This is a genomic window from Massilia genomosp. 1 (assembly GCF_011682185.1).
Lineage (GTDB): Bacteria > Pseudomonadota > Gammaproteobacteria > Burkholderiales > Burkholderiaceae_D > Telluria_A > Telluria_A rubra.
Genome location: NZ_WHJF01000027.1, coordinates 1 through 55,854, shown reverse-complemented (window position 1 = coordinate 55,854; position 55,854 = coordinate 1). Strand labels below are relative to the sequence as shown.

At 64.4% G+C, this 55,854-nt stretch carries 53 protein-coding genes; 25 read left to right on the top strand and 28 right to left on the bottom strand.

The genetic code is table 11. From position 1 onward, the window contains the following. The first annotated feature begins 80 nt into the window (after nt 1-80). The gene (locus F1735_RS12700) at nt 81-1,670 is read left to right on the top strand and encodes a hypothetical protein (protein ID WP_167237268.1); all 1,590 of its coding nucleotides are present in this window, start codon (nt 81-83) and stop codon (nt 1,668-1,670) included. Between the two features lie 17 nt (nt 1,671-1,687). On the opposite strand, the gene F1735_RS12695 is transcribed toward F1735_RS12700, so the two are convergent. Next, complete coding sequence (locus tag F1735_RS12695) at nt 1,688-3,010, bottom strand: aspartate aminotransferase family protein (RefSeq protein ID WP_167237267.1); 1,323 nt, start codon at nt 3,008-3,010, stop codon at nt 1,688-1,690. Between the two features lie 116 nt (nt 3,011-3,126). Here F1735_RS12695 and F1735_RS38590 point away from each other — a divergent pair, with 116 nt between their 5' ends. Genes F1735_RS38590 through F1735_RS12685 form a run of 3 tightly spaced genes read left to right on the top strand, consistent with a single transcriptional unit; the run spans nt 3,127 to nt 4,026 of the window. Then, nucleotides 3,127-3,360, top strand: coding sequence for a hypothetical protein (locus F1735_RS38590; protein ID WP_308627346.1), 234 nt, complete (start codon nt 3,127-3,129; stop codon nt 3,358-3,360). Continuing rightward, nucleotides 3,282-3,704: a carboxymuconolactone decarboxylase family protein gene (locus tag F1735_RS12690; RefSeq protein WP_308627344.1), complete on the top strand. Its 423-nt coding sequence runs from the start codon at nt 3,282-3,284 to the stop codon at nt 3,702-3,704. The genes F1735_RS38590 and F1735_RS12690 overlap by 79 nt, the downstream gene beginning before the upstream one ends. A gap of 58 nt (nt 3,705-3,762) precedes the next feature. Beyond that, entirely contained in the window at nt 3,763-4,026 is a 264-nt protein-coding gene (locus tag F1735_RS12685; protein ID WP_167237266.1) for a hypothetical protein, read from the top strand. 69 nt (nt 4,027-4,095) lie between these two features. On the opposite strand, the gene F1735_RS12680 is transcribed toward F1735_RS12685, so the two are convergent. Both F1735_RS12680 and F1735_RS12675 read right to left on the bottom strand, forming a co-directional pair. After that, the gene (locus tag F1735_RS12680) at nt 4,096-4,401 is read right to left on the bottom strand and encodes a hypothetical protein (RefSeq protein WP_167237265.1); all 306 of its coding nucleotides are present in this window, start codon (nt 4,399-4,401) and stop codon (nt 4,096-4,098) included. Next, nucleotides 4,395-5,156, bottom strand: a complete 762-nt coding sequence (locus F1735_RS12675) for a hypothetical protein (protein ID WP_167237264.1) — start codon at nt 5,154-5,156, stop codon at nt 4,395-4,397. Before F1735_RS12675 ends, F1735_RS12680 begins: the two co-directional genes overlap by 7 nt. 374 nt (nt 5,157-5,530) lie before the next feature. Here F1735_RS12675 and F1735_RS12670 point away from each other — a divergent pair, with 374 nt between their 5' ends. Next, nucleotides 5,531-5,989, top strand: a complete 459-nt coding sequence (locus F1735_RS12670; RefSeq protein ID WP_167237263.1) for a hypothetical protein — start codon at nt 5,531-5,533, stop codon at nt 5,987-5,989. 290 nt (nt 5,990-6,279) lie between these two features. Here F1735_RS12670 and F1735_RS12665 read toward each other — a convergent pair whose 3' ends face one another. From F1735_RS12665 to yjgA, 6 genes are all read right to left on the bottom strand, one after another. Continuing rightward, the gene (locus F1735_RS12665) at nt 6,280-6,477 is read right to left on the bottom strand and encodes a hypothetical protein (RefSeq protein WP_167237262.1); all 198 of its coding nucleotides are present in this window, start codon (nt 6,475-6,477) and stop codon (nt 6,280-6,282) included. Between the two features lie 48 nt (nt 6,478-6,525). Then, nucleotides 6,526-7,626 carry a saccharopine dehydrogenase family protein gene (locus F1735_RS12660; protein ID WP_167237261.1) on the bottom strand — a complete coding sequence of 367 codons (1,101 nt, stop codon included), beginning with the start codon at nt 7,624-7,626 and terminating at the stop codon, nt 6,526-6,528. Nucleotides 7,627-7,636: 10 nt separating this feature from the next. Beyond that, on the bottom strand, nt 7,637-7,903 hold the full coding sequence (locus F1735_RS12655; protein WP_167237260.1) for a hypothetical protein: 267 nt from the start codon (nt 7,901-7,903) through the stop codon (nt 7,637-7,639). A gap of 80 nt (nt 7,904-7,983) precedes the next feature. Next, complete coding sequence (locus F1735_RS12650; RefSeq protein WP_167237259.1) at nt 7,984-8,658, bottom strand: alpha/beta hydrolase; 675 nt, start codon at nt 8,656-8,658, stop codon at nt 7,984-7,986. Continuing rightward, the gene (mog, locus tag F1735_RS12645; protein WP_167237258.1) at nt 8,655-9,317 is read right to left on the bottom strand and encodes a molybdopterin adenylyltransferase; all 663 of its coding nucleotides are present in this window, start codon (nt 9,315-9,317) and stop codon (nt 8,655-8,657) included. The genes F1735_RS12650 and mog overlap by 4 nt, the downstream gene beginning before the upstream one ends. Beyond that, nucleotides 9,295-9,915 (bottom strand): ribosome biogenesis factor YjgA, encoded by a 621-nt coding sequence (yjgA, locus tag F1735_RS12640; protein WP_167237257.1) that lies wholly within the window; start codon nt 9,913-9,915, stop codon nt 9,295-9,297. Before yjgA ends, mog begins: the two co-directional genes overlap by 23 nt. 92 nt (nt 9,916-10,007) lie before the next feature. Between yjgA and pmbA the strand changes: the two genes are divergently transcribed. The 3 genes from pmbA (at nt 10,008) to F1735_RS12625 (ending at nt 13,362) form a co-directional block, all read left to right on the top strand. Then, nucleotides 10,008-11,360 (top strand): metalloprotease PmbA, encoded by a 1,353-nt coding sequence (gene pmbA / locus F1735_RS12635; protein ID WP_167237256.1) that lies wholly within the window; start codon nt 10,008-10,010, stop codon nt 11,358-11,360. Between the two features lie 190 nt (nt 11,361-11,550). Then, nucleotides 11,551-12,636 carry a TRAP transporter substrate-binding protein gene (locus tag F1735_RS12630; RefSeq protein ID WP_167237255.1) on the top strand — a complete coding sequence of 362 codons (1,086 nt, stop codon included), beginning with the start codon at nt 11,551-11,553 and terminating at the stop codon, nt 12,634-12,636. Nucleotides 12,637-12,714: 78 nt separating this feature from the next. After that, entirely contained in the window at nt 12,715-13,362 is a 648-nt protein-coding gene (locus F1735_RS12625) for a glutaredoxin family protein (RefSeq protein ID WP_167237254.1), read from the top strand. A gap of 52 nt (nt 13,363-13,414) precedes the next feature. Here F1735_RS12625 and F1735_RS12620 read toward each other — a convergent pair whose 3' ends face one another. Beyond that, nucleotides 13,415-14,029 carry an OmpW/AlkL family protein gene (locus tag F1735_RS12620; RefSeq protein ID WP_167237253.1) on the bottom strand — a complete coding sequence of 205 codons (615 nt, stop codon included), beginning with the start codon at nt 14,027-14,029 and terminating at the stop codon, nt 13,415-13,417. Between the two features lie 113 nt (nt 14,030-14,142). Further along, on the bottom strand, nt 14,143-15,273 hold the full coding sequence (locus tag F1735_RS12615) for a M14 family metallopeptidase (RefSeq protein ID WP_167237252.1): 1,131 nt from the start codon (nt 15,271-15,273) through the stop codon (nt 14,143-14,145). Nucleotides 15,274-15,422: 149 nt separating this feature from the next. Between F1735_RS12615 and F1735_RS12610 the strand changes: the two genes are divergently transcribed. Next, a complete protein-coding gene (locus tag F1735_RS12610; protein ID WP_167237251.1) occupies nt 15,423-15,827 on the top strand; it encodes a GFA family protein in 405 nt (134 codons plus the stop codon). A 125-nt stretch (nt 15,828-15,952) separates the two neighbouring features. Here F1735_RS12610 and F1735_RS12605 read toward each other — a convergent pair whose 3' ends face one another. The 3 genes from F1735_RS12605 to paaX all read right to left on the bottom strand — a co-directional run bounded on the left by F1735_RS12605 (nt 15,953) and on the right by paaX (nt 18,454). Beyond that, on the bottom strand, nt 15,953-16,213 hold the full coding sequence (locus tag F1735_RS12605; RefSeq protein WP_167237250.1) for a DUF2442 domain-containing protein: 261 nt from the start codon (nt 16,211-16,213) through the stop codon (nt 15,953-15,955). Between the two features lie 101 nt (nt 16,214-16,314). Then, the gene (locus F1735_RS12600) at nt 16,315-17,400 is read right to left on the bottom strand and encodes a TRAP transporter substrate-binding protein (RefSeq protein ID WP_167237249.1); all 1,086 of its coding nucleotides are present in this window, start codon (nt 17,398-17,400) and stop codon (nt 16,315-16,317) included. Nucleotides 17,401-17,491: 91 nt separating this feature from the next. Continuing rightward, nucleotides 17,492-18,454 carry a phenylacetic acid degradation operon negative regulatory protein PaaX gene (gene paaX / locus F1735_RS12595; protein WP_167237248.1) on the bottom strand — a complete coding sequence of 321 codons (963 nt, stop codon included), beginning with the start codon at nt 18,452-18,454 and terminating at the stop codon, nt 17,492-17,494. Nucleotides 18,455-18,654: 200 nt separating this feature from the next. Between paaX and paaA the strand changes: the two genes are divergently transcribed. From paaA to paaZ, 12 genes are read left to right on the top strand one after another with little or no spacing between them, the layout of a single operon-like run. Next, the gene (gene paaA / locus F1735_RS12590; protein WP_167237247.1) at nt 18,655-19,641 is read left to right on the top strand and encodes a 1,2-phenylacetyl-CoA epoxidase subunit PaaA; all 987 of its coding nucleotides are present in this window, start codon (nt 18,655-18,657) and stop codon (nt 19,639-19,641) included. Nucleotides 19,642-19,663: 22 nt separating this feature from the next. After that, nucleotides 19,664-19,948, top strand: a complete 285-nt coding sequence (gene paaB / locus F1735_RS12585) for a 1,2-phenylacetyl-CoA epoxidase subunit PaaB (RefSeq protein ID WP_054268390.1) — start codon at nt 19,664-19,666, stop codon at nt 19,946-19,948. A gap of 20 nt (nt 19,949-19,968) precedes the next feature. Further along, nucleotides 19,969-20,721 (top strand): 1,2-phenylacetyl-CoA epoxidase subunit PaaC, encoded by a 753-nt coding sequence (paaC, locus tag F1735_RS12580; protein WP_167237246.1) that lies wholly within the window; start codon nt 19,969-19,971, stop codon nt 20,719-20,721. Then, nucleotides 20,721-21,251: a 1,2-phenylacetyl-CoA epoxidase subunit PaaD gene (gene paaD, locus F1735_RS12575; RefSeq protein ID WP_167237245.1), complete on the top strand. Its 531-nt coding sequence runs from the start codon at nt 20,721-20,723 to the stop codon at nt 21,249-21,251. The genes paaC and paaD overlap by 1 nt, the downstream gene beginning before the upstream one ends. Before the next feature lie 18 nt (nt 21,252-21,269). Further along, a complete protein-coding gene (paaE, locus tag F1735_RS12570; protein ID WP_167237244.1) occupies nt 21,270-22,346 on the top strand; it encodes a 1,2-phenylacetyl-CoA epoxidase subunit PaaE in 1,077 nt (358 codons plus the stop codon). Nucleotides 22,347-22,383: 37 nt separating this feature from the next. Further along, on the top strand, nt 22,384-23,175 hold the full coding sequence (gene paaG, locus F1735_RS12565; RefSeq protein WP_167237243.1) for a 2-(1,2-epoxy-1,2-dihydrophenyl)acetyl-CoA isomerase PaaG: 792 nt from the start codon (nt 22,384-22,386) through the stop codon (nt 23,173-23,175). Nucleotide 23,176: 1 nt separating this feature from the next. Then, nucleotides 23,177-24,724, top strand: coding sequence for a 3-hydroxyacyl-CoA dehydrogenase PaaH (paaH, locus tag F1735_RS12560; RefSeq protein ID WP_167237242.1), 1,548 nt, complete (start codon nt 23,177-23,179; stop codon nt 24,722-24,724). A 3-nt stretch (nt 24,725-24,727) separates the two neighbouring features. After that, nucleotides 24,728-25,180: a hydroxyphenylacetyl-CoA thioesterase PaaI gene (gene paaI / locus F1735_RS12555; protein WP_167237241.1), complete on the top strand. Its 453-nt coding sequence runs from the start codon at nt 24,728-24,730 to the stop codon at nt 25,178-25,180. An 11-nt stretch (nt 25,181-25,191) separates the two neighbouring features. Beyond that, nucleotides 25,192-26,508 carry a phenylacetate--CoA ligase PaaK gene (gene paaK, locus F1735_RS12550; RefSeq protein WP_167237240.1) on the top strand — a complete coding sequence of 439 codons (1,317 nt, stop codon included), beginning with the start codon at nt 25,192-25,194 and terminating at the stop codon, nt 26,506-26,508. A 26-nt stretch (nt 26,509-26,534) separates the two neighbouring features. After that, nucleotides 26,535-27,749: a 3-oxoadipyl-CoA thiolase gene (gene pcaF / locus F1735_RS12545; protein ID WP_167237239.1), complete on the top strand. Its 1,215-nt coding sequence runs from the start codon at nt 26,535-26,537 to the stop codon at nt 27,747-27,749. A gap of 10 nt (nt 27,750-27,759) precedes the next feature. Beyond that, nucleotides 27,760-28,356, top strand: coding sequence for a phenylacetic acid degradation protein PaaY (gene paaY / locus F1735_RS12540; protein WP_167237238.1), 597 nt, complete (start codon nt 27,760-27,762; stop codon nt 28,354-28,356). A gap of 35 nt (nt 28,357-28,391) precedes the next feature. Then, complete coding sequence (gene paaZ, locus F1735_RS12535; RefSeq protein WP_166887324.1) at nt 28,392-30,443, top strand: phenylacetic acid degradation bifunctional protein PaaZ; 2,052 nt, start codon at nt 28,392-28,394, stop codon at nt 30,441-30,443. Between the two features lie 177 nt (nt 30,444-30,620). On the opposite strand, the gene F1735_RS12530 is transcribed toward paaZ, so the two are convergent. The 6 genes from F1735_RS12530 to argH all read right to left on the bottom strand — a co-directional run bounded on the left by F1735_RS12530 (nt 30,621) and on the right by argH (nt 39,639). Beyond that, nucleotides 30,621-32,021, bottom strand: coding sequence for a DUF1501 domain-containing protein (locus tag F1735_RS12530; RefSeq protein ID WP_229505737.1), 1,401 nt, complete (start codon nt 32,019-32,021; stop codon nt 30,621-30,623). Between the two features lie 8 nt (nt 32,022-32,029). Then, the gene (locus tag F1735_RS12525; protein ID WP_229505736.1) at nt 32,030-34,156 is read right to left on the bottom strand and encodes a DUF1800 domain-containing protein; all 2,127 of its coding nucleotides are present in this window, start codon (nt 34,154-34,156) and stop codon (nt 32,030-32,032) included. Between the two features lie 228 nt (nt 34,157-34,384). Beyond that, entirely contained in the window at nt 34,385-35,608 is a 1,224-nt protein-coding gene (locus F1735_RS12520; RefSeq protein ID WP_308627357.1) for a M24 family metallopeptidase, read from the bottom strand. A 14-nt stretch (nt 35,609-35,622) separates the two neighbouring features. Further along, the gene (locus tag F1735_RS12515) at nt 35,623-37,311 is read right to left on the bottom strand and encodes a TRAP transporter large permease (protein WP_167237236.1); all 1,689 of its coding nucleotides are present in this window, start codon (nt 37,309-37,311) and stop codon (nt 35,623-35,625) included. A 62-nt stretch (nt 37,312-37,373) separates the two neighbouring features. Continuing rightward, nucleotides 37,374-37,958 (bottom strand): TRAP transporter small permease subunit, encoded by a 585-nt coding sequence (locus F1735_RS12510; protein WP_167237287.1) that lies wholly within the window; start codon nt 37,956-37,958, stop codon nt 37,374-37,376. A 283-nt stretch (nt 37,959-38,241) separates the two neighbouring features. Continuing rightward, complete coding sequence (gene argH, locus F1735_RS12505) at nt 38,242-39,639, bottom strand: argininosuccinate lyase (protein WP_167237235.1); 1,398 nt, start codon at nt 39,637-39,639, stop codon at nt 38,242-38,244. Between the two features lie 145 nt (nt 39,640-39,784). Between argH and F1735_RS12500 the strand changes: the two genes are divergently transcribed. Beyond that, entirely contained in the window at nt 39,785-40,222 is a 438-nt protein-coding gene (locus F1735_RS12500) for a GNAT family N-acetyltransferase (protein WP_222852983.1), read from the top strand. Between the two features lie 101 nt (nt 40,223-40,323). Here F1735_RS12500 and F1735_RS12495 read toward each other — a convergent pair whose 3' ends face one another. Beyond that, nucleotides 40,324-41,709: a YfcC family protein gene (locus F1735_RS12495; RefSeq protein ID WP_167237234.1), complete on the bottom strand. Its 1,386-nt coding sequence runs from the start codon at nt 41,707-41,709 to the stop codon at nt 40,324-40,326. Beyond that, the gene (locus F1735_RS12490) at nt 41,706-42,824 is read right to left on the bottom strand and encodes a succinylglutamate desuccinylase/aspartoacylase family protein (RefSeq protein ID WP_167237233.1); all 1,119 of its coding nucleotides are present in this window, start codon (nt 42,822-42,824) and stop codon (nt 41,706-41,708) included. The genes F1735_RS12495 and F1735_RS12490 overlap by 4 nt, the downstream gene beginning before the upstream one ends. A 107-nt stretch (nt 42,825-42,931) precedes the next feature. Here F1735_RS12490 and F1735_RS12485 point away from each other — a divergent pair, with 107 nt between their 5' ends. Beyond that, nucleotides 42,932-44,254 (top strand): cyanophycinase, encoded by a 1,323-nt coding sequence (locus F1735_RS12485; protein ID WP_229505735.1) that lies wholly within the window; start codon nt 42,932-42,934, stop codon nt 44,252-44,254. Between the two features lie 3 nt (nt 44,255-44,257). On the opposite strand, the gene F1735_RS12480 is transcribed toward F1735_RS12485, so the two are convergent. From F1735_RS12480 to F1735_RS12470, 3 genes are all read right to left on the bottom strand, one after another. Beyond that, on the bottom strand, nt 44,258-45,418 hold the full coding sequence (locus tag F1735_RS12480; RefSeq protein WP_167237232.1) for a DUF1624 domain-containing protein: 1,161 nt from the start codon (nt 45,416-45,418) through the stop codon (nt 44,258-44,260). Nucleotides 45,419-45,426: 8 nt separating this feature from the next. Next, on the bottom strand, nt 45,427-47,523 hold the full coding sequence (locus F1735_RS12475; protein WP_167237231.1) for a TonB-dependent siderophore receptor: 2,097 nt from the start codon (nt 47,521-47,523) through the stop codon (nt 45,427-45,429). A gap of 152 nt (nt 47,524-47,675) precedes the next feature. Beyond that, nucleotides 47,676-48,104, bottom strand: coding sequence for a Fur family transcriptional regulator (locus tag F1735_RS12470; RefSeq protein WP_167237230.1), 429 nt, complete (start codon nt 48,102-48,104; stop codon nt 47,676-47,678). A 108-nt stretch (nt 48,105-48,212) separates the two neighbouring features. Between F1735_RS12470 and F1735_RS12465 the strand changes: the two genes are divergently transcribed. Both F1735_RS12465 and F1735_RS12460 read left to right on the top strand, forming a co-directional pair. After that, nucleotides 48,213-49,640 (top strand): IgA Peptidase M64, encoded by a 1,428-nt coding sequence (locus tag F1735_RS12465; RefSeq protein ID WP_187364230.1) that lies wholly within the window; start codon nt 48,213-48,215, stop codon nt 49,638-49,640. 240 nt (nt 49,641-49,880) lie between these two features. After that, a complete protein-coding gene (locus tag F1735_RS12460; protein ID WP_167237229.1) occupies nt 49,881-50,360 on the top strand; it encodes a hypothetical protein in 480 nt (159 codons plus the stop codon). A 160-nt stretch (nt 50,361-50,520) separates the two neighbouring features. On the opposite strand, the gene parC is transcribed toward F1735_RS12460, so the two are convergent. The 3 genes from parC to F1735_RS12445 all read right to left on the bottom strand — a co-directional run bounded on the left by parC (nt 50,521) and on the right by F1735_RS12445 (nt 55,683). Continuing rightward, nucleotides 50,521-52,842: a DNA topoisomerase IV subunit A gene (gene parC / locus F1735_RS12455; RefSeq protein WP_167237228.1), complete on the bottom strand. Its 2,322-nt coding sequence runs from the start codon at nt 52,840-52,842 to the stop codon at nt 50,521-50,523. Between the two features lie 79 nt (nt 52,843-52,921). Then, nucleotides 52,922-53,977, bottom strand: a complete 1,056-nt coding sequence (locus tag F1735_RS12450) for a hypothetical protein (protein WP_167237227.1) — start codon at nt 53,975-53,977, stop codon at nt 52,922-52,924. Further along, complete coding sequence (locus F1735_RS12445) at nt 53,974-55,683, bottom strand: molecular chaperone HscC (protein WP_167237226.1); 1,710 nt, start codon at nt 55,681-55,683, stop codon at nt 53,974-53,976. The genes F1735_RS12450 and F1735_RS12445 overlap by 4 nt, the downstream gene beginning before the upstream one ends. Nucleotides 55,684-55,854: the final 171 nt, after the last annotated feature.

Below are 55,854 nucleotides of genomic sequence, written 5' to 3'. Positions count from 1 at the left end.
GATTCGGCGTGCGCGGCCTGCATGGACGGCGTGTTCCGGCCATGCCGGTCTTTCTCCTGTCAACCTGGAAGAAAGCGACCATGACCAGCTATCGCACCCCTTTCCTGCTCGCCCTCGCGAGCTCGGCGCTACCACTGTACGCCACTGCCCAGACGATTCCCCACGGTAGTTATCAACTTTCCTGCAGCAACATTTCGGTCAACGGCGACAAGCTCAGGGCCAATTGCAAGAAGCTCAGCGGGGTCCAGCAAACCACCACGCTGGAAAAGATGGATGCCTGCGTGAACGCGATCCGCCAGTACGGCGACATCGGCAACATCGACGGCAACCTGATCTGCCTGCCGGACCTGCCGCGCCCGAACCCGGCGTTTGTGTTTCCCAAGGCCGAGACCCAGCTGAACCAGTGGATTTTCGGCGGCCTGGACAACCAGATCCACCAGCATGGCTGGGGACTGTGGGCCGGGCTGACCCAGCCGGTCGGCAGCGTCGATGGCGCCGTGGTGCGCGCGTTCGAAACCTGGACTTCGCCGGGCAACATCATTTTCCGCAGTGCGCCCGAGCGCAAGGTCGAGGATGGCAAGAGCGGGCCGCTCGCGCGCCCCACGCTCGAGCTGCACCTGCCGCGCCAGTTCCAGCACGGCCACCGGCCGGCGGAGCGCGGCGCGAGCCTGGTAGCGGCCGCGGCGCCCGCCCCCGGCAGGCCGGACACGGCGATCCTGGTGTCGGTGGCCTACAATCCGCCGGCCGCGCAGCACGCGATCAGCAACCGCCTGTTTTATGAGAGTACCCTCAAGCAACTGATGGCGCAAGGCTACACGGAGGTGCCGAATTTTCCCGCGAACGCGATCGTGATCAAACCGGTGTTCAAGATCATTCCCAAGAATGTGGATCGTGGCATCTACGCCTTTCCGGGCTGGCCGGGACCGGGCGCCGCCAAGCCGAACAGCGGGTTCGGCGAAGCGGCCTGGAACAGTTGCGTGTATGTCGACATCAACCGTCCGATCGGCCTCGGTGGCAACAGCAACGATGCGGGATGCGACCGCCGCACGCCGGCCAACACCTTCTATTTGAGCGACTTCATCCATACGCGCATCACGGCCGAGAACGCGCCCTTCCTGTCGGCCCAGCTCAACAAGCCGGTCGCGGCCGGCGACATCGCGATTTTGATCGGCATGCACCTCACCTCGCGCGAAAACAAGATGTGGACCTGGCAAACCTTCTGGTGGGTGGCCGACCCCGACCGTCCGCTCTCGCCCAGTTCGCCTGCCATCGCCAGCGCGCGCCCCCTGGCCTACCTGGACGGCGCGGCGCGCCACTATGCGATGGCGCTGGCCTACTCCACCGTTTCGCCGGCGCAGCCGATCACCAAGGGCAAGAACGTGGGCGCGCCGGTGTACGGCTACAACCCCTACCTGGAAGCCGGTTTCGGGCCGGATGTGTTCGCCGGCATCAGCCGCCCGATCAATGGCACGATCAACGCCAATACCGGAATCGAGTCGAACTGCATGACCTGCCACAACCTGGCGGCCTACGCGCCGGCGCCGAAACCGATCATGCCGTACGCCACCGACTTTTACATGAGCATTACCGATCCGATCTTCGACAATACGCTGCGCTCCGATTTTTCGTGGACCATTGTCGACCTGATCGTCAAGACGCCGGCCAATTAGGCTGCCGGCCGGGCGACTCAGTCGAGCGCCGCCGCCAGCGAATCGGACAGGCGCGAGACGATCTCCGACAGGTCGGCATCGGTGGCGATGAACGGCGGCGCCAGCAAAATATGGTCGCCGCGCACGCCATCGATGGTGCCGCCCATCGGATAGACCATCAAGCCATTGGACATGGCCTTGTTCCCGACCGACGCGTGCAGCTTGCGGGCCGGGTCGAACGGCTCCTTGCTGGCGCGCTCGCGCACCAGTTCGAGGGCGATGAGCAGGCCGCGCCCGCGAATGTCGCCCACGTTCGGGTGCGCGCCGAATTCGGCCTGCAGCATGCGCCGCAGCGCTTCGCCGCGCAGGCGTACTGCGGCCAGCAGGTCGTCGCGCTCGATCACCTTCTGCACCGCCAGCGCGGCGGCGGCGGCCACCGGATGGCCGATGTAGGTATGCCCGTGCTGGAACGCGCCGCTGCCCTTGCGCAGCTGGTCGACCAGCGCGCGCTGGGCCAGCACCGCGCCGATCGGCTGGTAGCCGGCCCCGAGTCCCTTGCCGATGGTGATGATGTCGGGCGAGACGCCATCCTGCTCGATCGAATACATGGTGCCGGTGCGGCCCATGCCGCACATGACTTCATCGGCGATGAACAGGATGCCGTAGCGGTCGCACAGCTTGCGCACGCCACGGAAGTAGCCGGGCGTGGGGGGAAGCGCGCCGCCGGTCGCGCCCACCACCGGCTCGGCCACGAAGGCGATGATGGTGTGCGGGCCGGCCGCGTGGATCTGTTCGTCGAGTTCGCGCAGCAGGGCTGCGGTGTACTGGTCCTGGGTCTGGTCCGGCAGGCGGTCGCGGTACTCGTAGCAGGGGGCCACGCGCGCCACGTCGATCAGGAGCGGCGCGAAGTGGCGGCGGCGCCACTCGTTGCCGCCCACGGCCAGGGCGCCGAGCGTGTTGCCGTGGTAGCTCTGGCGCCGCGCGATGAATTTGGTGCGCTGGGTCTGGCCGGTTTCGACAAAATACTGGCGCGCCAGCTTCATCGCCGTTTCCATCGCTTCCGAGCCGCCCGAGACTAGGTACACTTCCGTCAAGCCTTCCGGCGCGCCGGCGGTGAGGCGGTCGGCCAGTTCCTCGGCCACGTCGGTGGTGAAGAAGGCCGTGTGGGCGTAGGCGTTGCGGTCGATCTGGCGGTGCATCGCGCTCAGGATGTCCGGGTGGCCGTGGCCGAGCGACGACACCGCCGCGCCGCCGCAGGCGTCGATATAGGTCCGGCCCTCGCTGTCGCGCACCAGCATCCCCAGGGCGCTGACGGCAACCCGCGGGGTTTGCCGGAGATTGCGGTGAATCATGTGGCTCATGCTGTCCTCATCATGAAAATTGTTGATGATCGACAATAATCGGAGAACGTCGCCATTCTGTTGATCTACCCCCGGCTGCGTGCGAATATTGTTGTCTGCGGCAATAAACGCAACACATGAAGGGCAAGCGCATGATCGACCGACTCGGACCTTTGGCAATGGAACATCTGACGCCGGCGCAGCGGGAGGTGGCGCAAGCGATCATCGACGGGCCGCGCGGCGCGCTGTACGGGCCGTTCGTGCCGCTGTTGCGCAGCCCGGAGCTGATGGCATGCGCGCAGCGCATGGGCGAATACCTGCGCGTGCCGCAGCGATCGGCACGCGCCTGTCGGAAATCGCCATCCTGGTGACGGCGCGCGAATGGGACCAGCAGGTGGAGTGGGCGATCCATGCGCCGGTTGCCGAGCGCAGCGGGATCGCGCCGGACGTCATCGACGTCATCGACGCCATTGCGCAGCGCCGCAAGTCGCCCGCGCTGCAGGCCGATGAAGCATTGGTGTTCGATTTCTGCGTGGAGCTGCACCGCAGCAAGCCGGTGAGTGACGTGACCTATGCGCATGCGCTGGCGCTGTTCGGCGAACAAGGCGTGGTCGATTTGATGGGGATCAATGGGTACCATACTTTTTTTGCGATGGTGATGAACGCGGCGCAAACGCCGGCGCCGGCCTCGACGGCGGCGCCCTTGCCGGCGTAGTCCGGTGTCACGCCGGCAGCGCATAAGCCGGGATGGAAAGCGACTGTATGAGCATGAGTTGCTCAGCTTCAATGCCGGCAAGTACCCGGCCGAGCTTCAACCGCTTGTTGCGACGACAATGGCGATCGCCCGCGCCCATCCTGATGAGTACATTCGCCATCGGATCGGTATTCAGACGGGGGCGGGCGGTCCGCTGACGCCGGTTCCATCGATGAGCGCGGCGGTGGACGATCGGGCCGGCATGTCCGTCGCCGCGTCATCCGTGCCCGGCAGCGCTTCGCACGACTGGTCGTTGAACTATTCGACGCGCGTTCTTGAATAGCAAGCAGGGCCTGTCCTGGGAACGCGCGCAGCCCGCCTGAAATGCCAGCCCGGGCGGGCAGCGCCATTGTCAGGTGCCGTCGTCCGCCAATTCCCGCATCACCGCAGGGGACAATGCCGACTCGCCGAACAGGGCTTTTTGCTGCTCGGCATTTAAAGGCCTGCCGGTCAGGGTAAGGTGAATTCTTCCGTTCACAGGAAGGATTTCGCGCTCGTCAGGAACCGCGGCGGCGGCAATTTTCTTTCGTAGGGCCGCCGATGCACGCTTGTATGTCGCAAGCTCATCTGCTTGCTGTTTACCCGGTGTCTTCATGGTATTCACTTTAAGTGTCGTTGCAGGAATAGTTGCTTTTGTGTTGGTAAAAGCGGCTAACATGCTCCCAGCGTCTTCCAAATATAGTTTAACAAAACTGACCATGAGGGGCTGTTCGCGCGCAAATCAAACTCCATTAAACGCGCGCTCCCGTATGTTTTCCGCCACTCGGGACAGTGCGCAAGGACTTCATGCACTGAGCGCAGGCCGTGCATCGCCGCATCCGGATGCCTGGTCATTTCCGCAACATGGACCGGGGCATCGAAACCGAGCTTGGGCCAGACCCAGTAGCCGATCAGCGCGTCTGGATCGCCGCGCCGTAAAGGCCCGTGTCCGGCGCCATACAGGTGGATGCCGGAGAAACCGAACCGATAGGCCGTGACCGCCATCAATCCGAACGCAACAGTACAAAACCTGGGCGGCGTTTCCGGGGACAGCATCATGCTGCCGATATGCAGGGCATCGCACCAGACGCCCGGCGCTTGTTCCGATCGAAAAGCAATCACACTGTTCCGCTCGCCGTCCTTGACGAACGAGTTGATGAACTGAACGTTCATGCCGGGTGGTGCATTGCCATGTTCGTTCACTCGCAACGCCCATGCCGCCGACCCATCCGGAATCATGAAAAGGTGCGCGCTCTGTTTTTCAGTGAGTTCAAGGATCGTGCCATCGTGTCGCTCCAGCGTGAAACCATCCGACCGTTGCCCCCGCTTGTCATACAGTTCGCCCTGGAAGTAGTCGCGTGCGATGGGGTGGCCGAGCAGGATGGTCTCGATTTTCCTGATATTGTGTTCGTCGAACCGTGGCTCGATAATCATGATAGGGCCTCTGATGTGGTGTCGATGGGTGAGTTCATCAACGCAGTACCGTAACGCTCGGGCGCGAATTGCAGAAGTGGGAAAGTGAGTTCGCGGCAGCGCGGATTGCAGGGATGAGTTCAGAAAGCGTACTCGCCATTGGCGCGGGCGCACAGGGCGCCTTGGGGGAAACGGGCGGTCACTGTATCGTGGTCAATGATTGCCCGATCATATTGAACTTTCGTCGTGCGAGGCCCGATACGCCATCATCCGGACCCGGCAGTGCGGCGGATCCGTGATGGTAAAAACCCGCGCATCGAAGGCCCTGGCGAGCCTGTCGGGAGTCGCCCTCCCTGGCACTGGAGGCCCATGGGCAAGCTAAAAGAAGGAGATAAATGAGATTGGATCGTCTTCTGACCGTCAACGCATATGATGACGGCGCACTGCTGGGTATCGCGGAACTCGACGGGGTCCCGCACATCTACCAGAATGGATTCATGTACGCGCTCGATGACGACGAGGCGGTGTATTTTCTGTCGCCGATCGCGCCCGAGTTGCTGGCGCTGGTGATGGAAGACTGGGCCATCTGGCGCCGCTATCTCGCGACGGGCAGAGCACCGGAAGCGGCCGATGCGCGGCACCCGGCGCTGGCCTGCGACCGCGAACGGCATGATGCTCTTGAACCGGCCATTGGGGACCGTCTCACGACCGATCCGCACAATCGCAAGCGCTTTAAGGCCGATTTCTGGCCGTCGGCATCGCCAGCGGACCCGGGTGCCTTGTGGGACGGCCAGCGCGTCCAGTGGACACCGTGCGGCACGCCAGGCATGCCGAAGCATCCGGCGCCTCGTTAAGCGAGCGCATATTTCGCAGCGTCATCGGACTCAGGGCAACGCAAGCAGATCGGTGAAGCAGCCGGCATGGCGCGTGCATGCAGTGCGCGGTGAGAGTCCGGACAGCGTACGCGGCGTCATGACGCGCACACAGAGCGCACGCGCGCCGAGTGGCGACGGCTGGAGATGGCTCACCGATTGAGCTGGGATAGTGACCTTGTGCGGCCTGCGGTTCGCCGTCTTGCCCTGGAAGGGAACGGACCAGGCGGCCGGTGCAGGGCACCGGCCGCGTCAAACAATCAAGCGCCGCTTTAAGCGAGCGCTTCCTTCGCCGCTTCTTCCGGCGTCAAGCCATCGTAGAACTGGTCGGTAAACCACTCGACCTGTTCCTCGATATGGTCCTGCGCCTGCTTCTGGCTTGCGCCGCCGGCCACCAGGAAGCCTTCCACCTCGATGCACCAGTGAATCAGCGCCAGGGTTTCTTCGTCGAGTTCTTCTTTCTTGGCCATGTTGGCACCTCTTTCAGCGTTTGTTGTCCGAGAAAGGATGATAACCGATCACTCGCCCAGGTCGGTGACCATGCCCCACTTGGCGAACTCCGGTTCGAACTCCGCCAGGGTCAACTGGCCGACGCTGGTGACGGCGCCGACCGCGTTCAAGGTGCCCAGCGCCAGGCGACGCGCCAGCAGCACCGCCGCCATGCACGGAATTTCCGGCCCATGGTCGTGGTCGGCCGCGATATGCCAGGCGCGCCGCGCGGGCGTTCCGGCAGCGTCCACGCCATGCACGCGCACCACCATCCCGCCCAGCGCCGAGCCGAGGAAATTGAGGCCGTCGGCGGCGCGGTTGAGCAGGCCGGCGAAGCGCTCCGGATGGCGCACCAGCCCGAGCCGGCGCAAGCCCGCCAGCGCCGCCATGCCGCGCTGGCTGATGCCGGTTTCCAGCGCGGCGCGGAACATCACCGTCCGCACCCCCGCATAGTGGGCCGGAAACAGTTCGAGGTCGGGAATATCGCACAGCGACGCCAGGCGCGGGCGCAGGCGCGCGTAGGCCACCGTGACCGGCGCCGCCCAGCCCAGCTGGGTGGTCCAGCGCCCGTCCTGCCAGACCTGGATCGGCGCGCCGCAATAGCTCAGCACGGCGGACATGGTGGCCACCCCGCGCGGCGCGGTCTGGGCCGGGGCGATGCACATCTCGATCGCGTCGATGCTGCGCCAGCCCGCCGTCAGGTGGTCGACCACGGCCGAGGACATGGCCGGCACGCTGCTCGCGCCGGTGATCGCCCTGCGCTGCTGGCGGCGGAAAGCATCGTCCAGCGCGGCCGGAAAGTCGCACACAAAGCGGCGGCCGTCGGCCAGGTCGATGTAATGGGCGCCGGCCGCGGCCGTGGCCAGGGCGGTGCCGTAATCCTGCTGCTGAAACGGGCCGGCGGTATGGATGACGAGCTCGGCCCCGAGGGCGCGCAGCGCTTGCGTCAGTTGGGGGTCGTGGATGTCGATGCGGGCGGCGCTCGCGCCATGTCCGCAGGCGCGGGCCAGGGCGTTGCCCTTGTCCAGGTCGCGCCCGGCGACGATCAGGTCGATGCCCGGGCTGGGCGCCAGGGCGCGGCAGATGCGGGCCCCGAAGTTACCGTATCCGCCGAGAACGACCGTTTTCATGCCGGGTGGATCAGGCTGCGAGGCCCTTGGCCAGCAATTCGGCGACGACGTCATTGAGGTCGGCGTCGCGTTCCTTGGCCAGGGTTTGCAGTTGCAGCACCAGGTCGCTGTTGAGCTTGACTGCGAAGGGAACCAGGCCGAGAGCCTGGTCGCGCTTGCGCTGTTCGCGGCGGTCGACGATGGCGTTGTCGGCGTTGCCGAAGCCGGCCGCGCCCGGGGCGACCATCTTGCCCATCAATTTTTTGGCGTCACTCTTTGCCATGCCTGTTTTTTTCATTGTCTGCCTTTGCTATCAAAGAACGCATTCTACGCTCTCTGCGGGGCGCGGACGACGGCGCAGCCGATGGCGCGCGAAAATCAGCCCAGGCCCAGTACTTTCTTGAGCCAGGCGCCGATATGCTCGACTTCTTCCTGGCACAGCGCGTGCTGCATCGGGTAATCGTGCCATTCGACCTGGTAGCCCAGCGCGGTGAGCAAGTCGCGCGAGTCCACCGCGCGGGCCATCGGAATCACGCCGTCGTACTGGCCATGCACCTGGAAAATCGGGGTCGCCAGGCTCGCTTGCGAACGCTCGGCGGCGATCTTGTCGGCCAGCGGCACATACCCGGACAAACACATCAGCCCGGCCAGTTTTTCAGGATGGCGCAAGCCGGTCTGGAAGGTCATCGCGCAACCTTGCGAAAAGCCCGCCAGGATGATGCGCGAGGCGGGAATGCCACGCGCTTTTTCACGCGCGATCAGCGCTTCGACCTGCTGCTGCGAGGCGCGCAGGCCGGCTTCGTCTTCGCGCCGGCCAAGGTCGGCGTGGACGATGTCGTACCACGAGCGCATCACGTAACCGTTGTTGATGGTCACCGGCATCGTGTTGGCATTCGGGAAGACAAAGCGGATACCCGGCAAGCCCGTCAGGTCGAGCTCGTTCGTCATCGACACGAAGTCGTTGGCGTCCGCGCCCAGGCCGTGCATCCAGATGATGGCCGCCGTCGGGTTGGGGGCGGTGACGACTTCGATCGTTTCTAACAGTTCGCTCATGCGTTGTTCTCGGTAGGCGGCGCCGCACGCAGCGCCGATTTCGGCCGGAATGCCTTGCACACGGCCGGGTTGGTGTCGATATACGGTCCGCCGATCAGGTCGACGCAGTAAGGCACGGCCGCGAAAATGCCGCTGACCAGTTGCTTGCCGTCAGCATCTTTCAAGCCTTCGAGGGTTTCCTTGATCGCTTTCGGCTGGCCCGGCAGGTTCATCACCAGCGCGCTATGGCCGTCGGTTTCGCGGATCACCGCCGTCTGGCGCGACAAAATTGCGGTCGGCACGAACTGCAGGCTGATCTGGCGCATCTGCTCGCCGAAACCGGGCATTTCCTTGGTGCCGATGGCGAGCGTGGCTTCGGGCGTGACATCGCGCCGCGCCGGGCCGGTGCCGCCGGTGGTGAGCACCAGGTGGCAGCGCGCCACGTCGACCAGCTCGACCAGGGTCGCTTCGATGCGCGCCCGTTCGTCGGGAATGAGGCGCGTTTCGAGGCGGTACGGCGTGGTGAGGGCGGCGGCCAGCCAGTCGGCCAGGGCCGGCAAGCCCTTGTCTTCGTAGACGCCGCCGCTGGCGCGGTCGGAGACCGACACCAGGCCGATTTTCAGCTCGAGCGCCAGCTCGGGCGCCAATGCCGCCGGATTACTCGTCGTCGGACTCGTCATCGATCGGCTCGCCGTCTTCGTCCTCATCCTCGCCCGCCGGCTTGGCGGCGGCCTTGCGCTTCTTGTCGATATCCTTGAGGAGCTGGAAGATCTCGCGATACGCCTTGGGCGGCTTGTTCTCGGCCTGTTCCTTGCGCGCGTTGCGGATCAGGGTGCGCAGGTGCTGCACATCGAGTTCGGGATTTTCTTCGAGCAACACGGTCAGGGCCTTGTCGTCGGCCAGCAGCTTGTCGCGGCGCCGTTCGAGCGCGTGCAGGGCCGCGGTATCGGCCTTGGACATGCCTTTCCAGCTGTCGATGGTGCGCTGGATGACGGCCACTTCTTCCTCGTCGAGGGTGCGCATTTTCTTGCCGACGAATTGCATCTGGCGGCGCCGTCCCTCGTGGTTGGTGATCAGCTGGCACGCCAGGATGGCGTCGCGCACGTCTTCCGGCATGGGCACGCGCTTGACGCGGTCGCGCGCTTCGGCGACCAGTTCTTCGCCGAGCTTTTGCAGCTCGCTCATCTGGCGCTTGAGTTCGGACTTGGAAGGGCGTTCGTATTCTTGTTCGAACTCGGAGGATTGGAAGCCGCAGGCGCCCCGGTTTGGATTTGGCATGATATGGTTCCGGTAGGCGTAAAGCCGACCAGTAAAAACTGTAAACGACTGCTATCATACCCGTTTAACCGGACAGCCGAAGAAAACCACACATGAACGACTCCGTCTTTATCCACACCCAGGATCAGCTGCAGCAGCTGGCGCGCGACGTTTTGGCCTTTGCCAGGGAGATCGGTGGCACCGATGCCGCGGTCGACATCAGCGAGGGAAGCGGGCTGGCGGTGTCGGTCCGGCGTGGCAAAATCGAGACGATCGAGCAAAATAAAGACAAAGGCATGGGCGTGACCGTGTATATCGGTCAAAAACGCGGCAATGCCAGCACCTCCGACTTTTCCCCGGCGGCCCTGCGCGCCACCGTCGACGCGGCCTACAACATCGCCCGCTTCACGGCCGACGACGACTGCGCCGGCCTGGCCGACGCCGACATGCTTGAAACCAAGCCGCGCGACCTGCGCCTGTGCTACCCGTGGATGATCTCGACCGAAGACGCCGTGGTTCTGGCGCAACGCGCCGAAGCGGCCGCCTTCGACGTCGACCCGCGCATCACCAACAGCGAAGGCGCCAGCGTGCATGTGCAGCAGTCGCACTTCGTGTCGGCCAATTCGCGCGGTTTCGCGGGCGGCTATCCGTTTTCGCGCCATACCCTGTCGGTGGCGCCGATCGCCGGCAAGGGCGCCAAAATGCAGCGCGACGACTGGTACACCTCGGTGCGCGACCCGAAAAAAATGGCCCGGCCCGAGGCGGTGGGCCGTTACGCGGCCGAGCGCGCGCTGGCGCGCCTGAACGCGCGCACGCTCGATACGCGCACCTGCCCGGTGCTGTTCGAAGCGCCGCTGGCGGCCGGCCTGCTCGGCTCCTTCGTGCAGGCAACCTCGGGCGGCGCGCTGTATCGCAAGTCGACCTTCTTGCTCGATTCGCTGGGGCAGTCGGTCTTTCCCTCGCATATCCAGATCCTGGAAGACCCGCACGTGATCGGCGGGGTCGGTTCGGCCCCGTTCGATGAAGAAGGCGTGCGCACCGTGCGGCGCGACGTGGTCAAGGATGGCGTGGTGCAGGGCTATTTCCTGTCGTCGTACTCGGCGCGCAAGCTGGGCATGAAAACCACGGGTAACGCGGGCGGTTCGCACAACCTGACCATGAGCTCCACGCAAACCAGGCGCGGCGACGACTTCGCCGGCATGATCAAGAAAATGGGGCGCGGCCTCTTGGTGACGGAACTGATGGGCCAGGGCACCAACTACGTGACCGGCGACTATTCGCGCGGCGCGTCGGGTTTCTGGGTTGAAAATGGCGTGATCCAGTACCCGGTCGAGGAAATCACGATCGCCGGCAACATGAAGGATATCTTCCAGCAGATCGTCGCCATCGGCAATGACGTGCTTATCCGTGGCAACAAGCAGACCGGCTCGATCCTGATCGAAAAAATGGTCGTCGCCGGCGGCTGATCGTCCTCATGTTCTTCTTGCGTGGGCCCCGGTGCCCACGCCTTACCCCATCTGCATCCCGCGCCTCCCCCTGTAAGACTGCTGTAAGATAAATTACGTTGCATGCTTGCCTAGACGCAAATACACTAGCCCAGGCACCATGACACTGGTGGTATTTCCGTGACGTAAACCCTTCAGGAGACACAGACATATGGAACGTCGTTCCTTTATTAAAAAAGCGGCAGTCGGCGCTGCCGCCGGCGCAGTCGCCGCACCGGCGCTGGCTCAGTCGCTGCCAACAATCAACTGGCGTCTCGCCAGCAGCTTTCCCAAGTCGCTCGATACCATCTTCGGCGCCTCCGACATCCTGACCAAGCGCGTTTCCCAGCTGACCGGCGGCAAGTTCAACATCCGCTCGTTCGCGGCCGGCGAAATCGTGCCGGGCCTGCAAGTGCTCGACGCGGTCCAGGCCGGCACTGTGGAAATCGGCCACAGCGCGTCCTACTACTATTTCGGCAAGGACGCCACCTTCGCCTTCGACTGCGCGGTCCCGTTCGGCCTGACCTCGCGCCAGCACACCGCCTGGTACCAGGAAGGCGGCGGACGCGAACTGACGCGCAACTTCTTCAAGGGCTATGGCATCGTCAACTTCTTGGGCGGCAATTCCGGTACCCAGATGGGTGGCTGGTTCCGCAAAGAAATCAAGTCGGTGGAAGACCTGAAGGGCACCAAGATGCGCGTCGGCGGTTTTGCCGGCAAGGTGCTCGAGCGCCTCGGCCTGGTGCCGCAGCAACTGGCCGGTGGCGACATTTATCCCGCCCTGGAAAAAGGCACGATCGATGCGGCCGAGTGGGTCGGTCCTTACGATGACGAAAAACTGGGCTTCTACAAGGTCGCGCCGTATTACTACGCGCCGGGCTGGTGGGAGGCGGGCGCAAGCTTCTCGTTCTACGTCGGCATCAAGGAGTGGGAAAAGCTGCCCAAGGAATACCAGGCTGCGCTCGAATGCGCCACCTACGAGGCGCACGTCGGCATGCAGGCCGAGTACGACGCCAAGAACCCGGCGGCGCTGGCGCGCCTGATGAAGAACGGCGTCAAGCTGCGCACCTTCTCGAAAGACATCATGGATGGCTGCTACAAGGCGGCGCAGGACGTGATGAACGAAGAGGCGGCCAGGAATGCCAAGTTCAAGACCATCTACGAGCCGTGGAAGCGATTCCGCCAGGACCAGAACATGTGGGCCTCGGTGTCGGAAGCGGCCATGCTCGACTACATGATCAAGGCCGGCAGGAAGTAAGTCCAGCGGACTCCTCGTCGTTCGCGCCAAGGGTCGCCTTGGCGCGGGAACGACATCGGCTCACTCAATCCATCATCCATGAAACGCATCCTTTTCCTCGCGCTGATCGCCGGCGGCGCCTTCTATGCATACAAAACCGGGCGCCTCGGCGGCGGCGGTGACGGTGCGTTCGACAAGAACGGCAAGCCGGCCGTGATGCTGTTTACCAGCGCCGAGTGCGGCGACCCGTGCGACAAGATCCGCGGCGAGCTGAAAAAGCGCGTCGCCAGCTTCGAGGAGGTGATCCTCACCGAGCCGAACAGCAAATACCGGGTCAACGCCATGCCGACCGTCATCGCCGGCAAGCAGCGCAGCGTGGGCGACGATGTGCATAAGCTCGCGGGCATGCTTGGCGAGGTGCTGGGCAAGGACGCGCTGACGCGGCGCGAACGCATCGTGCTCGCCAATCACTTCGACGCGCAGGATAAACCCAAGGTGGTGTTGTACGGGACCAAATGGTGCGGCTACTGCAAGGCGCAGCGCGAACTGTTCGAGGAAAAGAATATCCCCTTCGAAGATGTCGACGTCGAGGCGTCCGAAGCGGGCCTGATGGCCTACAACGCCCTTGAAGGCAGCGGTTATCCGCTCACGTATGTGGGCTACCGGCGCTTCGGGGGATTCAATGAGTCGGAGATCCTGACGGCGGTCAAGGAACTCGGCGACAAGCCGCAGGCCGGCTTGCACTGAGCGCGCCACAGGGTAGGGCGTCCGCAGGGACGCCCTACGGGACGCCGCTCAATCAGAAGCGGTAACCGACACCGACGGCGATCAGCACAGGATCGACTTTCACGGTGCTCACTTTGGCGCCGGCGATCATCACATCGCTGCGGATGTTGATGCGCTTGACGTCCAGGTTGAGCGACCAGTTTTTATCGATCTTGACATCCACGCCGGCTTGCACAGCCAGCCCCACGCTGTCGCTTTCCAGGTCGCCCGCGCCGTTGAGCAGTTTGACCTTCGAGATGCGCGTGTAGTTGATACCGGCGCCCAGGTAAGGCTTGAACTGGCCGATCGGGTTGAAGTGGTACTGACCCAGCAGGCTTGGCGGCAGGTGCTTGAAAGTGCCGATCTTGGCGCCGTCGAGCATCACGTCATGTTTTTGCGGATAGGTCAGCACCAGTTCGGCCGCCAGGTTCGGCGTGAAAAAATAGCTGACATCGAGTTCCGGAATCGTCTTGTCGGACACCGAAATACGGTCCGATGCGCCCACGCCACCAACCGGCGAGGACTTGTCGGCCGGACTCAGGTGTACGGCGCGCGCGCGCACCAGCCATTGTCCATCTTGCGCGTGAGCTTCAACGGCGACCAGGCCCAGCATACTGACTGCTACTGCTGCTAACAATTTGCTCTTCATCACAACTTCCTTCTTCGTTTGTCATTGGGTATGACTGAAGTTTATTGATTGACCTCAACAAAATCGTTGATGTGAATCAAAAAATCGGAGCAATGATGAAAAGCCGTATCGGGTCAGGCCGGGTGGCGCAGCGCCTGCAAAATCGGTTGCAGCACCGCCGCGCCAAGGCGTGCGCTGCGCGCGCCGTCCCAGCCGCAGATCGGATCGGGATCGTTGGCGTTGTCCTTGAACGGCAGCTCCAGCGTCAGCGACAGGCAACCGAAGGCGTGCGTGATGTGCGGCGAACCCATGGTGATGGTTTCGTCGGTGTAGGGCGAGTCGCCGTAGCCATGCACGTCCTGGAAGTCCGGGCTGGCGATCTTGAAGTCGTCGGCGAAGCGCTTCTCTTGCGCGGCCTGGGCCGGCGTAAAGGTCGGCAGGGAGGCGCTGCCGGCCACGAACACGTACGGCAAGCCTTCATCGCCATGCACGTCGAGGAACAGGTCGCAGCCGGTTTCCAGCATCTTCTTCTTGACCACGAACACTTCGGGGCTGCGCTCCATGGTCGGCGTATTCCACTCGCGGTTGAGATTGGCGCCGGCCGCGTTGGTGCGCAGGTTGCCATGCACCGAGCCGTCCGGATTCATGTTCGGCACCACGTAGAACACGGCTTCCTTGAGCAACTGGCGTCCAAACGCGTCGGCCGGGTCGAGCAGGGCGTCGAGCATGCCCTCGACAAACCACTCGGACATGGTTTCGCCCGGATGCTGGCGCGCGATGACCCAGATTTTTTTCTTTGCGGCCGGGTCGCCGATCACCAGCACGTTCATGTCGCGCCCTTCCACGCTGCTGCCCACGTCCAGCATGCGCACCTGTTCCGAGAGCTGCGCGCGGTCCAGCAGTTCAAGGTGGCGTTCCCACGAGTAGGGCTCGAAGTAGGCGTAGTAGACGCTGTCCATTTCGGGCGTGTGGGAAATCGTCATCACCTGGCCGTCGAAGCTGGTGGGTACGCGGAACCATTCCACGCGGTCGTAGCTGGCCATGGCCTGGTAGCCTTCCCAGCCGGCCGGATAGGCGCTTTTCCCCGCGTTCAGGAAGCCGATGGTGCATGCCTCGCCCTGCGCGCCTTGCAGGCGGAAGTAAAACCACTGGGTGATGTCGGCGTGCGAGTCGCGGCGGATGTTCAGGTCGATCGAGGAGGCGCTGGTGGCGCTCACGATATCGATGGCGCCAGCGTCGAACTGGCTGCTGATTTTGATAGACATGGTGTGTCCTTGGCTGGTGAATGAGAGGCGCGGCTGCTGTGCGCGCGAGGCGTCATGATACGCCTTCGGATTAAACCCGGTTAATAGGGCGAAAATCGCCCGCATTCAGCCTTACCCTGTTGTTTTGAAAACAGCGAAGGAAAACAGCGATGAACAAGACCTATCACGGCAGTTGCCACTGCGGCGCGGTGCGCTATGAAGCCGATATCGACCTGAACCAGGGCACGAGCAAGTGCAACTGCTCGATCTGCGCCAAGACGCGCAACTGGAACGCGGTGATCAAGCCCGATGCGTTTCGCTTGCTGACGGGGGAGGATCAGTTGAATACGTACCAGTTTGCGACCAAGAGCGGGCATTACCTGTTTTGCCGGCAGTGCGGCGTGCATTCGTTCGGTCGCGGCTATGTGGAGTACCTCGGTGGGGCGCTCGTGTCGGTCAATCTGATGGCGCTCGACGATGTAACGCCGGAAGAGCTGGTTGCGGCGCCGGTGGCATATCTGGATGGCTTGAACGATAACTGGGCCAATCCGCCGGCGCAAACGCGGCATTTGTAGGACAGGCCGCGACCGGCAATGGTCGCACTACCGCGTCGTTCCTCGCTGAAGGCCGCCCTGGCGCGGAGGCGGGGTTCATGCGTTCGGTTCCGGTTCCGGTTCCGGTGCTGCGTTGCCGGTCCTTCTCAGCAGTCGTAATTCATGCTGTCGCGCGGGTAGGCCATCGGGTTGCGGATCGCCTCCAGGGTCAGGTCCAGGTCGAGCTCCGGCCAGTACACGCGCCCGGTGCTCACGCACTTGACCCGGCAGATCTGCGCAATGGTCGCGTGTTCGAACAGCGGAAACTCCACGAACGGCAAGTACAACTCTTCCTCGCCACACTGCAGCCAGAAGCCGTGCGGGCTCAGGCTCGTCACTTCCGCGCAGGAAAAATAGATGCCACTCATAGTCAATCCCCGTTAAGTATTTTACCCAGGCAGGGTTGCCCGTATCGAAGGTATCAAATGCGCCAGGCGATTCGTTTGACCTGGCTCAAGTGACCCTGAATTTACTTCCGTCCTATCGAAATCAGATAGTTTTGCATCGTCTGTTCCGACACCGAGGCCCACATGTTCTGGTCCTGGCGGAACCGCTTCCACGGCTCGTACACCTTGTTGAATTTGGCGTTCCTGGCCGCTTCCTCTTCCATGACCGCGGTCGAGATCTTGTACGCCTCGTCCATGATCGCCTTGGAAAAGGTATGCAGCCTGGCGCCGTTCTTGATCAGGCGCGCCAGCGCCGACGGGTTCTTGGTGTCGTAGGCGGCCTGCATCGTCACGTGACATTCGAAGCTGGCCGTTTCCACCGCCGCCTTGTACTGGGCGGGCAGCTTTTCCCATTCCTTGATGTTGATGTAGAAGGACAGCTGCGGCCCCGCCTCCCACCATCCCGGCGTGTAGTAGTGCGGCGCCACCTTGGCCAGGCCCAGCTTTTCATCGTCGTACGGACCGACCCACTCGGCCGCGTCGATCGTGCCTTTTTCGAGCGCCGCATACACGTCGCCGGCGGGAATCTGCTGCGGCACCGCGCCCATGCGCTCCATCACGCGGCCGGCGAAACCGGCGATGCGGATCTTCATGCCCTTGACGTCTTCCAGCGACTTGATCTCCTTGCGGTACCAGCCGCCCATCTGCGTGCCGGTGTTCCCGGCCATGAAGTTGATGATGCCGTAGCCCTTGAAGAAATCGCGCATCAGCTCACGCCCGCCGCCCTGGTCGAACCATGCGGTCTGCTGGCGCGAGGTCAGGCCGAACGGCACCGCGCAATCGAACGCGAACGTCGGGTCCTTGCCGAAGTAGTAGTACGACGGCGTGTGCCCCATCTCCACCGTGCCCGCCTGCACCGCGTCCATCACCTGCAAGCCCGGCACGAGGTCGCCGGCGGCGAACTGGCGGATCTGGAAGCGACCGCCCGTCAGTTGCGACACGCGCTTGGTGAACGCTTCGGCCGCGCCGAAAATGGTGTCGAGCGACTTGGGAAAGCTCGACGCCAGGCGCCATTTGACTTCAGGGTTGATTTGCGCGAACGCCGGCGCGGCAATGACGCCGGCCGTCGCGCCGATGGCGCTTTTGGTGAGGAAGGAACGACGTTGCATGACAGTCTCCGAGTTTTTTGGTATGTCTGAGGGACGTGCGACTTATTGTAGCCGTATGTTCGCGCCAAAGTTTCGTGTAATTGTAGCGTCGCTAGCGCGCTGTGGGACTTACATTTCCCGGCGCGTCGCCAGCCAGCCCGCCGAAGCGCTGGAAGAAGCCGGCATCAAGCTGCGGCACGCTGTCATCTTCGCGCCGCAAGGTCGCCATGATGTGCGCTTCGGCCCCCGCGTATGTACGCGCATACAGCGCGCGCGCCAGTTCGTAGGCGCTGCTGCCCGGCCAGGGATCGGGCAGCAGTTCGATCGGCAGCATCGGGTCGTGCAGCTGCACGCGGCGGTAGGCGTGGACCAGCAGGGTGCGGATCACGAAGGCTTGCTCGGGTGCGGGCGCGTCGTCGCTGCGCAAGAGTTCCAGCAAAGGCCCGAAGCGCTCGATGAAGTGGCGATAGCCTGTGACCACGCCCGACAAATCCCAGCCATCATGCACCAGGTCCTGCAGCGGGCGGCTCGATACCCCCGGCAGCGCGCTGGCGCGGCACACGAACAGCTTGTCCTTCACGCCCACGCGCGCCAGCAGTTCTTCGAGCACGCCGGCGTCGCTGGCCGGGTGCCCGAACATGCCCGGCGCAATCATGGCGTAACCTTCCCACAGCATTTCCTTGCGCAGCAGCGCGCGCTCGGGCGCGTCGATGCCGCCGGCGCCGGACAGCACCAGCGTCCAGTTGCCGTCCCAGTGCGCGGCCAGCGGCGCGTAAATACGCCGGTTGGCGCGCTCGAAGCGGGGCAGGGCCTGCGGCAGGATGGCGTAGGAACTGCGGCGCCCGTCGCGGTTGGCCACCAGCCAGCCTTCCTGCGCCAGCCGGAACACGCTGGTGCGCAGCAGGCGGTCGTTGATCCCGAACGGCGCCAGCAGCTCGATCAGGCTGCCCAGCCAGATGGCGCCGCCGTGCGGGGCGATGGCGTCGCCGAACATCGTCATCACAAGCGACTTGGAACGGGGTGGATCGCTGGCGAGAAACTCGGCGATCCATGCTGTGCTGGTAAGTTGTTTCATGGATGCATGGTCTGGCGCGGTGGGGGGATTGTCAAGCAAAGCAGCCGTTTACTTTAGCGCGTGTTGGGCGCAGCATGGTTTTTTGCCATCGGATGAACTACGATCAGATACACGTATACAATACGATTCAATTAATCTGTGTACATCTGATTTTACGTATCGTATTATCGCTTGATCGCCTTTGCAATGGGAGAAGCACCATGTACGCACAACTCGTAGAAACCGGCCTCAAGACAGTCCAGAGCGCCGAGGACATGGATGAGCAGGAGCGCGAGTTCCAGGCGCGCATCGATGCCGGCGTCAAGATCGAAGCCAAGGACTGGATGCCCGAGGCCTACCGCAAGACCCTGATCCGCCAGATTTCCCAGCACGCGCACTCAGAGATCGTCGGCCAGCTGCCCGAAGGCAACTGGGTCACGCGCGCCCCCACGCTCAAGCGCAAGTCGATCCTGCTGGCCAAGATCCAGGACGAGGCCGGGCACGGACTGTATCTATATAGTGCGGCCGAAACCCTGGGCGTGTCGCGCGACGAGCTGCTGGCCGCCCTCCATTCGGGCAAGGCCAAGTATTCGAGCATTTTCAATTATCCGACCCTGTCGTGGGCCGACATGGGCGCGATCGGCTGGCTGGTGGACGGCTCGGCCATCATCAACCAGATCCCGCTGTGCCGCTGCTCGTACGGCCCGTACGCGCGCGCCATGATCCGCGTCTGCAAGGAAGAATCGTTCCATGCGCGCCAGGGCTACGACATCATGATGAGCCTTGCCCAGGGCACGCCCGCGCAAAAGGCGATGGCGCAAGATGCGCTCAATCGCTGGTGGTGGCCGTCGCTGATGATGTTCGGCCCGTCCGACGCCGAATCGGTCAACAGCGCGCAGTCGGCGCAGTGGCGCATCAAGTTGTTCTCGAACGACGAACTGCGCCAGCGCATGGTCGACCAGACCGTGCCCCAGGCCGAGTACCTGGGCTTGACCGTGCCCGATCCCGACCTGAAGTTCAACGCCGGCACCGGCCACTACGAATTCGGCGAAATCGACTGGAGCGAGTTCCAGAACGTCTTGAAGGGCAACGGCCCGTGCAACCGCGAGCGCCTGCGCACCCGCGTCAAGGCGTATGAAGACGGCGCCTGGTTCCGCGATGCGCTGGTCGCCTACGCCGACAAGAAATCCGCACGCGCCGCCGCCTGATCCCACATACCGGAGTATAAAAATGAGCAAAGAATGGCCCCTGTGGGAAGTCTTCATCCGCAGCCAGCACGGCCTGGCGCACAAGCACGTGGGCAGCCTGCACGCGTCCGACGCCGAAATGGCGGTCAATAACGCGCGCGACGTCTACACGCGCCGCAACGAAGGCGTGTCGATCTGGGTCGTGCGCGCCGCCGACATCGTCGCCAGCAGCCCGGGCGACAAGTCGGCCCTGTTCGAGCCGTCCAACAGCAAAGTCTATCGCCACCCGACCTTCTTCCCGATGCCGGAAGAAGTCAAGAACCTGTGAGCGTGCCAGTGACCGACGCCGTGAACAATCGAATCGCATACCTGCTGCGCCAGGGCGACAACGCCCTGATCCTGTCGCAGCAGCTCTCCAAACTGTGCGGCAAAGGCCCCGCGCTCGAAGAAGACATGGCGCTGACCAACGTCGCCCTCGACCTGCTCGGCCAGACCCGCATGTGGCTCACCTACGCCGGCGAACTGGAAGGGCGCGGCCGCACCGAAGACCAACTGGCCTTCCTGCGCGACGTCCACGAACTGCGCTGCTGCCTGATCGTCGAACAGCCCAACGGCAACTACGCCGACACCATGGTGCGCCAGTTCTACTTCGACACCTGGCACTACTTCCTGATGCTTGGGCTGACCATCTCAAGCGATGCGCGCATCGCCGAGATTGCCGAAAAATCGCTCAAGGAAGTCACCTACCACCTGCGCCGCAGTGGTGACCTGATCGTGCGCATGGGCGACGGCACGCCCGACAGCCACGCCAAAACCCAGGCAGCGGTCAACGAACTGTGGATGTACAGCGGCGAGATGTTCCTTTACGACGACATCGACAACGCCATGGTGGAAGAGGGCGTGGCCCCCGCCGCCGAAGGCTTGCGCGCGGCCTTTATCGAACACGTGTCCGAGATCTTTGTCGAAGCGACGTTGACGATGCCCGATCCGGCGGCCTGGATGCAGCGCGGCGGCAAAACCGGCCGCCACAGCGAGCACCTGGGTTTCATCTTGGCCGAGATGCAGTTCCTGCAGCGCGCCTACCCCGGGGCCGAGTGGTAATGAGCACGCAGCCGGCCAGCACGGAACAGGTCTGGGCCTGGCTGGGCGAGGTCAGCGACCCCGAGATCCCGGTGATCTCGGTGGTGGACCTGGGCATCGTGCGCGCCGTCGAATGGGACGACGCCACCTGCGTCGTCACCATCACGCCGACCTATTCCGGCTGCCCCGCGATGACGGTGATCGCCGACTCGGTGAAGGATGCGCTGCATGGCCACGGCGTGCTTGATGTGCGGCTGGTGAACCAGCTCTCGCCCGCGTGGACCACCGACTGGATGAGCGAGGCCGGCAAGCTCGCCCTGAAAGGCTACGGCATTGCGCCGCCGGCGCAGCAGGTCATCGATATCAGCGGACTGCGCAGCGCCCTGCATGCGGGCGTCAAGCGCGTCGCCATGCCGACGCTGGTCGTCATCTGCCCCAATTGCGGTTCCAGCCACACGGAGCTGACCAGCCAATTCGGCTCGACGCCGTGCAAGGCGCTCTACAAATGCCTGGACTGCCGCGAACCGTTCGATTATTTCAAGTGCCATTGAGTTATCACTAAGGCTGTTATGAGCAAATTCTATCCCCTGACCGTCGCCAAGGTGCGCAACGAAACGCGCGACACCATCGCCGTCACCTTCGCCGTGCCGGACGAACTGGCCGCCAGCTTCGCCTACCAGCAGGGCCAGCACCTGACCTTGCGAGCGCAGATCGGCGACGAAGACGTGCGCCGTTCGTATTCCATCTGTTCGGCGGTGCAGGACGGGGCGCTGCGCGTGGCCATCAAACGCACCCAGGGCGGCCTGTTTTCGAGCTGGGCGAATGAACACCTGAAGGCCGGCGCGGTGCTCGACGTGATGCCGCCGATGGGGCACTTCAACGTGCCGCTGGCCGCTGGCAACGCGCGCCACTACGTCGCCTTTGCGGCCGGCAGCGGCATCACGCCGATCCTGTCGATCATCAAGACGACCTTGCTGACCGAGCCGAAAAGCCGCTTCACGCTGTTCTACGGGAACCGCGCCTCGTCGTCGGTGATCTTCAAGGAAGAACTGACCGACCTCAAAGACAGCTACATGGAGCGCCTCAACCTGGCCTACGTGATGAGCCGCGAACAGCAGGACATTGAGCTGTTCAACGGCCGCATCACCAAAGAAAAGGTCGAGCAGTTCATCAAGCACTGGATTCGCATCGAGGACCTCGACATTGCCTTCATCTGCGGCCCGGAAGACATGATGCACGGCGTCTCGGCGGCCTTGCAGGAAGCCGGCATGCCCAAGCAGAATATCAAGGTCGAGCTGTTCGCCGCCAGCATCCCGAAGCACCAGCACAAGGCACGCCAGTTCGACGCGCTGGTGCGCAACGAGACCGAGGTGACCGTCATCCTGGACGGCAGCCACACCAGCTTCACGATGGACAAGGACAAGGAATCGATCCTCGACGCCGGCCTGCGCGCCGGGATCGACATGCGCTACTCGTGCAAGGGCGGCGTGTGCTCGACCTGCCGCTGCAAACTGGTCGACGGCAAGGTCGACATGGACGTGAACTACGCGCTGGAAGACTACGAAATCGCGCGCGGTTTCGTCTTGAGCTGCCAGAGCTTCCCGGTGACAGACAAAGTGGTCGTCGATTTCGACCAGGCCGAATAATCCAACCCGCAACGCAACCCCACAGACAGGACGCGCCATGAACTACGAAAACATCACGTTCCAGATCGAACGCGGCATCGCCACCCTGACCCTGAACCGCCCCGACAAGCTCAATAGCTTCACCCAGGCGATGCACCTGGAGGTGCGCTCGGCGCTGGCCGCCGTGCAGGCCGACCCCACCGTGCGCGTGCTGCTGCTGACCGGCGCCGGGCGCGGTTTTTGCGCCGGCCAGGACTTGTCGGACCGCGCGGTCGAACCGGGCGCCGACGGCGTGGACCTGGGCCACTCGGTCGAAACTTACTACGCACCGCTGGTCATGACCCTGCGTTCGCTGCCGATGCCGGTCATCTGCGCCGTCAACGGCGTGGCCGCCGGCGCGGGCGCCAACCTGGCGCTGGCCTGCGACATCGTCCTGGCCGCCAAGTCGGCCAGCTTCGTCGAAGTGTTCTGCAAACTGGGCCTGATCCCCGACACCGGCGGCACCTGGCACCTGCCGCTCCTGGTCGGCCACGCGCGCGCCATGGGCATGGCCATGCTGGGCGAAAAAATCCCGGCCGAACTGGCCGAGCAATGGGGCCTGATCTGGAAGTGCGTGCCCGACACCGCCCTGATGGAAGACGCGGTGGCCATGGCCGAACACTTCGCGCAAGCGCCGACCAAAGGCCTGGCCTTCACCAAGCGCGCCATCCAGGCCAGCTACGCCAACAGCCTGCCCGAACAACTCAAGCTCGAAGGCGAGATGATGCGCGAACTCGGTTACAGCCACGATTACCGCGAGGGCGTGAGCGCCTTCATCGAGAAGCGCACGCCGCACTTCATGGGGGAATGAAATGGCAGCACTGGAACAAGGCAGCATCGTCGCCGTCATCGGCAGTGGCGCCATGGGCGCCGGCATCGCGCAGGTGGCGGCCGCCGCCGGCTACCCGGTCAAGCTGTTCGACACGCGCCCCGGCGCGGTCGAGAAGGCGATTGCCGATATCGGCAAGGTGTACACCACCCTGGTCGAAAAAGGCCGCATGAGCGGCGCGGCGGCGATTGCCGCGCGCGCGCGCCTGCACAGCGTGGCCACGCTGAAAGAAGTGATTGACGCCGCCCTGGTGGTCGAAGCCATCGTCGAAAACCTCGATGTCAAGCGCATGCTGTTTGCCGACCTCGAAAACGTGGTTGGCGACGACTGCATTTTGGCCACCAATACCTCGTCGATCTCGGTCACGGCGATCGCCGCACCGCTGCGCCGCCCGCAACGCCTGGTCGGCATGCACTTCTTTAACCCGGTGCCGCTGATGGCGCTGGTGGAAGTGATCAGCGGCCTGGCCACCGATCCGGCGGTGGCCGACACGGTGTACGCCACCGCGGCGGCCTGGGGCAAGAACCCGGTGCATGCAAAGTCGACGCCCGGCTTCATCGTCAACCGCGTGGCGCGCCCGTTCTACGCCGAAGGCCTGCGCCTGCTGCAGGAGCAGGCAGCAAGCGCCGCCACGCTCGACGCGGTCATGCGCGACTGCGGCGGGTTTCGCATGGGGCCATTCGAACTGATGGACCTGATCGGCCATGACGTCAATTTCTCGGTCACGCAATCGGTGTTCAACGCCTACTTCGGCGATCCGCGCTTTACGCCATCGGTGCTGCAGCAAGAGATGGTCAACGCCGGCTTCTTCGGGCGTAAATCGGGGCGCGGCTTTTACCAGTACGGCGAGGGTGCGGCCAAGGCGACGGCCAGCCAGGAAGCGGCGCAAGTGCGCCCGGAAGTGGTCAGCATCAGCATCGACGCCGACGTTCTTGACACCGTAACGCGGCCGCTGGAACAGCGCCTTGCCGCCGCCGGTTTCACGGTCGGCCACCGCAAGCCGCTCGCGCATGCGGGCGAAAACGAAGCGCCCGCCTTCCACTGCAACGGCGCCGCCATTTTCCTGAGCGACGGGCGCAGCGCCACCGAGCGCGCCAGCGCCAATCACCATCCCGACACGGTGCTGTTCGACCTCGCGCTCGATTACGGCAAGGCGACCCGCATCGCGCTGGCGCGCGCGGACCAGTGCGGCGACGCCGCCTGGAACGCGGCGGTCGGCCTGTTCCAGGCGGCCGGCTTTGCGGTCACGCGGCTGGACGACGTGCCGGGCATGGCGGTCATGCGCACGGTCGCCATGCTCGCCAACGAAGCGGCCGACGCGGTCAACCAGGGCGTGTGTACCGCCCCGGCGGTCGACATTGCGATGCAAAAGGGCGTGAACTACCCGCGCGGGCCGCTGGCCTGGGCCGGTACGGTCGGCATCGACCACATCGTGACGGTGCTCGCCAACCTGGCCGCCGCGTATGGCGAAGACCGTTACCGCGTGTCCCCGCTGCTGCGCCGCAAACTCGCCAATGGAAGCGGCTTCTGACCCATGCAGATTGACACTCAGGTGCTCGACCCTCAAGCGCTGGCCGAACTGGCCGGCAAAACCATGTTCGAGCGCGATCCGGCCAGCCAGGCGCTCGGCATGCTGCTCGCCGAAATCCGTCCCGGCTACGCGCGCATGACGATGCCGGTGCGGCGCGACATGCTCAACGGCCACCAGACCTGCCACGGCGGCTACATCTTCATGCTGGCCGACAGCGCCTTTGCCTTCGCCTGCAATTCGCACAACCTCAACACCGTGGGCGCGGGCTGCACCATCGACTACCTGTCGCCGGGGCGCGAAGGCGACCTCTTGACGGCTGTCGCGATCGAGCAGGCGTTGTCGGGCAAGACCGGGGTCTACGACATCACCGTCACCAACCAGGACGGCCGCACGCTCGCCCTGTTCCGGGGCAAATCGCATCGCGTGACGGGCAACGTGGCAGAACTGCCCGAATAAGGAGGAACACGATGGTCCAACGCACGCCCGCTCCCGCCGACCTGGAGCCGATCGAACGCGCCAGCCGCGACGAACTGCAAGCATTGCAGCTCGAACGCATGCAATGGTCGCTGAAACACGCGTATGAGAACGTGCCGCACTACCGCGCCGCGTTCGACGCCGCCAGCGTGCATCCGGACGATCTGCGCACCCTGGCGGACCTGGCCAGGTTCCCGTTCACCGACAAGAAAACCCTGCGCGAGAATTATCCCTTCGGCCTGTTCGCAGTTCCGCGCGAGAAGGTGGTGCGCATCCACGCCTCGTCCGGCACCACCGGCAAGGCCACCGTGGTGGGCTACACGCAAAACGACATCGATACCTGGGCCGGCGTGGTGGCGCGCTCGATCCGCGCCGCCGGCGGGCGCGCCGGCGACATGGTGCATATCGCGTACGGCTACGGCCTGTTCACCGGCGGCCTCGGTGCGCATTACGGCGCCGAGCGCCTGGGCTGCACCGTGATCCCGATGTCGGGCGGGCAGACCGAAAAGCAGGTGCAGCTGATCTGCGACTTCAAGCCCGAGATCATCATGGTCACGCCCTCGTACATGTTGAACATCATCGAAGAATTCACGCGCCAGGGGGTGGACCCGGCGGCGTCCTCGCTCAAGGTCGGCATCTTCGGGGCCGAGCCGTGGACCGATGGCATGCGCAGCGAGATCGAACAGCGCGCCGGCATCGACGCGGTCGACATCTACGGCCTGTCCGAAGTGATGGGGCCTGGTGTAGCGAGCGAATGCATCGAGAGCAAGGACGGCCCGGTGGTGTGGGAAGACCATTTTTACCCCGAAGTGATCGATCCCGACACCGGCGAAGTGCTGCCCGACGGTTCGGAGGGCGAACTGGTATTCACCTCGCTGACCAAGGAAGCGCTGCCGATCATCCGCTACCGCACGCGCGACCTGACGCGCCTGTTGCCGCCGACCTCGCGCGCCATGCGCCGCATGGGGAGAATCAACGGCCGCTCGGACGACATGCTGATCATCCGTGGCGTGAACGTGTTTCCCAGCCAGATCGAAGAACTGATCCTGCAGATGCCGCTGCTGGCGCCCCACTACCAGCTGGTGGTCGCGCGCGACGGCCATCTGGACAAGCTCGATGTGCTGGCCGAACTGCGTGACGGGTCACAGTCCCAGGACGCCGTAGCGGCACTGGCGCGCGAGCTCGAACACCGCATCAAGACTTACGTAGGCGTGACCACGCGGGTGAACCTGCTGCCGGCCAACGGCATCGAGCGCACCCTGACCGGCAAGGCCCGGCGCGTGATCGACCAGCGTCCAACATCGCATTGACTCAACGACATGACCCGGGAGCACCTGTGAACAAACCGACCGACGCCTTTATCTGCGACGCCATCCGCACCCCGTTCGGCCGCTACGGCGGGTCCTTGTCCGGCGTGCGCGCCGACGACCTGGCGGCGTTGCCGATCGCCGCCCTGATCGCGCGCAACCCCGGCGTGGACTGGACCGCCGTGGACGACCTGGTTTTCGGCTGCGCCAACCAGGCCGGCGAAGACAACCGCAACGTGGCCCGCATGGCCGCGCTGCTGGCCGGCCTGCCGCCGGAAGTTCCGGCCAGCACCATCAACCGCCTGTGCGGCTCCAGCCTGGACGCTGTCGGCATCGCCGCGCGCGCCATCAAGGCCGGCGAAGCGAACCTGATCATCGCCGGCGGCGTGGAAAGCATGACGCGCGCCCCTTTCGTCATGGGCAAGGCCGACAGCGCGTTCTCGCGCGCCGCCAAAATCGAAGACACGACCATGGGCTGGCGCTTCATCAACCCGCTCATGAAGGCCAAATACGGCATCGACTCGATGCCCGAAACGGCCGAAAACGTGGCAAGGGAATTCGGCATCAGCCGCGCCGACCAGGATGCGTTTGCCCTGCGCAGCCAGCAGCGCTGGGCCGCCGCCCACGCGGCCGGCGTGTTCAGGGATGAAATCGTCCCGGTATCGCTGCCCCAGAAGAAGGGCGAGCCGCGCGTGTTCGACACCGACGAGCATCCGCGTCCCGACACCAGCATCGAGATGCTGGCCAAACTCAAGGGCGTGGTCACCCCAAGCGGCACCGTCACCGCCGGTAACGCCTCGGGCATCAACGACGGCGCCTGCGCCATCCTGATCGCCTCCGGCAGCGCCGCAACACGCTTTGGCCTCACCCCGCGCGCGCGCATCGTCGGCATGGCCCTGGCCGGCCTGGAACCGCGCATCATGGGCTTTGGCCCGTCGCCAGCCACCAAAAAAGTGCTGGCGATGACGGGATTGAGCATCGGCCAGATGGATGTGATCGAGTTGAACGAAGCCTTCGCCGCGCAGGGCCTGGCGGTCACGCGCGACCTGGGTCTGGCCGACGATGCCGCCCACGTCAACCCGAACGGCGGGGCGATCGCCATCGGCCACCCGCTGGGCGCGTCCGGCGCGCGCCTGGTGCTGGCGGCCGTCAACCAGTTGCACCGCACCGGCGGGCGCTATGCGCTGTGTACGATGTGCATCGGCGTCGGACAGGGCATTGCCCTGGTCATCGAAAAAGGTTAAGGTGCGCGCCATGGTCAAGGTCTACGCAATCAATGGCGCCACGCCGGTGGTCCATCCCAGCGCGTACGTGCATCCGAGCGCGGTACTGATCGGCGACGTGATCGTCGGCCCGCGCTGCTACGTCGGCCCGCTGGCCTCGATGCGCGGCGACTTTGGCCGGCTGATTTTGGAAGAAGGCGCCAACCTGCAAGACACCTGCGTCATGCATGGTTTTCCCGGCGAAGACACGGTGGTCGAAGTCGATGGCCACATCGGCCACGGCGCGGTGCTGCACGGCTGCCGCGTCAAGCGCAACGCCATGGTCGGCATGAACGCCGTGGTGATGGACCGCGCCGTGGTGGGCGAGGAATCGATTGTCGCCGCCATGAGTTTCGTCAAGGCCGGCATGATCATCCCGCCGCGCAGCATGGTCATGGGCACGCCGGCGCGTATCATGCGCGAACTGACGGACCAGGAAATCAACTGGAAAAGCTTCGGCACCAAGCAGTACCACGAGCTGGCGGTGCGCTCGATGGAAACCATGCGCGAAGTCGAGGCCCTGACCGAGGTCGAGCCAGACCGCGCGCGCATCGATCTTGGCCCTGACCTGCATACGCATAAAGAATAGACCAGAGAACAGAAAGAGAACCAGGAGAAGACACCATGCAAACCATATCGACCCTGCAAAGCCTGATCGGCGGGCGCTGGCTCGGCGCCGAAGCGTCGGTGCCGCTGCACAGCGCACTCAATAACAGCCTGATTTACCATACCCACGCCGAAAAAATCGACTTCGACGAGGCAGTCACCTACGCGCGCAGCACCGGCGTGCCGGCCCTGATGTCGCTCGACTTCCAGAAGCGCGCCGCCTGCCTCAAGGCGCTGGCGCTGTACCTGATGGAGCGCAAGGAAGAGCTGTACGCGATTTCGCACCTGACCGGCGCGACCCGCCCGGACAGCTGGGTCGATATCGAAGGCGGCATCGGCACCCTGTTCGCCTACGCCAGCATGGGCAGCCGCGAACTCCCGTCGAGCAACGTGCTGCACGAAGGCCCGGCGCTCGCGCTGGGCAAGAACGGCGGCTTTGCCGGCACCCACATTTTGGTGCCGCGCGGCGGGCTGGCGGTGCATATCAACGCCTTCAACTTCCCGATCTGGGGCCTGCTCGAAAAATTCGCGCCGAGTTTTCTGGCGGCGATGCCGTGCATCGGCAAACCCGCCACCGCCACCAGCTACCTGACCGAAGCCGTGGTACGGATGATGCACGAGTCAGGCCTGTTGCCGGCCGGCGCCCTGCAACTGGTCATCGGCAGCACCGGCGACCTGCTCGACCGCCTCACCGGCGCCGACGTGGTGACCTTTACCGGGTCGGCCGATACCGCCGCCAAGCTGCGCGTGAACAAAAACCTGATCGCCCATTCGGTGCCGTTTACCGCCGAAGCCGATTCGCTCAACTGCGCCATCTTGGGCCCGGACGTCACGCCCGATGATGTGGAGTTCGACCTGTTCGTCAAGGAAGTCGCGCGCGAGATGACCGGCAAGGCTGGCCAGAAATGCACCGCGATCCGCCGCATCATCGTGCCCAAGCAGCACGTGGAAGCGGTGGGCGAGCGCCTGCGCGAACGGCTGGCGAAAATTGTGGTGGGCGACCCGTCGGTGAAAGAGGTGCGCATGGGCGCACTGGCGTCGATGGACCAGCACCGCGATGTCAGCGAGCGGGTCGAACTGCTCGCGCGCGGCAACGAGATTTTGTTCGGCGCCAAGGATGGCTTCAATCCGGTGGGCGAGGGCGCGGCCAATGGCGCGTTCTTCTCGCCGACCCTGCTGCTGTGCCGCGACGGCATGAACAACGACGCCGTGCATGACATCGAAGCCTTCGGCCCGGTCAGCACCATGATGACCTATTCCGATCTGGACGAAGCCCTGGCCCTGGCCGCGCGCGGCAAGGGCAGCCTGGTCAGCACCCTGGTGACCAAGGATACGGCGATTGCGGCGCGCGCGGTGCCGGTGGCGGCGGCCTCGCACGGGCGCGTGCTGGTGCTTGAGCGCGAAGCGGCGGTCGATTCGACCGGGCACGGTTCGCCCCTGCCGCAGTTGAAGCACGGCGGTCCGGGACGCGCCGGCGGCGGCGAGGAACTGGGCGGCATCCGTGCGGTGCGCCACTTCCTGCAGCGCGCCGCGGTGCAGGGTTCGCCGACCATGCTGGCCGCGATCACGGGCGAGTACGTGCGCGGCGCGGCCGTGCGCGAGGGCGACGTACACCCGTTCCGCAAGTATTTCGAGGAACTGCAGATGGGCGACTCGCTGCTCACGCACCGGCGCACGGTAAGCGAGGCCGATATCGTCAACTTCGGCGGCATCTCGGGCGACTATTTCTACATGCACTTCGACGAGATCGCGGCCAAGGATTCGCAGTTCGGCAAGCGCATCGCACACGGCTACTTCGTGCTGTCGGCGGCGGCGGGCTTGTTCGTCTCGCCGGCGCCGGGACCGGTGCTGGCCAATTACGGGCTGGATAACCTGCGCTTCATTACGCCGGTGGCGATTGGCGACACCATCCGCGCACGGTTGACGTGCAAGCGCAAGGTGGACCGCAACCGCACCGATGACAAGGGCGTGGGACAGGGCGTGGTGGCGTGGGATGTGCAGGTCACCAACCAGCATGACGAGCTGGTGGCCAGTTACGATATTTTGACGCTGGTGATGAAGAAGGGCTGATGGGCGTAAAACGCCGCGTAAGCCGCTTTAGCCCGCACACTCAAGACCGTCTTTCCCGCGAAGGCGGGAATCCAATTTTGTCGCTAGGCGACGGTGCCTTGGATTCCCGCCAAGGGGGCCGCCGAGGCTGGGAAAGACGGTCTTTAGGCTAACGCTACTGGCACGTGTACGGGCTTTTTACACAAACCCCATATTGCGCGTACTCGCGTTGTAATTCCCCAAATTCGGCAGCAAGGCCAGCAACTCGCTGTTCGACACCCCCAGCCACGCGCCCATGGTGGCCGCGAACTGGTCCACCGACGTGGTCGGCAGCAAGCGCCCCTGGCCCACATCATCCGGGCCGCCATTGGCCACGATCGGCGCAACGCCGTAAAAGCGCTTGCCCTTGACCGCCCCGCCCATCACAAAATGCATGCTGCCCCAGCCGTGGTCCGAGCCGTCGGCGTTGCCGGCCATGGTGCGCCCGAAGTCCGACGCGGTGAAAGTGGTGACCTTGTCGGCCAAGCCCAACTCCACCGTCGCCGCATAAAACGCCGCCATCGCGTCTCCCAGCTTGGTCATCAGGACCGGATGGTTGGTGGCCATGCCGTCATGCGTGTCGAAGCCGCCCATGGACACGAAAAACACTTGCCGCTTCGCCCCCAGGGTCGGGCCGGCGGCGATCATGCGTGCCACCAGTTTCAACTGGTCGCCCAGGTTGTTGCCGGTCGGGAACGCGGTTTTCGGCGCCGGCGTCGAGGTCAAGGCTCCGGTCAGCACTTCATTGGCTTCGATCGAGCGCTTGCCGATGCGGTTGTATTCGTTTTCCAGCACATTGCTGCGCTGCTGCGTCATCAGTGTGCGCAGTGCCGTCGAGGCCGCCGCCGAACTGAACAGCGAACCCTTCAGCCCCGCCAGCGGCACCGATCCACTGGTCGACACCTGATATTGCACAGCATTGTTGCCCGACAAGAAAACCGCATTACTCGACACATTGATGCAGGTAAAGGTCGAGTGCGTGTTGCTGGCCTGGAACAGGTCGCCGATGCGCCCGCCCCAGCCGGAGGTGGCGCCTTCCGGCGACGAGGACTGGAACACCGATTGCTGGTCGTTGTGCGAAAACAGTTTCGGCGGCAGGCGCCCGGTCTTCTGGGTGAACTGGAGCTTGGTGGTCGGCTGCACCAGGTTGCCCACGTTCAAGATCACGGCCAGCTTGCCGTCGTTAAACAGCGGCACCAGCGGCGCCAGGTTGGGCGCCAGCGCGTACTGATGCTGGAAACCGGCCGAATCGACCGGTACCACGGTCGGGGTCAGCGCGGTGGCGGCCAGGGCGGCGCGGCTGTGCGCAAAATTGGGCCGGTACGACTGGTACAGCGCGTGACTGCCGGCATCGTAGGGCGTGACGGTGTTGGCGTAGTCGTTGCCGCCGTACAGAAACACGCACACCAGCGCCTTGTAATCGGTGGCCGTGGCCGCGCTGGCCTCGGACATGGCGGCGATGTTGATCGCCCACGGCGCGGCCACGCCGGCGACCGACAGGGCGGAAGCGCGTTGCAGAAAGGCGCGGCGCGATGCATTGGTTCCATTTTTGTTGTGCATGGCTGCTCCTATTTCTGAACGATAAATTCGGGTGAGGCAAGCACCAGCACCAGGGCGGCGTAGATGCGGTTCAGGCGGTGCGCCTCGGTGGTTTTCGGAATCGAATCGATCCCGCCCTTGATCAGGTTGAGCGTGGCCGGCGTCAGTTGCCCGCCCGCCAGCAGCAGGTTCAGCTCGTTGACCAGGTTGTCGGACACCTCCGCCAGCGGCAGCCAAGCGCTGTAGTCGGCCTTGACGTCGCCCACGCCCCGGCTGACCACGCCCTGCATGTAGTTGACATAGCCGACCACGGTCGATTCATTGGTGATCTGGAATTCTGGCGCCACCATGCGCGCGTTGGCAATGGCGCTGTTGGGCGGCACGTAGCCGGGACGGAAGAAATTGAATACCGTACTGGAACGGCCTGGGCTTTGTCCGAGGCGCGTGCCGGGGTCGGATGTGTTGCCGATCGCCCAAGCGTCCGACGGCGAACCGGCCTTGAACGCACGCGCCCACGCGGTAAAGCGCAGCACCGGCTCGCGCAGCTTGCCGAAGTTGGGATCGCTCAAGTGCTTGGGGTTGCGCGCCTCGTCGTCGAGCAGGATGGCCGAGACGACCTTGGCCAGGTTGCCCTTGACGCCCTTGCCATCGTTGTTGAACACCGCGGTCACGCGGGACACATAGGCGGGCGACGGGTTGCTCGTGACCAGGCGCTGGATCAACTGGCGGCCGATGAACGGGGCCACATTGGCATGGCCGAAGATGGTGTCGAGCGCGAGGGTCAGGCTGGTCAGGGCGTCGGTGCCGGCGGGAATGCCGCTGCCGAGGAAGTTCTTGGGGCCCGATTCGTGCCGGTTGGCCGAGACGATCATCGGGCGGCGCTTGTAGTCCGGCGAATTCATGTCGCCGCCGGCCAGGTCGTAGCCCCAGCCGGTGAACACGCGCGCCAGGCCGGTGATGTCTTCCAGGGTATAGGTTTCCTGCTGCAGCCCGCTGCTGAGTTTGGGCGTGCCGTCGTTGTTCAGCTGCACCAGGCCGATGGTAAACAACTGCATGACTTCGCGCGCATAGTTTTCGTCGGGCAGGGCGCCGGTGCTGGTGTTGAGCTTGACGTTGCCCCGGTAGGTCAGGTATTCGCCCATCGGCGCGCTCAGCGAGACTTGCTGGAGCAGGGTGCGATAGTTGCCGAAGGCGTGGGACTCGAGCAAGTCCATGTGCGCGACGCCGGAAAAATTGCTCCAGCTGGCGCTGAAACCGCTGATCGACGCCACCACGATTTCGGACAGCGCCAGGGTGACGCGCTGGCGCAAGGTGTCGGGCGCGCTGATCATCTTGCGCCAGAAGGCCGCATCGTGGCCGTTTTCGGTGTTCTTGAGGTCGGACGTGTTGAATTTTTTGCCGACCAGGTAATCCCAGCGCGATTCGCCGCGCGGCATGGCGATCTGCTCGTTGATCCAGCCGGCGTAGCCGAGTTGCTGCACCCGGGCAATTTGCTCGCGCGTGGCTCCCATCGAGGCCTGGGCCAGGAAGCGCGAGGCTTCGGCGGGAGTGATTTTTGCGACGACCGGCGTCGGGGTTGGGGTTGGCGTTGGCGTGGGGGTTGGCGTGGGGGTCGGGGTTGGCGTCGGCGTCGGGGTCGGCGTCGGCGGCGGCGTCGGGGTCGGAGGCGGCGGGGGCGTCGGCGCGGGGGGCGTCGGGGGTGGCGCGCCGGGAGTGGGGCGCGCGGGCGTCGGGAGGTCCGGGGTCGGCGTCATTGGCGTCGTCACATCCGGGGTCGGCGTTACCGGCGTCATTGGTGTCGTCACGTCCGGCATCGTCATGTCCGGGACCGTCATGTCCGGTGTCGGCACGGTCGGCGTCGGTGCGGGACCGGCCGTGCCTGGCACTGGCGTCGGCGCCGTCGGGAACGGCGTTGGCACAGCCGGTGTCGGCACGATCACCGGCGGGGCCGATACCCCCGTGGGAATGGCGGAGCTTTCACCGCCGCCACCGCAGGCTGCCAGCACGGCGCCGGACAGCAGGGCGGTGGTCGTCGTGGCCAGCCTGACGCCCGAAATCGATTCATCGCCAGCAACATCAAGCTGGATGGTTGACATGATGGCGTCGACGCCAGCGTCATCCTCGACACTTGCGTCGAGTAGTTGTTGCTCTTGCATGAAATTGTTCCCGGTGTGTCCACGACCAGAGATAATAGATGATTAGTGGAAACAAATAAACGCCGTGTTTTGTTTTTTTTGTAACAAGCGTGCGATTTTCACCTTGTTTGCAACACTGTTTCAGGCTTTTAGGTGTGAAGGCGTTGGTATATGGATATGACGGTTCGTCAGCAGCCTTGCATAAATTGAATCATTGTGCGCCGCACCTGGCGACGCCCATGACGCCGTTCAGCGGCTGGGGCCGAACGGATCGTCGATCGAGTGCGCCGGTTCGGTGAACCACTTCGGTCCCGTGGCAGTCATGTAAAAGTGGTCTTCGTGACGCACGCCGAATTCGCCGGGGATGCAGATCATCGGTTCGTTCGAAAAGCACATGCCCACGGCGAGCGGCGTGTTGTCGCTGCCGACCAGGTAGGGCCACTCGTGGATATCCATGCCGATGCCGTGGCCGGTGCGGTGCGGCAGGCCTGGCAGCTTGTAGCCGGGACCGAAGCCGTTCGATTCGAGCGAGGCGCGCGCGGCGGCATCGACCTCGCGGCACGGCACGCCCAGTTGCGCCGCACCGAAGGCGGCCAGCTGCGCCGCCTTCTCGGCATTCCACACGAAGCGCTGGCGCGCGCTGATCTCGCCGAACACATAGGTGCGGGTGATGTCCGAAATGTAGCCATGCACCTGGCAGCCTGTATCGATCAGCACCACGTCGCCCGCTTTCAGGGTTTGGGCATAACTGACGCCGTGCGGATAGGCGGTTGCCTCGCCGAACAGCACGATGCAAAAGTACGATCCGGGCGCACCGACCTTGCGGTGCGCACGCGCGATGAAGTCGCTCACCTCCACCGTGGTGATCCCTTCATGCAGGATGGCGGCGGCGGCTTTGTGTACTTCCAGGGTCATGTCCTTCACACGCTGCATCAGCGCGATTTCGGCGGGCGACTTGCGCGCGCGGCAGAACGCCGTGACGCTCTTGGCGTTTTCCAGCGCGTAGCCGGCGGCCAGCGGGGCAATACCGTCGGCGATGAAGAACGCCGCGCTCTCGCAGATGCCGATGCGCGGCGGACGCGCCGGATCGGGCTTGACGCCCATGCGCCCCAGCACGTCGATGAACAACTGGTAGGGGCTCTCGTGCTCCTCCCAGCAATTGACCTTGCCCTTGACCAGCATGAAGTCGGTCAGCGAGCCTTCCTCGAACACCGGTGCAATGTATTCGAGCGCGCCCACGGCCGGCAAAATGGCGCCGACCATGCGTTCGCTGGCATACCACTTGGTGCCGGTGAAGTAGCGCATGTTGGTGCCGGCGTTGAGGAACACCGCGCCGATGCCCTGTTCCAGCATGAAGGCCTGGGCGCGGGCGATGCGCTCTTCGTGTTCCTGCCGGCCGATCGGGGCCATGCCGCCGGTCATGTCGGACAAGGCGGCCAGCGCCTCGCCGATGGTTTTACCGCCGATGTTCAATGCGTTCATTGTGCTCATTTCTTTTTCGCGTCTGCGTCGCTGTCGGTTGAAAAGTTCAGTTCCGGCGTGCTGTCTTCATCCTTCTTGCCGGCGTCGCCGGACGGCAGTTGCAGCGCTTCGGTGTCGGCGGCCGGCGCGTCGATCTTCAGTTCGATCGATTCGTTCATGTCCACCTTTTTCTCGACCGAGACCAGGTGCGGGAACAGGATGATGAGGGCGACCATGATCACCTGGATCACCACGAACGGGATCGCGCCCCAATAGATATCGGATGTCTTGACCTCTTTCGGCGCCACCGACCGTAAATAGAACAGCGCGAAGCCGAACGGCGGATGCATGAAGGAGGTCTGCATGTTCACGCCCAGCAGCACGCCGAACCAGATCAGGTCGATGCCGAGCTTGTTGGCCACGGGGCCGACCAGCGGCACCAGGATGAAGGCCAGCTCGAAGAAGTCGAGGAAGAAGGCCAGGATGAAGAACATGACGTTGACCACGACCAGGAAGCCGGTCACCCCGCCCGGAAGGCCGGTCAGCAGGTGCTCGACCCACAGGTCGCCGTCCACGCCACGGAACACCAGCGCAAAGACGGTCGAACCGATCAGGATGAACATGACGAAGCACGACAGGCGCGTGGTCGAGTTCATGGCTTGCTTGAGCAGGCTCCAGGACAGGCGCCCGTTGAGGATCGCCAGCAGGATGGCGCCCATCGCGCCCATGCCGCCGCCTTCGGTCGGGGTGGCGATGCCGACGAAAATCGTGCCCAGCACCAGGAAGATCAGCGCCAGCGGCGGCACCAGCACGAACACCACTTTTTCGGCCATGCGCGAGAGCAGGCCGAGCTTGAACTTGCGGTTCGCCAGCGCGAACGCGAAGGCCAGCGCCACGCCGGCCGAGGCGGCGTACACGCCCAGTTCATCCTTGCCCAAGTGCGGGTGGCTGGCGCCCCAGAACCAGGCGAAGCCATACGACACGGCGACCGTGCCGATCACCATCAACAGCAGCGACACGGCGCCGCTGTCGCCGTTCGGCTCTTTCAGGTTGCGCGCTTCGGGCGGCAGCGCCGGCACATGGTGCGGCTTGAAGATCGACAGGGCCAGCACATAGCCGGCATACATCGTGGTGAGCATCAGGCCAGGGATGAAAGCGGCCTTGTACATGTCGCCCACCGACTTGCCCAGCTGGTCGGCCATCACGATCAGCACCAGCGAGGGCGGGATGATCTGGGCCAGGGTGCCGGAAGCGGCGATCACGCCGGACGCCAGGCGCTTGTCGTACCCATAGCGCAGCATCACCGGCAGCGAAATGAGGCCCATCGAAATGACCGATGCGGCCACCACGCCGGTGGTCGCGGCCAGCAGCGCGCCGACGAAAATGACGGCATACGCCACCCCACCGCGAATCGGCCCGAACAGCTGGCCGATGGTGTCGAGCAGGTCCTCCGCCATCCCCGACCTTTCCAGGATCAGTCCCATGAAGGTAAAGAAGGGGATCGCCAGCAGGTTTTCGCTGGCCATGATGCCGAAGATCCGGTTGGGCAGCGCCTGCAGCAGTTCGGGTTTGAGCAAACCGAGCTCGATGCCGACCAGGGCGAAAAACAGGCCGTTGGCGGCCAGTGAAAATGCGACCGGAAAACCGGACAGCAAGAAGATGACCAGCGCCCCAAACATGATGGGCGCCAGGTTGGCGATGATGAATTGTTCCATGTGTCCCTGAGCGAAGTGGCTGTGTGCTGGATTGAAGCTTTAACCTTGCTGCTTTAACCGGATTAACCGATGTTGTTGGCGGCCTTGATTGCGTCGATCTCGTCCTGCGGCGTGGTGGCCTGCTTGGAAAACGAGCTGGCGTCGATGCGTCCGGCCAGGTAGGCGATGCGCTTCATGATTTCGGACAGGCCTTGCAGGATAATCAGCGCAAAGGCGACCGGAATGAGCAGTTTGGCGGGCCACACGATCAGGCCACCGGCGTTGCTCGACATTTCGCCGCTCTCGATCGAGATGCGCGCGAAGGGAATGCTGTACCAGAGGATCAGCAGCGAGACGGGGAGCAGGAACAGCAGGAAGCCGACGATGTCGATCCAGACCTGGGTGCGTTTCGAAAAACGCCCGACGATGACGTCGATGCGCACATGCTCGTCGCGCTTGAGCGTGTAGGCCGAGGCCAGCATGAACATGGCGCCATACAGGTACCACTGGATTTCGAGCCAGGCGTTCGAGCTGGTATGGAAGATATAGCGGATCAGGGCATTGCCGGCGCAGATGATCACTGCGGCCAGCAAGGCCCAGCTGACGACGCTGGCGATCTTCTCGTTGAGAGTATCGATCGCGCGCGACAGCACGACAAAAAGTGACATGAGCATGGTGCTGGTATCTCCGGTAGTTTCAAACAATAAGTTCAAAAACAAGCACAGTCGCCGGCGTCTTGCGCGCCGGTCGGCTTAAGAGCCTATCTCAGTAGATCGGAGTCGCTGCTGGCGCGCCTGGCAAGCGAGTGCCGCGTTGCTCGTCGTTGCATGGCTAGCCATGCGGCCTCCTCGCGCCTTGCCCTCGCTTGCCATGCATCGCCTACGCGCATGTCGCCATCAGCTTCCCCCGATCTACTGAGATAGGCTCTGAATACTGGTCACTGTCGGTGCGCTACCCGGCCAGTTGGGCGCGCACGCGGGCGATCGCGGCGCGCACCTGGCGCGGCGCGGTGCCGCCCACATGGTCGCGCGCCGCCACCGAGCCTTCCAGGGTCAGCACCGCGAACACGTCCTCGCCGATCAGGCTTGAGAACGCGCGCAGCTGGTCCAGCGACATCTCGGCCAGGTCGCATTTGAGGTCGTCGCAGGCCCGCACCGCGCGCGCCACGGCTTCGTGGGCGTCGCGGAACGGCAAGCCTTTCTTGACCAGGTAGTCGGCCAGGTCGGTCGCGGTGGCGTAGCCCTGCAGGGCGGCGGCGCGCATGTTTTCCGGCTTGACCGTGATTGCGCCGGCCATGTCGGCAAAAATGCGCAGGGTGTCGACCAGGGTGTCGACGGTGTCGAACAGCGGCTCCTTGTCTTCCTGGTTGTCCTTGTTGTAGGCCAGCGGCTGGCCTTTCATCAGGGTCAGGAGGCTCGTCAAGTGGCCGTAGACACGCCCGGTTTTACCGCGCGCCAGTTCCGGCACGTCCGGGTTTTTCTTTTGCGGCATGATCGACGAACCCGTGCAGAAGCGGTCGGCGATGTCGATGAAGCCGACCCGTGGACTCATCCAGATCACCAGTTCTTCGGACATGCGCGAGATGTGCGTCATGACCAGGGCGCCGGCGGCGCAGAACTCGATCGCGAAATCGCGGTCCGAGACGGCGTCGAGCGAATTGTGGCAAACGTCGTCGAAGCCGAGCGTGCGGGCGACCCGTTCGCGGTCGATCGGGAAGGTGGTGCCGGCCAGTGCGGCGGCGCCCAGCGGCAGGCGGTTGACGCGCTTGCGGGTGTCCTGCATGCGTTCGACGTCGCGCCCGAACATCTCGACGTAGGCCAGCATGTGGTGGCCGAAGGTGATCGGCTGCGCCACCTGCATGTGGGTAAAGCCGGGCATGATGGTGTCGGCGTTCTGTTCCGCCAGGTCGGTGAGGGCGGTGCGCAGGCCGTTCAGCAGCACCACGATGTCGTCGATGGCGGTGCGTACGTACAGGCGGATGTCGGTCGCCACCTGGTCGTTGCGCGAGCGGCCCGTGTGCAGGCGCTTGCCGGCGTCGCCAACCAGTTCGGTCAGGCGTTTTTCGATATTCAGGTGAACGTCTTCCAGGTCGAGCAGCCATTCGAAGCTGCCGGCCTCGATTTCGCCCTTGATCTGGGCCATGCCACGTTCGATGTCGGCGCGGTCTTCGGCGCTGATGATCTGTTGGGCGGCCAGCATTTCGGCGTGCGCGAGCGAGCCGGCGATATCGAACAGGGCCAGGCGTTTATCGAAAAAGACGGAAGCGGTGTAGCGTTTGACGAGGTCGGAGACGGGTTCTGAAAAGCGCGCCGACCAGGCTTCGCCCTTCTTTGAAAGTTGTGCGGTCATGTGAATAGTTCCTTTACGTTACCTGATTATAAACAAGGAAAGCGGGCTGCGGGCAATTCCTGTTGGGGGTTGTATGGGTGTTCCGAATTCGCGCGCGGGCCTTGCGCTCGCGGCGAACGAAGGTAGAATTGTTTCTTTTCACGGGATGCGTCCAGCCATGTCCAATTTACAGATCAGTACCGACCGCTCGCAGCTCGATGTGCCGATGATTTATCGCTTTCTGAGCGAGCAGTCGACGTGGGCGGTCGGCATTTCGCGCCCCGTGGTCGAGCGTGCGATCGAAAATTCCCTGTGTTTCGGAGGCTATGTCGATGGCCGCCAGGTGGCGTTTGCGCGGGTGATTACCGATTTTGCGACTTTTGGTAACTTGGTGGATGTCTTTGTGATTCCAGAATACCGCGGGCGCGGATTCAGCAAGGAGATCATGAAGGCGGTATTGGCGCATCCGAGCCTGAAAGGGCTGCGCAGGTTGACCCTGGCGACGGGGGACGCGCATGCCTTGTATGCGCAGTTCGGGTTTACCCTGCCGCAGCGGCCGGAGTCGCTGATGGAGCGGTATTTCCCGAATATCTACGTTAGCTGAACCCCGTCATTCCCGCGCAGGCGGGAACCCAAGTTCGTCGATTAGCCTGCGACTGCAGCACGAACTTGGGTTCCCGCCTTCGCGGGAACGACGGTGCGGCCTTAACTCCAGTTAGTCAACGCCGGCGGAATCAGCAACAGCAGCGCCATCACAAAATACGCCAGTTGCAGCGGCACCATCCACTTGGCCCAGGTAATCCACGGAATGCGCGCCAGGGCCAGCACCCCCACCGTCACGCCGGACGTCGGAATCATCGGCAAGGTCAGTTCGCCCAGCTGGAACGCCAGCACCGCGGTCTGCCTCGAAATACCCACCAGATCGGCCAGCGGCGCCATGATCGGCATGGTCAGCGCGGCCTGCCCGGTCCCCGAGTGGAGGAAGAAGTTAATCACCGTCTGGATGATGAACATCTTCTGCGCCGCGAATACCGGATTGGCCGACTGCACCAGCGGCACCAGCGCGTGCAGCATGGTGTCGATGATCTTGGCATCCTGCGCCAGGATCATGGTGCCGCGCGCCAGCGCAATCACCAGCGCGGTGCCGACCAGGTCGCGCGCGCCATGCAGAAAGGCCGCCACGAATTCGTCGCTGTCGAGCCGCCCGATCACGCCGACCACGATCGCCATCACCATGAACAGCGCGGCGATCTCGTTGATGTACCAGCCGAAGTGGATCACCCCGACCACCATGGCCGTCATGAAGCCGATGAACAGCAGCAGCACGATCGCGTGGGTGGTCGTCATGCCGGCCAGGTTGGCCAGGGCGGCGCTGCTTTCCTTGCGCTTTTCGATATCGAGCGCGTAGGAGGGGCTGCGGGTCGGATCCTTCTTGATGCGCGCCGCGTACCACATCAGGAAGGCGATGGTGAGGGCGGTGGCCACGAACCAGACGATGAGGCGGTAGCCGATCCCGGAGAACATCTGGATCCCGGCGATTTTTTGCGCGACGCCGACGTTGAACGGATTTAAGAACGCCGCCGCGAAGCCCACCTGCGCGCTCAGGAAGGGAATCGATACGCCGATGATCGAGTCGTAGCCCAGCGCGAGCGCCAGCGGCACGAAAATGAGCACGAACGGAATCGACTCCTCGCTCATGCCGAAGGTGGCGCCCCCCAGCGAGAAGATGGTCACGAACACCGGAATGAGCATCGCGCGCACGAAGGCCGAATGGGTATGCGCGCGCGCCACGCTGCGGATCATGGCGTCGAGCGCCTCGGTCTTTTGCAGCACCGCAAAGGCGCCGCCGACGATCAGCACGAAGCCGATGATCTGGGCCGCCTCGACGAAGCCTTTGATCGGCGCCATCATCAGCGCCACGAAGCCTTGCGGATTACTTTGCACGTACTGGAAGGAGGCCGGGTCGATGCGCGGCTTGCCGTCGACCATGATGGTGCCGTACTGGCCACCCGGCACCAGCCAGGTGGCCACGGCGATCATCGCCAGGATCAGGAACAGCAGGACGAAGGTATTGGGGATGCGCAGTTTCATTGGCTGAGCAGCTTTCCGGCGCGGTAGGCCACGGCGCCGGCGACCTTGCCGACCGCCATGCCGCGCAGCAGATGGCGGTGCGCGGTGCGCGCAAAAAACACGCCGTCGACACTGCAGCGCAAGGTGGTGGTGCGCCCGCTGACCGGTTCGATCAGGTCGGCGATGGCGTCGCCGGCCTTGACCTTCTCGCCCAACTGCTTGAGGAACACCAGCACGCCGGCATGCGGCGCGGCGATCGGCTCCACCCCTTCGAGCGGGGTCGGTGCGCACAGGGGGGCGGGCAATGCGGCCAGCGGCATGTCGAGCACGCCCGCGTGCGCCAAAAACCGCAGCAGGGCGCGCGCGTCGCCCCCGGCCAGCTCGTAGTTCACATCGCGTTCGCCGCGCAGTTCCACGGTAGTCGACAGGCAGGCCGGCGGAATCGGGAAGGCCGGGCCGAAGTGCGCCGCCAGGTCCCACCACAGGCGCGAACACGCTTCGTCGAACGGCTCGCCGCCCGCTTCCAGCGCCAGCAGCACGCTGTGCGCCTGCATCAGCGCGGCCAGCGGCGCCACCGCGTCGGCCAGCGGGGTGCCTGCGTAAATATGCAGCACCGCCTCGTTATCGCAATGCAGGTCAAGCACGATGTCGGCGTCGATCGCCATCCCGAGCAGGATTTTCTTGAGCGTGTCGGCGTCGGTTTTCGGCTCCCAGGTGGCGACCGAGTCGCGCGCGTGGGCGCGCACCAGGGCCACGTTGGCGTCGGGGTCCGGGCCGAGCAGGCCGGCCAGCGAGGTTTTCAGGTCCTCGGCCACGTGCTTGTAGGCGCGGTTGAAATTGGTCCCGGTGGACAGGTCGAAACGGCCGAACGGCGCGCCGTGGATGGCTTGCGCCAGCCCGATCGGATTGGCCGCCGGGACCAGGATGATCTCGCCGCGGATCTTGCCGGCCGCGTCCAGCGCCTCCAGCTCCTTGCGCAGGAACTGCGCCACCAGCATGGGCGGCACTTCATCGGCGTGCAGGGCGGCCTGGATGTATACCTTCTTGCCGGCGCCCGGCGCACCGAAATGAAAACTGCTCAGTTGCGAGGACATGCTGCTGTCCTCAAGGGAGATGCGGTGGGTGTTTGCTTGCATGATCGGGACCGTGAAATGAAGTCAGCCGGAAGTGTGGCATAAAAAACCGCCGCCGCGCCGGGTCCCTTTCTGGAATACGACATATTATTTCTGAGCGGGGTATCATCTTGCCTGCAACTAACATCGGCTGCGCGCTGGCCTGTCACCGCCTGCGCAGCCCGACCTACCGAATAAAGGAAGAACCACCGATGCTGAACCTGGCCCGCCGATACTTACAGTTCCTGTTGCTCGTCCTGCTGGCGGCGGGTCAGGCGCAGGCAGCGACAGCGGCCGCGCCGGCCATCCCGCCGGGCGGGCCGAAAGGCTCGCTGGTGATCATCGGCGGCGCGCTGCGCGGCGAGAACGCGGCGGTGTGGAAGCGCATCGTGGAACTGGCGGGCGGCCCGGGCGCGCGCATCGCCGTCTTCGGCTCGGCCTCGGCCAGCCCGGACGTCGCGGGCAAGAACAATATCGAGGTGCTCAACTCCTACGGCGCGGACGCCTTTTTCGTTCCCGTGGCCGTCAAGCTCGACAGCCCCGACTACCGCATCGCCGCCAACGACCAGGCCATTGCGGACGCGGTGCGCCACGCCGATGGCGCCTATTTCGTCGGCGGCAACCAGGCCCGCATCACCGAAGCGCTGCGCAAGAAAGACGGCAGCAGCACCCGCGTGCTCGACGCGCTGTGGACCATGTACCGCAACGGCGGCGTCATCGCCGGCACCAGCGCGGGCGCGGCGATCATGAGCGAAACCATGTTCTACGACGCCAGTTCGGTGCTCTCGACCCTCAAGCGCGGCGTGGCCGACGGCATGGAACTGTCGCCGGGCCTGGGTTTTGTCGGCAAGGATGTGTTTGTGGACCAGCACTTGCTGGTGCGCGGGCGCTTCGGGCGCATGCTGCCGGCCATGCTGGCCAAGGGCTACAAGACGGGACTGGGGATCGACGAGAACACGTCGATGATCATTCATGGCAACCGCGATGTGGAAGTGCTCGGCTACAAGGGCGCGCTGTTGATCGACTTGAGCGGCGCCACCTTCACGCCGGGCGACTTCAACGTCAGTAACGCCAAACTCAGTTACCTCGATAACGGCGACCGCTTCAATCTGCAGAATGGGGTATTTACGCCGTCGCCCGAAAAGCTGGCCAACAAGCTCGATCCGGCCAAGCCGTATTATCGCGGCCCGCTGTTCTTTGCCGATATTCTCGGTAACACGACCGTGGTGGACCTGATGCACCGCCTGATCGACAGCGACCAGACCGACGCCATCGGCCTGACCCTGGGCAGCCCGCGCGACCTGCAGCCGGAACTCGGCTTCGAATTCCGCTTTAGCCGCACCAAGGAAAGCATCGGCTACGTATCCGCCATTTCGGATATGAACTCGGTCTTCAATATCCGCCTCGACGTGCTGCCGATCCTGATCCGCCAGCCGCTGTACCAGTACAAGTAAACGCTACAGGTAGCGCACCCAGGCCTGGGTGCTGGCCCGCTTGTAGCGCCCGAACCAGCGGCACGGATAGTACAGCGCCGCGATCACCGCCACCGACCAAAGCCACACTTCCCCGATTCCGCCCGCCTGGTGCGGCTGCCCGTCCGCCAGGGCGGCCGTCAGCTCGCGCAGCGCGAGCAGCAGGTACAGGTGCGCCAGGTAGTAGAACAAGGGCGCAGCGCCAAACGTGGCGCACAAGGCCAGCACGCGCTCGTTGGCCACGCGTGTGCATGCCGCTTCCATCGACGCCAGTGCGATCAGGCCCACGCCGAGCGTCATCAGCAAGAAGTTGAACGAGGGCGGGTACTTGGTCAGGTTCAGGAACGACATGACCGTGTGCAGCGGGTCGGCCTGCACGCTCCATGGCAGCGCCTCGCCATAGATGTTAAAGCCGCGCAGCAGGGCAAGCAGCAGCAGGCAGGCCGCGCCCGCCAGCAGCAGGATGCGGCGCCGCGCGCCCGGCTCCACCTTGTTCGAGAACAGCGGGCCGGCCGCGTAGCCGAGCAAGATCACCCCGATCCACGCCAGCAGCGGATAACTGATCTTGACGCGCACCGGGCCGTCGTTCACCAGGAAGCCGCGTTGTTCGAGCACCGTCCAGGCGCCGTGCGCCAGGCTGCCCGGCTCCAGGCCGGGGAAGGACAAGGCGTTGTGGCCGGCGACGATCACGGCGCCGAGCAGGGCCAGCCAGCGCAGCGGCAGTGTGTGCAGCAGGGCCAGCGCGATCATCGACAGGCCGATGACCCAGATCACCTGCAAATACAGCACCGGCGGCGGAACGCGGCCGGACCACGCAAAACTGACGAACACCAGTTCCAGCACGATCAAGAACAGGCCGCGCTTGAGCAGGAAGCCGCGCGCGCTGCGCGGGCCGGACGCCGGATTGGCGTACAGCCAGGCCGACAGGCCGGTCAGGAACACGAACATCGGGGCGCAGAAGTGCGCCGCCACGCGGCTGAAGAACAGCGCCGGCTCGGTCGTGGCCAGGTCGATCGGGTCGCTCACCTGGCGGTGCAAAAAGAAGGTCTCGCGCGCGTGGTCGAGCGTCATGATCAGGATGATCAGGCCGCGCATCGCGTCGATGGCGGCGATGCGCCTGGTGGGCGCGGCGGCGAGGGTGGTCATGGAGAGCCTCAGAAGCTGTAACTGGCCGTCAGCGTGGCGGCGCGCCCGGTGCCCGGCGCCACCCACACCTGGTTGTACGAGCTCGTATAGTAGGCCTTGTCAAACAGGTTGTCGATATTGAGGGCGATGCGCAGCTTGCGGTACGGCGTCCAGGCCGCCACCAGCTTGACGGTGGCGTAGGCGGGTAGTTCGAAGCTGCTCGAGGCGGCCACGTCGCCCATGCGCTTGCCCACGTAGCTGGCGCCGCCCCCGATGCTGGCGCCGGCGTCGCCCAGCGTGAAGTTCGACACCAGCAGCACGTTGGCGCTGTGGCGCGCCACGTTCGGGAAGCGGCTGCCGGTGCGGATGGTCTGGTCGCCCCTGGTGACGGTGGCGTCGGTCCAGGCGTAGGCGGCGGACAGCTGCAGGCCGCGCGCCACGGCGCCCGACACATCGAGCTCCAGGCCGCGGCTGCCCACTTCCCCGGCGGGGATCGCAAAGTCGGCGTTGGCGGGATTGGTGGTCAGGACGTTCTTCTTGTCGATCTTGTACAGCGCCACGGTGCCGCTGAGTTTTCCGTCCAGGGCGTCGAGTTTGGCGCCCAGCTCATACGACTGGCTCTTTTCGGCTTCGAACGCGCTGTTGTCGATGCTGATGCCGCTGTTCGGGCGGTAGGCGCGCGCCACGGTGGCGTACAGCGAGAGCGCCTTGCCCGGCTGGTACACCAGGCCCGCGCGCGGACTGCTCGCGTGCAGGCTTTGCGCGCTGCCCGCCTTGAGGCGGTTATTGGCGACGCTTTGCTCGGCGCTGTCGTAGCGCACGCCGAGCAGGGCTTTCCACCCGCTGGCGAGGTCGATCTGGTCCTGCGCATAAAAGCCGTGCGCGCGCTGGCGTTCCAGCGTATCGATCGACAGCGTCAAAGGATCGGCCACGGCGCCGTACACCGGCTGGAAAATATCGATCGCGTACGGATTGGCGGTCGAAGGATTGCGGCGCAGCTGCACGCGGCGGTCGTCGAAGCGGTAGGCGTCGACGCCGAACAGCACACTGTGGCGCAGGCCGCCGGTGCCCAGCTTGCCGAGCAGTTCGATGCGGCCCGACATATCGGTCGCCGAAAAATCGCGGTGGCGGCGCTGGCGGCGCAAGGTGCGCCCGTCGGCCAGCAGGTTGTTGGCCTCCGTCGAAAAGCCGGCCAGTTCACTGTCGCGGTACGACAGGCCCGATTGCAGCGACCAGGCGTCGTTGATCGCATGCTGCACGAACAACTGCTGTCCGAGCGACTTGACGGTGACCCGGCCGTCGCCCGGCTCGCCAAGGAAGCGCGATACCGGCAGCGCACCGAGCTTGCCGTGTACCGCCGGCACGCCGCGGTCGAACGGGGCTTTTTGCTGGATCGCTTCGATCTCGTACGAGACCGTGGTGTGCTCGCCGGCCAGCCACACGAACGATGGCGACAGCAGCAAGGTGTCGCGGCGGGCGCTGTCGCGGAAGCTGTCGCCTTGCTGCCAGGCGGCGTTGACGCGGTAGGCCAGGGTGTCGCTCACGGGCCCGGTGAGGTCCGCCGCCGCGCGCCAGGTATTGAAGCTGCCGGCCGAGGCGCTGACGCTGCGCTGCGGGGCGAAGCGCGGCTTTTTGGTGACGATGTTGACCGTGCCTCCCGGCTCGCCACGGCCGTACAGGGCGGCCGAAGGGCCCTTGAGCACTTCGACCGACTGCGTGCTGGCGGTGTCGCGCAAGCCGTTGTAACCGCGGCTGGAACTGAAGCCATTGACCAGGAAATCGGAGCCGAAATTGGGGTCGCCCGTGAAGCCGCGCATGGCGTAGCTGTCCCACAGGCCGCCCAGGTCACTCTGGCGCGCAATGCCGCTGGCCAGGTCGAGCGCCCCGGCCAGGGTGCTCACGCCGGCGTCGCGCAGCACGTCGCTGGTGAGCACGCGCACGCTTTGCGGCAGGTCCAGCAGGCGCGCATCGGTCTTGGTCGCGCCGGTGGCCGACAGGCTGCGATAGTGCTCGCGCTGGCCGCCGATGACGACCGTGCCGCTGGGCGCGGGGGCGGCGTCGGCGGCGATGGCCGCCAGCGGCGTGATACTGGCGAGGAGGGCGGCGGTGGCGGTTTTGATGTGCATGCGTGCATGTCTTCAGGCGTGGGAGGGCCGGGCAAGGCGGGGTTTAATGCAACTGAGTTGCTATAATAGGTCGGATGCCTCTTTAATGCAATAGGCTTGCGTTAGCACTCCGGCCGATGCCGGCGGCGACACGGTGAAACCGGTGTTACTTGCTACTTGTTCGCGTTACAGATATTGCAGACGCCCTTGATCAGGAAGTCGACCTGCTGGCTGGTAAAGCCGGTGGGCAGGGTAATTTGCGCAGGCAGGGCGATGTCGGTAAAACAGGTCACCATCTCGCAGCGGATGCACTGGAAATGCGCGTGCTGGTGCCCGTGCTGGCCGGCGCCGGCGTTGAAGCGCCACACCTGGTCGGCGCCGGCGATGCGATGCACCAATTCGTGTTCGGTCAGCCATTCGAGCACCCGGTACAGGGTGACCGAATCGAGCGCGTCGCCGGCCAGGCCTTCTTGGATGTCGTGGTGGGTCAGGGGCTTGTTTTGCGCCAGCAGGTACGCCAGCACGCGCGAGCGCGGCTTGGTGAGGCGCGCGCCCGTATCGCGGATCAGTGACTCTGCCTGGCTTTCAATCGTTGTGACCATCTTGGCTGGGATTTCAAAGGAAGCGACATGCTACCACGCAGGCGCTGGCCGCAACCACAGCGCCCAGGTTTACAATGCGGGACGATCCACGCTTGCAAGGAAACCGCCATGCCGCTGTCCCCGTTTCGTTTCATGCGCCGCGCCGCCGGCTTGCTGGCGCTGGCCGCCGCCCAGGCGCAGGCCCAGCCGCCGGCCACCGTCCGCGTCGACTACCAGCACAGCGGCAATGCGCTGCTTGAGCAGTACGCGCTCGAACGCGTGCTGATCGAACCGCTGCCGTGGCCGGGCGACCTGTCGCAAAATCTCGACACCAGCAACCGCGGCCAGAACATGGTCGAAGTGGTCGACGCCAAAACCGGCGACCTGCTGTATTCGCGCGGCTTCTCCACCATTTTCGGCGAATGGCGCACCACCGAGGAAGCCAACCGGATCAGCCGCGGCTTCCAGGAGTCGGTGCGCTTTCCAGCCTTCGGCAAGCCGGTCAAGGTGCGGGTACTCAAGCGCGACGAGCGCAATCAGTTTTCGGTGGTGTGGAGCGTCGAGGTGGACCCGGACGCGCCGGACGTGGTGCGCAAACAGGCCCAAGCGCCGGCCAGGCCGATCCCGATCCGCGTCAGCGGGCCGTCGCCGGCCAAGGTCGACCTGCTGGTCATGGGCGACGGCTACAGCGCCGGCGAGATGAAAAAATTCGAGGCCGATGCGCGCCGCCTGGCCGATCATCTGTTTACCGTCTCGCCGTTCAAGGAGCGCGCCGGCGACTTCAATGTATGGGGCATCGCGGTGCCGACCATCGAGTCCGGCGTCTCGCGCCCCTCGACCGGCGTGCATCACGCGTCCGCACTGGGTACGCGCTACGACATCTTCGGCAGCGAGCGTTACGTGCTCACGCTGGACAACCGCGCCCTGCGCGACATCGCCCAGCATGCGCCGTACGAGTTCATCGAAATCCTGGTCAATAACGATACCTACGGCGGCGGCGGCATCTTCGGCCAGTTCAGCACCGCGGCGGCCGGCAACGACTGGGCCAATTACCTGTTCGTACACGAATTCGGCCACCACTTCGCCGGCCTGGCCGACGAGTACTACACCTCGCCCGTGGCTTACCAGTCGAGTTCCGCGCGCATGGAACCGTGGGAGCCGAATGTGACGGCGCTGCGCGACCCGTCCCGGCTGAAATGGCAGCGCCACGTCAAGGAGGGCACGCCGCTGCCGACGGCGTGGCCGAAAGCGCAGTACGAAGAGTACGCGCGCGCCTACCAGAAGCGCCGCGCCGCCCTGCGCGCCGCCAACCGGCCCGAGTCCGACATGAGCGCGCTGTTCCGCGAAGACCTGACCCACACCAATACCCTGTTCGCCAAGGCCATCCACCGGCATGAGGTGGGCGCCTTCGAAGGGGCCAATTACGAGGCGACTGGCTATTACCGGTCGGAAATGCAGTGTTTGATGTTCGACCGAAGTGCAAGATTCTGTAACGTCTGTAACGACGGCATCACCACAATCATCGATTTGTACGCAAAGAAGGGGGCCGGAAAATAGGCTGGGGCCTGCAACGGCGGGCGATCCGCACATGTAGAGGTGCAGTTCGCCTCATTGTAAGTTGCTTTTTGTTAGCTTTATTCTGCGTGCGCTAGCGAACAGACCACCTGTCCAGTAAGACCTATTCTGGACACCGTTCCTTGACGAACTATAAAGTTGAGAACGATAGATGGCGAACGGACTTCGGTCCAAAACGTCCACGAATAAGAAACCCCAACCATTCTTCTAAAGGACTACACCATGAACAAATTACTCGTTACCTTGATCGCCGGCCTGTTCGCTACTTCGGTTTACGCACAAGCACCAGCAGCAACCCCAGCGGTTGTGAAAGCTGAAGCCACCGCCAACAAGGACATCGCCAAAGCCGAAGCCAAGGAAGCCAAAGTGGTTGCCAAGTCGGACGAAAAAGTAAGCAAGGCATCCGCTGACGCTACCGAGAAAAAGACCAAAGCCCACTCGAAAGCCGTCAAAGCGCACGCTGAAGCGACCACCGACGTGGCTAAAGCCGATCCGGAAGACAAAATGAAAGCCGAAGCCAAGGCCGAGAAAAAAGTCGCCAAAGCCAATCTGAAAGCCGAGAAAAAAATGATCAAGGCCGACGAAAAAGCTGAAAAAGTGGCTGTAGAAGCCGGCGCCGACAAGGCAACCGCTGCTGCAAAAACCCACGAAGCGAAAGTTGAAGCCGTTTCGGACGTGAAAAAAGCTGCTGCTAAGCACTAATCGAGCCGCCCTGCTTGCAGGGTGACCGATGTGAAAGCGGGGCAAGCGTTGCTTGATTGGGGTCTGACCTCAATTAAGCAACACTTGCCCCGCTTTTGTTCGTGCATGTCTTTCCCGCCTGCGCGGGAAGTCGTCTCCGGCGGTGCCGGAGACGACCCTGTCAGCCGATCGGTGTCAGCGACATCACCTTGATCTTGGCTGCCAGCGCCTTGCCCTTGCGCGCCCGCTTGCCGAAGTGGACCGCCAGGCTTGACGCCGACAGGTCGACCGCGCGCGGCTTGGCGCCGGCCCAGGTTCCGTGTACGGTCACGCCTTTTTGCGAAATCGGCTGCACCGCCAGCAGCTTTTCCTTCTCATCGAGCTCGATCAGGATCACGCCACGCCCGCCGTTGGTCAAGGTCTTGAGTTCATCCATCCCGAACACCAGCAGCTTGCCGTTTTCCGTCAGGCAGGCCACCGCGCTCGCATTGGCCGCGATCACGCGCGGCGGCAGCGGTTGCGCGCCTTCGTCGAGCGTGATGAAGGACTTGCCGCCCTTGAGCCGGCTGACCATGTCGCCCGCCTTGGCCGCGAAGCCATAACCGGCGTTCGACGCCATCAGCAGCATGGTCTGGGCGCTGCCCGCAAAGAAGTGCGGGATGCGCGCGCCGTTCGGCACATCGACCAGGGTGGTAATCGGCACGCCATCGCCGCGCGCTCCCGGCAAGGCCGCCACCGGCACCGAATACACCTTGCCGTTGTCGCCGAAGCCGAGCAGGATGTCGGTGGTGCGGCATTCAAAGGCCGCGTACAGCGAGTCGCCCGCCTTGAAGGTGAACTGCGCCACGTCGTGTCCCACGCCGGTACGCGCGCGCACCCAGCCTTTGTCGGACACGATCACCGTCACCGGCTCGTCGACCACTTTTTGCTCGGCCACCGCGCGCTGCGCTTCTTCGATCAAGGTGCGGCGCGCGTCGCCGAACTGCTTGGCGTCGCTTTCGATCTCGCGGATGATCAGGCGCTTCATGGTCGACGGGTTCTCGAGGATGTCGCGCAGGCTGCCTTCTTCCTTGCGCAGTTCCGCCAGCGCCTGCTGGATCTTGATCGTCTCCAGGCGCGCCAGCTGGCGCAGGCGCAGTTCCAGGATGTCTTCGGCCTGGATGTCGGAGAGCTTGAATTCGGCGATCAGCGCTTCCTTCGGCTCGTCCGAATTGCGGATGATGTGGATCACCTTGTCGATATTGAGCAGGACCGCTTCGCGTCCTTCCAGGATATGAATGCGGTCGTTGACCTTGCCCAGCCTGAACTCGGTGCGGCGGCGCACCGTCACGAAGCGGAAATCGACCCACTCCTGCAGGATTTCGGTCAGCCCCTTCTGGCGCGGCCGGCCATCGCCGCCGATCATCACCAGGTTGATCGAGCTGGACGACTCGAGCGAGGTATGCGCCAGCAGCATCAGCATGAATTCGGTCTGGTCCTGGTTCTTCGACTTCGGCTCGAATACCAGGCGCACGGCGGCGGCGCGGCCCGATTCGTCGCGGATCGCGTCGAGCGAACCGAGAAAGGTCTGTTTCAAGGCCAGTTGCTCGGGCGAGAGCGCTTTTTTACCGAGCTTGATTTTCGGGTTGGTCAGATCTTCGATCTCTTCGAGCACCTTTTGCGACGACACGCCCGGCGGCAGTTCCGACACCACCGCCTGCCACTGGCCGCGCGCCAGTTCTTCGATCTTCCAGCGCGCGCGCACCTTCATCGACCCGCGTCCGCTGGCGTACATGTCGGCGATCTGCCCCGGCGGCGTGATGATCTGGCCGCCGCCCGGGAAATCCGGCCCCGGAATGATGGCCATCAGTTCGGCGTGGGTGATCTTCGGATTGCGGATCATGGCCACGGTGGCGCGCGCCACTTCGGTCAGGTTGTGCGAGGCGATTTCGGTCGCCAGGCCGACCGCGATGCCCGAGGCGCCGTTCAACAGCACCATCGGCAGGCGCGCCGGCAGCGTTTTCGGTTCGGCGTGTTCGCCGTCGTAGTTGGGCTGGAAGTCGACCGTGCCTTCGTCGATTTCTTCGAGCAGCAGCTTGCCGATGGGCGTCAGGCGCGCCTCGGTGTAGCGCATCGCCGCCGCGCCGTCGCCATCGCGCGAGCCGAAGTTACCCTGGCCGTCGATCAGCGGGTAGCGCAGCGAAAAATCCTGCGCCATGCGCACCAGCGCGTCGTAGATCGACTGGTCGCCGTGCGGGTGCAGTTTCCCCATGACGTCGCCGACCACGGCGGCCGACTTGCTTGGCTTGGCGCTGGCGCCCAGTTTCAGCTCGTTCATGCGGTACAAAATGCGGCGCTGCACGGGCTTTTGGCCGTCGCACACGTCGGGCAGGGCGCGGCCCTTGACGACCGACACGGCGTAATCGAGATAGGCGCGCTCGGCGAAGGTCGACAGGGTCAGCGTTTCGGTGTCGTCCGGCGGTGGCGGCGGTGGCGGGTCAAACAGATTGGTTTGTGAGGACATGTACGTAGGTGCTTATGCGTAGGTGCTGAGTAAAAAAGGAGTGTGTTGGTTCGGGTCTCTGCGTGGCGGGGGGCGGCTGTTACGCCGACCAGCCCCTGCCGCGGACCACGGCGACCCAGTGTTCGACGATACCGGCATCGAGTTTGAGGTCGAGCATCTCGCCATGGTAGCAGTGGACATGTTCGAGCAGTTCGCGCATGCGTTCCGTGAAGGCGGCGTCCGGATACCTGCCGATGACGCCGCGCGGGTCGCCGTCGAGCAGTGCGCGCACCACCTCGTCTTCCAGCGCGAGCTGGCAGAAATGCTGGTATGAGCGCTGGGCGCGCAGGCGCGCCAGCATCATGCCGGTTTCGTCGGGCATCTGGCGGCCCACGAAGCCGGCGTCGTCGACCCAGTTGAAATGGCCCGCCATCGCCTCGCGGAAGTCGTCTTCGCAGCCTTCGCCGGCGCAGTACTGCACGGCGCACTCTTCGAAGTGGTCGCGTACGTCGATGTTGAGCAGTTCCTCGCCGGCGAACAGCTGCGCCAGATGCTCGCGCGGCTTGCTGTGCGCACGCGTCAGGAACGCGGCCCAGACGCGGCGCGCCTGCATGATCGTGGTTTCGGGACCGGTGCCGGGCAGGGGCGCCGGCAGGATCTCGGGCAGGCGATATTGCTCGGGCTTCGGACGCGGGCGCGGCGGCTCGGGCGGCTGCGCCGGCGCGGGTGGCTCGAACGCCGGCGCCGGGGCCGGCGCTTCGGGCGGCGGCGCGGACGGATCGACTTCGTAGCAAGCGCTGTAGACCGGCGCATCCGGATCGAATTCGTAGGCGGCCACGTACACCGGCGCCTCCTCGCGCGGCGGCGCCGGTGCGGGCGGCGCGTCGGGATCGAACTCGTAGGCCGCCACGTAGACCGGCTGCTCGCGATCGTCCTGGCCTTGCCTGGTCTCGGGCGGGGCCGGCTGCTCGTCCGGCCAGTCCAGGTCATTGGCCTGGCGCGCCAGTTGCAGGGCGGCCTGGTAAGCGTCGTTGAGAATCTGGAAGGCGACCGGATCGTCCTCGGGACGGGTGACCTTCAGCCTGGCCGCGTAAGCGCGCTTGATCGCGCGCTCATCGCGGCTGGCCGTCATGCCGAGCACGCTCCAGATGTTCATAAAAACGAACTCCCGCCCAGCTCACGCATGACTTTTGTCAGCGTTTCGTGGGCGCGCCGCATGGCCGTCGGCTGCTGCGTATTGAGCACGCCCGTGAAGGCGGCGATGTGCTCGGCCAGGTAGGCGCGTTCCTGGCCCAGCAACTGCTCGTAGAGGCGGTCGGCCTGGGCCAGCAGGGTGCGGTTTTCGATCTTGTCGCGCGGGTGGATTTTCAGTTCGCTCAGTTCGGCCAGGCGCTTGGCCACTTCGGCCTGGGTCATCACGCCGGCGTTCTCGGTGATGACCAGGGTGTGCTTCTCCAGGCTTGGCTGGAGCGTGATTTCCGCTTCCAGCACGCCGCTGATGTCATACGTGAAGCGCACGTCGGCACTGACTTCGCCCGAGCGTTTCGACTCGATCGGGAAGGCCAGCTTGCCCAGGAAGACGTTGTCCGACACGCGGCGCGACTCGCCCTGGTAGACATGCACCACCAGTTCTTTCTGGTAGTCGCTGATGGTGGTGATCGACTCCACGCGCGAGACCGGCACGGTCGAATTGCGCTCGATGATGGGCAGGTAATGGCCGCCCTCGTACTGGTTGGGACCGATTTCGCGCGCGATCGAGATCCCCAGCGAGTAGGGCGCCACGTCGGTCATCACCACTTCGGAGAGGGCCGCGTCGCGCGCCATCAGGCCGGCCTGCACGGCCGCGCCCAGCGCGATGGCCTGGTCGGGATCGAGATTGATTGACGGGAAGCGCCCGAACATGCGCGAGACCATCTTGCGCACCAGCGGCATGCGGGTGGCGCCCCCGGCCAGCACCACCGAATCGAGTTCGGACGCCTTGATGGTGGCGTCGCGCAGCGCGCGTTCGACCGGGCCGCGCAGGCGCTGCACCAGGTGGTCGCACAGCAGCACGAACAAGTCTTCGGTCAGGTCCAGGCTGTACTCCTTGCCGGCGCTGGTGTAGGCCATGCGCGCGCTCAGGCTGTCGGACAGGGCGCGCTTGGCGCGTTCGGCTTCTTCGCGCAGGCGCTGGCGCTGGGTGCCGTTCAGTTCCGCGCCGTTCAAGTCCTTGGACAGGCCGCTGCGCGACAGGAAGGCCTCGACCAGCACGCTCACAAAATCTTCGCCGCCGAGGAAGTTGTCGCCGGCGGTGGCGCGCACTTCCATCACGCCCTCGAACAGTTCGAGGATGGAGACGTCGAAGGTGCCGCCACCGAGGTCGAAGACGAGAAATTTGGTTTCGCGCTTGCTGTCCTGGATGCCGTAGGCCAGCGCCGCGGCGGTCGGTTCGTTGAGCAGGCGCTCGACCCGCAGCCCGGCCAGCTGGCCAGCCACCCGGGTCGCCTTGCGCTGGGCGTCGCTGAAGTAGGCGGGCACGGTGATGATGGCATCGGTGACCGTTTCGCCGAGCCAGACTTCGGCGTCTTCCTTCAGTGCGCGCAGCACCATCGACGACAATTCCTCGGGGCGGAACTTGCGCGCCCCGAGCTGGGTTTCGCGCTCGCTGCCCATGTAGCGCTTGAACAGGGCCGCTGTCATGTGGGGGTGGGTCTGCAGGCGCGCGCGCGCCGCTTCGCCGGTCAGCACGGTGCCATCGTCATCCATGCCGACGCAGGATGGCGTCAGGAAGCTGCCCAGTGCATTGGGAATGAGGTGCGCCTGGCCGTCGCGCCAGACTGACGCGAGACTATTGGTGGTGCCGAGGTCGATTCCGATAATCATGGTTCAGTGTCCGTTTGCGCCGCCGCAGACTGGGATGTGTTGCAACACATCGCCAGCGTTGCGACAGCCGGTTTTACAACTAAATCAGAACTTGCACGCTGGGGGCGGTGCAAAAACGGGGGCAAACCGGGGTCTGACCCCGGTTTTTCAGTTGGGGGTCAGACCCCGGTT

What these genes read in the sequence shown, in the direction of transcription:
- paaB (WP_054268390.1), top strand. Translation starts at nt 19,664, where the DNA reads ATGAGCAAAGAATGGCCCCTGTGGGAAGTCTTCATCCGCAGCCAGCAC.
- paaE (WP_167237244.1), top strand. Translation starts at nt 21,270, where the DNA reads ATGAGCAAATTCTATCCCCTGACCGTCGCCAAGGTGCGCAACGAAACG.
- yjgA (WP_167237257.1), bottom strand. Translation starts at nt 9,915, where the DNA reads ATGCCAAATCCAAACCGGGGCGCCTGCGGCTTCCAATCCTCCGAGTTC.
- F1735_RS12695 (WP_167237267.1), bottom strand. Translation starts at nt 3,010, where the DNA reads ATGAGCCACATGATTCACCGCAATCTCCGGCAAACCCCGCGGGTTGCC.
- paaX (WP_167237248.1), bottom strand. Translation starts at nt 18,454, where the DNA reads ATGAAACAACTTACCAGCACAGCATGGATCGCCGAGTTTCTCGCCAGC.
- pmbA (WP_167237256.1), top strand. Translation starts at nt 10,008, where the DNA reads ATGAACGACTCCGTCTTTATCCACACCCAGGATCAGCTGCAGCAGCTG.
- F1735_RS12690 (WP_308627344.1), top strand. Translation starts at nt 3,282, where the DNA reads ATGCGCGCAGCGCATGGGCGAATACCTGCGCGTGCCGCAGCGATCGGC.
- F1735_RS12475 (WP_167237231.1), bottom strand. Translation starts at nt 47,523, where the DNA reads ATGCACATCAAAACCGCCACCGCCGCCCTCCTCGCCAGTATCACGCCG.
- F1735_RS12480 (WP_167237232.1), bottom strand. Translation starts at nt 45,418, where the DNA reads ATGACCACCCTCGCCGCCGCGCCCACCAGGCGCATCGCCGCCATCGAC.
- paaI (WP_167237241.1), top strand. Translation starts at nt 24,728, where the DNA reads ATGCAGATTGACACTCAGGTGCTCGACCCTCAAGCGCTGGCCGAACTG.
- F1735_RS12445 (WP_167237226.1), bottom strand. Translation starts at nt 55,683, where the DNA reads ATGATTATCGGAATCGACCTCGGCACCACCAATAGTCTCGCGTCAGTC.
- F1735_RS12450 (WP_167237227.1), bottom strand. Translation starts at nt 53,977, where the DNA reads ATGAACATCTGGAGCGTGCTCGGCATGACGGCCAGCCGCGATGAGCGC.
- F1735_RS12700 (WP_167237268.1), top strand. Translation starts at nt 81, where the DNA reads ATGACCAGCTATCGCACCCCTTTCCTGCTCGCCCTCGCGAGCTCGGCG.
- F1735_RS12605 (WP_167237250.1), bottom strand. Translation starts at nt 16,213, where the DNA reads ATGAGTGGCATCTATTTTTCCTGCGCGGAAGTGACGAGCCTGAGCCCG.
- paaA (WP_167237247.1), top strand. Translation starts at nt 18,655, where the DNA reads ATGTACGCACAACTCGTAGAAACCGGCCTCAAGACAGTCCAGAGCGCC.
- F1735_RS12665 (WP_167237262.1), bottom strand. Translation starts at nt 6,477, where the DNA reads ATGGCCAAGAAAGAAGAACTCGACGAAGAAACCCTGGCGCTGATTCAC.
- F1735_RS12610 (WP_167237251.1), top strand. Translation starts at nt 15,423, where the DNA reads ATGAACAAGACCTATCACGGCAGTTGCCACTGCGGCGCGGTGCGCTAT.
- paaY (WP_167237238.1), top strand. Translation starts at nt 27,760, where the DNA reads ATGGTCAAGGTCTACGCAATCAATGGCGCCACGCCGGTGGTCCATCCC.
- paaG (WP_167237243.1), top strand. Translation starts at nt 22,384, where the DNA reads ATGAACTACGAAAACATCACGTTCCAGATCGAACGCGGCATCGCCACC.
- F1735_RS12510 (WP_167237287.1), bottom strand. Translation starts at nt 37,958, where the DNA reads ATGTCACTTTTTGTCGTGCTGTCGCGCGCGATCGATACTCTCAACGAG.
- F1735_RS12615 (WP_167237252.1), bottom strand. Translation starts at nt 15,273, where the DNA reads ATGTCTATCAAAATCAGCAGCCAGTTCGACGCTGGCGCCATCGATATC.
- paaH (WP_167237242.1), top strand. Translation starts at nt 23,177, where the DNA reads ATGGCAGCACTGGAACAAGGCAGCATCGTCGCCGTCATCGGCAGTGGC.
- parC (WP_167237228.1), bottom strand. Translation starts at nt 52,842, where the DNA reads ATGTCCTCACAAACCAATCTGTTTGACCCGCCACCGCCGCCACCGCCG.
- F1735_RS12670 (WP_167237263.1), top strand. Translation starts at nt 5,531, where the DNA reads ATGAGATTGGATCGTCTTCTGACCGTCAACGCATATGATGACGGCGCA.
- F1735_RS12525 (WP_229505736.1), bottom strand. Translation starts at nt 34,156, where the DNA reads ATGCAAGAGCAACAACTACTCGACGCAAGTGTCGAGGATGACGCTGGC.
- F1735_RS12675 (WP_167237264.1), bottom strand. Translation starts at nt 5,156, where the DNA reads ATGATTATCGAGCCACGGTTCGACGAACACAATATCAGGAAAATCGAG.
- F1735_RS12500 (WP_222852983.1), top strand. Translation starts at nt 39,785, where the DNA reads ATGCGTCCAGCCATGTCCAATTTACAGATCAGTACCGACCGCTCGCAG.
- F1735_RS12655 (WP_167237260.1), bottom strand. Translation starts at nt 7,903, where the DNA reads ATGAAAAAAACAGGCATGGCAAAGAGTGACGCCAAAAAATTGATGGGC.
- F1735_RS12680 (WP_167237265.1), bottom strand. Translation starts at nt 4,401, where the DNA reads ATGTTAGCCGCTTTTACCAACACAAAAGCAACTATTCCTGCAACGACA.
- F1735_RS12650 (WP_167237259.1), bottom strand. Translation starts at nt 8,658, where the DNA reads ATGAGCGAACTGTTAGAAACGATCGAAGTCGTCACCGCCCCCAACCCG.
- F1735_RS12465 (WP_187364230.1), top strand. Translation starts at nt 48,213, where the DNA reads ATGCCGCTGTCCCCGTTTCGTTTCATGCGCCGCGCCGCCGGCTTGCTG.
- F1735_RS12495 (WP_167237234.1), bottom strand. Translation starts at nt 41,709, where the DNA reads ATGAAACTGCGCATCCCCAATACCTTCGTCCTGCTGTTCCTGATCCTG.
- F1735_RS12620 (WP_167237253.1), bottom strand. Translation starts at nt 14,029, where the DNA reads ATGAAGAGCAAATTGTTAGCAGCAGTAGCAGTCAGTATGCTGGGCCTG.
- F1735_RS12625 (WP_167237254.1), top strand. Translation starts at nt 12,715, where the DNA reads ATGAAACGCATCCTTTTCCTCGCGCTGATCGCCGGCGGCGCCTTCTAT.
- F1735_RS38590 (WP_308627346.1), top strand. Translation starts at nt 3,127, where the DNA reads ATGAAGGGCAAGCGCATGATCGACCGACTCGGACCTTTGGCAATGGAA.
- F1735_RS12490 (WP_167237233.1), bottom strand. Translation starts at nt 42,824, where the DNA reads ATGCAAGCAAACACCCACCGCATCTCCCTTGAGGACAGCAGCATGTCC.
- F1735_RS12600 (WP_167237249.1), bottom strand. Translation starts at nt 17,400, where the DNA reads ATGCAACGTCGTTCCTTCCTCACCAAAAGCGCCATCGGCGCGACGGCC.
- argH (WP_167237235.1), bottom strand. Translation starts at nt 39,639, where the DNA reads ATGACCGCACAACTTTCAAAGAAGGGCGAAGCCTGGTCGGCGCGCTTT.
- mog (WP_167237258.1), bottom strand. Translation starts at nt 9,317, where the DNA reads ATGACGAGTCCGACGACGAGTAATCCGGCGGCATTGGCGCCCGAGCTG.
- F1735_RS12630 (WP_167237255.1), top strand. Translation starts at nt 11,551, where the DNA reads ATGGAACGTCGTTCCTTTATTAAAAAAGCGGCAGTCGGCGCTGCCGCC.
- paaZ (WP_166887324.1), top strand. Translation starts at nt 28,392, where the DNA reads ATGCAAACCATATCGACCCTGCAAAGCCTGATCGGCGGGCGCTGGCTC.
- F1735_RS12515 (WP_167237236.1), bottom strand. Translation starts at nt 37,311, where the DNA reads ATGGAACAATTCATCATCGCCAACCTGGCGCCCATCATGTTTGGGGCG.
- F1735_RS12470 (WP_167237230.1), bottom strand. Translation starts at nt 48,104, where the DNA reads ATGGTCACAACGATTGAAAGCCAGGCAGAGTCACTGATCCGCGATACG.
- F1735_RS12660 (WP_167237261.1), bottom strand. Translation starts at nt 7,626, where the DNA reads ATGAAAACGGTCGTTCTCGGCGGATACGGTAACTTCGGGGCCCGCATC.
- paaK (WP_167237240.1), top strand. Translation starts at nt 25,192, where the DNA reads ATGGTCCAACGCACGCCCGCTCCCGCCGACCTGGAGCCGATCGAACGC.
- paaD (WP_167237245.1), top strand. Translation starts at nt 20,721, where the DNA reads ATGAGCACGCAGCCGGCCAGCACGGAACAGGTCTGGGCCTGGCTGGGC.
- F1735_RS12530 (WP_229505737.1), bottom strand. Translation starts at nt 32,021, where the DNA reads ATGCACAACAAAAATGGAACCAATGCATCGCGCCGCGCCTTTCTGCAA.
- F1735_RS12460 (WP_167237229.1), top strand. Translation starts at nt 49,881, where the DNA reads ATGAACAAATTACTCGTTACCTTGATCGCCGGCCTGTTCGCTACTTCG.